This window comes from Terriglobia bacterium (assembly GCA_032252755.1).
In the GTDB taxonomy this organism is placed as follows: domain Bacteria; phylum Acidobacteriota; class Terriglobia; order Terriglobales; family Acidobacteriaceae; genus JAVUPY01.
Window position 1 is genome coordinate 1 of record JAVUPY010000025.1, and the last position, 57,671, is coordinate 57,671.

At 57.8% G+C, this 57,671-nt stretch carries 55 protein-coding genes (1 of these 55 running past the window's edge); 25 read left to right on the plus strand and 30 right to left on the minus strand.

Annotated elements, in window-relative coordinates; all coding sequences use genetic code 11:
• Window positions 1-747, plus strand: a 747-nt coding sequence (locus ROO76_05335) for an aminomethyl-transferring glycine dehydrogenase subunit GcvPB (GenBank protein MDT8067573.1), incomplete at its 5' end; no start/stop codon positions are given.
• Window positions 748-768: 21 nt separating this feature from the next.
• On the opposite strand, the gene ROO76_05340 is transcribed toward ROO76_05335, so the two are convergent.
• The 7 genes from ROO76_05340 to ROO76_05370 form a co-directional block, all read right to left on the minus strand.
• Window positions 769-1,212, minus strand: a complete 444-nt coding sequence (locus ROO76_05340) for a cyclic nucleotide-binding domain-containing protein (protein ID MDT8067574.1) — start codon at window positions 1,210-1,212, stop codon at window positions 769-771.
• A gap of 125 nt (window positions 1,213-1,337) precedes the next feature.
• Window positions 1,338-1,964, minus strand: a complete 627-nt coding sequence (locus ROO76_05345; GenBank protein ID MDT8067575.1) for a YkgJ family cysteine cluster protein — start codon at window positions 1,962-1,964, stop codon at window positions 1,338-1,340.
• Window positions 1,965-2,051: 87 nt separating this feature from the next.
• Window positions 2,052-3,851, minus strand: coding sequence for an acyl-CoA dehydrogenase family protein (locus tag ROO76_05350; GenBank protein MDT8067576.1), 1,800 nt, complete (start codon window positions 3,849-3,851; stop codon window positions 2,052-2,054).
• 136 nt (window positions 3,852-3,987) lie between these two features.
• Window positions 3,988-5,190 (minus strand): acetyl-CoA C-acyltransferase, encoded by a 1,203-nt coding sequence (locus tag ROO76_05355; GenBank protein ID MDT8067577.1) that lies wholly within the window; start codon window positions 5,188-5,190, stop codon window positions 3,988-3,990.
• Between the two features lie 75 nt (window positions 5,191-5,265).
• A complete protein-coding gene (locus tag ROO76_05360; GenBank protein MDT8067578.1) occupies window positions 5,266-7,716 on the minus strand; it encodes a 3-hydroxyacyl-CoA dehydrogenase NAD-binding domain-containing protein in 2,451 nt (816 codons plus the stop codon).
• A gap of 296 nt (window positions 7,717-8,012) precedes the next feature.
• The gene (locus ROO76_05365) at window positions 8,013-8,708 is read right to left on the minus strand and encodes a VIT1/CCC1 transporter family protein (protein MDT8067579.1); all 696 of its coding nucleotides are present in this window, start codon (window positions 8,706-8,708) and stop codon (window positions 8,013-8,015) included.
• A 129-nt stretch (window positions 8,709-8,837) separates the two neighbouring features.
• On the minus strand, window positions 8,838-9,347 hold the full coding sequence (locus ROO76_05370) for an NUDIX domain-containing protein (protein MDT8067580.1): 510 nt from the start codon (window positions 9,345-9,347) through the stop codon (window positions 8,838-8,840).
• Between the two features lie 159 nt (window positions 9,348-9,506).
• Here ROO76_05370 and ROO76_05375 point away from each other — a divergent pair, with 159 nt between their 5' ends.
• The 3 genes from ROO76_05375 (at window position 9,507) to tkt (ending at window position 13,709) form a co-directional block, all read left to right on the plus strand.
• Window positions 9,507-10,496 (plus strand): histone deacetylase, encoded by a 990-nt coding sequence (locus ROO76_05375; GenBank protein MDT8067581.1) that lies wholly within the window; start codon window positions 9,507-9,509, stop codon window positions 10,494-10,496.
• A gap of 120 nt (window positions 10,497-10,616) precedes the next feature.
• Entirely contained in the window at window positions 10,617-11,564 is a 948-nt protein-coding gene (locus ROO76_05380) for a patatin-like phospholipase family protein (protein ID MDT8067582.1), read from the plus strand.
• 69 nt (window positions 11,565-11,633) lie between these two features.
• Window positions 11,634-13,709 (plus strand): transketolase, encoded by a 2,076-nt coding sequence (gene tkt / locus ROO76_05385; protein MDT8067583.1) that lies wholly within the window; start codon window positions 11,634-11,636, stop codon window positions 13,707-13,709.
• A 105-nt stretch (window positions 13,710-13,814) separates the two neighbouring features.
• Here the strand turns inward: tkt and ROO76_05390 are convergent, their stop codons facing one another.
• Window positions 13,815-15,179 (minus strand): MFS transporter, encoded by a 1,365-nt coding sequence (locus ROO76_05390; GenBank protein MDT8067584.1) that lies wholly within the window; start codon window positions 15,177-15,179, stop codon window positions 13,815-13,817.
• Window positions 15,180-15,375: 196 nt separating this feature from the next.
• Between ROO76_05390 and ROO76_05395 the strand changes: the two genes are divergently transcribed.
• The 3 genes from ROO76_05395 to ROO76_05405 all read left to right on the plus strand — a co-directional run bounded on the left by ROO76_05395 (window position 15,376) and on the right by ROO76_05405 (window position 19,083).
• Complete coding sequence (locus tag ROO76_05395) at window positions 15,376-17,532, plus strand: M28 family metallopeptidase (GenBank protein ID MDT8067585.1); 2,157 nt, start codon at window positions 15,376-15,378, stop codon at window positions 17,530-17,532.
• Between the two features lie 139 nt (window positions 17,533-17,671).
• The gene (locus tag ROO76_05400; protein MDT8067586.1) at window positions 17,672-17,911 is read left to right on the plus strand and encodes a hypothetical protein; all 240 of its coding nucleotides are present in this window, start codon (window positions 17,672-17,674) and stop codon (window positions 17,909-17,911) included.
• 98 nt (window positions 17,912-18,009) lie between these two features.
• Entirely contained in the window at window positions 18,010-19,083 is a 1,074-nt protein-coding gene (locus tag ROO76_05405; GenBank protein ID MDT8067587.1) for a hypothetical protein, read from the plus strand.
• Between the two features lie 301 nt (window positions 19,084-19,384).
• Here the strand turns inward: ROO76_05405 and ROO76_05410 are convergent, their stop codons facing one another.
• The 6 genes from ROO76_05410 to ROO76_05435 form a co-directional block, all read right to left on the minus strand.
• A complete protein-coding gene (locus ROO76_05410; GenBank protein ID MDT8067588.1) occupies window positions 19,385-19,669 on the minus strand; it encodes a hypothetical protein in 285 nt (94 codons plus the stop codon).
• A gap of 5 nt (window positions 19,670-19,674) precedes the next feature.
• Entirely contained in the window at window positions 19,675-23,301 is a 3,627-nt protein-coding gene (locus ROO76_05415) for a BadF/BadG/BcrA/BcrD ATPase family protein (GenBank protein MDT8067589.1), read from the minus strand.
• Window positions 23,301-24,614 (minus strand): radical SAM protein, encoded by a 1,314-nt coding sequence (locus ROO76_05420; protein MDT8067590.1) that lies wholly within the window; start codon window positions 24,612-24,614, stop codon window positions 23,301-23,303. The genes ROO76_05415 and ROO76_05420 overlap by 1 nt, the downstream gene beginning before the upstream one ends.
• 64 nt (window positions 24,615-24,678) lie before the next feature.
• Window positions 24,679-26,490 (minus strand): activator of (R)-2-hydroxyglutaryl-CoA dehydratase, encoded by a 1,812-nt coding sequence (locus tag ROO76_05425; protein ID MDT8067591.1) that lies wholly within the window; start codon window positions 26,488-26,490, stop codon window positions 24,679-24,681.
• 564 nt (window positions 26,491-27,054) lie between these two features.
• Window positions 27,055-27,645, minus strand: a complete 591-nt coding sequence (gene def, locus ROO76_05430; protein ID MDT8067592.1) for a peptide deformylase — start codon at window positions 27,643-27,645, stop codon at window positions 27,055-27,057.
• The gene (locus ROO76_05435; GenBank protein MDT8067593.1) at window positions 27,646-28,149 is read right to left on the minus strand and encodes a DoxX family protein; all 504 of its coding nucleotides are present in this window, start codon (window positions 28,147-28,149) and stop codon (window positions 27,646-27,648) included. It lies immediately after the preceding gene.
• A gap of 210 nt (window positions 28,150-28,359) precedes the next feature.
• On the opposite strand from ROO76_05435, the gene ROO76_05440 reads away from it, so the two are divergent.
• Window positions 28,360-29,745 (plus strand): alkaline phosphatase family protein, encoded by a 1,386-nt coding sequence (locus ROO76_05440; protein ID MDT8067594.1) that lies wholly within the window; start codon window positions 28,360-28,362, stop codon window positions 29,743-29,745.
• A gap of 134 nt (window positions 29,746-29,879) precedes the next feature.
• On the opposite strand, the gene ROO76_05445 is transcribed toward ROO76_05440, so the two are convergent.
• Both ROO76_05445 and ROO76_05450 read right to left on the minus strand, forming a co-directional pair.
• Window positions 29,880-30,170: a hypothetical protein gene (locus ROO76_05445; GenBank protein ID MDT8067595.1), complete on the minus strand. Its 291-nt coding sequence runs from the start codon at window positions 30,168-30,170 to the stop codon at window positions 29,880-29,882.
• A complete protein-coding gene (locus ROO76_05450; protein ID MDT8067596.1) occupies window positions 30,163-30,555 on the minus strand; it encodes a response regulator in 393 nt (130 codons plus the stop codon). The genes ROO76_05445 and ROO76_05450 overlap by 8 nt, the downstream gene beginning before the upstream one ends.
• A 209-nt stretch (window positions 30,556-30,764) precedes the next feature.
• On the opposite strand from ROO76_05450, the gene ROO76_05455 reads away from it, so the two are divergent.
• From ROO76_05455 to ROO76_05470, 4 genes are all read left to right on the plus strand, one after another.
• Entirely contained in the window at window positions 30,765-31,334 is a 570-nt protein-coding gene (locus ROO76_05455) for a sigma-70 family RNA polymerase sigma factor (protein ID MDT8067597.1), read from the plus strand.
• Window positions 31,335-31,477: 143 nt separating this feature from the next.
• Window positions 31,478-32,152: a zf-HC2 domain-containing protein gene (locus ROO76_05460; protein MDT8067598.1), complete on the plus strand. Its 675-nt coding sequence runs from the start codon at window positions 31,478-31,480 to the stop codon at window positions 32,150-32,152.
• 119 nt (window positions 32,153-32,271) lie between these two features.
• Window positions 32,272-33,003, plus strand: a complete 732-nt coding sequence (locus ROO76_05465; protein MDT8067599.1) for a hypothetical protein — start codon at window positions 32,272-32,274, stop codon at window positions 33,001-33,003.
• Between the two features lie 110 nt (window positions 33,004-33,113).
• A complete protein-coding gene (locus tag ROO76_05470) occupies window positions 33,114-35,510 on the plus strand; it encodes a CHAT domain-containing tetratricopeptide repeat protein (protein ID MDT8067600.1) in 2,397 nt (798 codons plus the stop codon).
• A gap of 291 nt (window positions 35,511-35,801) precedes the next feature.
• On the opposite strand, the gene ROO76_05475 is transcribed toward ROO76_05470, so the two are convergent.
• Complete coding sequence (locus ROO76_05475; protein MDT8067601.1) at window positions 35,802-36,344, minus strand: hypothetical protein; 543 nt, start codon at window positions 36,342-36,344, stop codon at window positions 35,802-35,804.
• A 214-nt stretch (window positions 36,345-36,558) separates the two neighbouring features.
• On the opposite strand from ROO76_05475, the gene ROO76_05480 reads away from it, so the two are divergent.
• Window positions 36,559-37,344 carry a hypothetical protein gene (locus tag ROO76_05480; protein ID MDT8067602.1) on the plus strand — a complete coding sequence of 262 codons (786 nt, stop codon included), beginning with the start codon at window positions 36,559-36,561 and terminating at the stop codon, window positions 37,342-37,344.
• 111 nt (window positions 37,345-37,455) lie between these two features.
• On the opposite strand, the gene ROO76_05485 is transcribed toward ROO76_05480, so the two are convergent.
• A complete protein-coding gene (locus tag ROO76_05485) occupies window positions 37,456-37,995 on the minus strand; it encodes a hypothetical protein (protein MDT8067603.1) in 540 nt (179 codons plus the stop codon).
• A 111-nt stretch (window positions 37,996-38,106) separates the two neighbouring features.
• On the opposite strand from ROO76_05485, the gene ROO76_05490 reads away from it, so the two are divergent.
• The gene (locus tag ROO76_05490) at window positions 38,107-38,481 is read left to right on the plus strand and encodes a hypothetical protein (GenBank protein MDT8067604.1); all 375 of its coding nucleotides are present in this window, start codon (window positions 38,107-38,109) and stop codon (window positions 38,479-38,481) included.
• A 104-nt stretch (window positions 38,482-38,585) separates the two neighbouring features.
• Complete coding sequence (locus tag ROO76_05495) at window positions 38,586-40,790, plus strand: TonB-dependent receptor (protein MDT8067605.1); 2,205 nt, start codon at window positions 38,586-38,588, stop codon at window positions 40,788-40,790.
• A 138-nt stretch (window positions 40,791-40,928) separates the two neighbouring features.
• On the opposite strand, the gene ROO76_05500 is transcribed toward ROO76_05495, so the two are convergent.
• Window positions 40,929-41,435: a hypothetical protein gene (locus ROO76_05500; GenBank protein MDT8067606.1), complete on the minus strand. Its 507-nt coding sequence runs from the start codon at window positions 41,433-41,435 to the stop codon at window positions 40,929-40,931.
• Between the two features lie 175 nt (window positions 41,436-41,610).
• On the opposite strand from ROO76_05500, the gene trpC reads away from it, so the two are divergent.
• The 10 genes from trpC (at window position 41,611) to ROO76_05550 (ending at window position 49,399) form a co-directional block, all read left to right on the plus strand.
• Window positions 41,611-42,429 (plus strand): indole-3-glycerol phosphate synthase TrpC, encoded by an 819-nt coding sequence (gene trpC, locus ROO76_05505; GenBank protein ID MDT8067607.1) that lies wholly within the window; start codon window positions 41,611-41,613, stop codon window positions 42,427-42,429.
• Window positions 42,429-43,076, plus strand: a complete 648-nt coding sequence (locus ROO76_05510; protein MDT8067608.1) for a phosphoribosylanthranilate isomerase — start codon at window positions 42,429-42,431, stop codon at window positions 43,074-43,076. The genes trpC and ROO76_05510 overlap by 1 nt, the downstream gene beginning before the upstream one ends.
• A 7-nt stretch (window positions 43,077-43,083) precedes the next feature.
• On the plus strand, window positions 43,084-44,319 hold the full coding sequence (gene trpB / locus ROO76_05515; protein MDT8067609.1) for a tryptophan synthase subunit beta: 1,236 nt from the start codon (window positions 43,084-43,086) through the stop codon (window positions 44,317-44,319).
• A gap of 53 nt (window positions 44,320-44,372) precedes the next feature.
• On the plus strand, window positions 44,373-44,885 hold the full coding sequence (locus tag ROO76_05520) for a hypothetical protein (GenBank protein MDT8067610.1): 513 nt from the start codon (window positions 44,373-44,375) through the stop codon (window positions 44,883-44,885).
• A gap of 21 nt (window positions 44,886-44,906) precedes the next feature.
• A complete protein-coding gene (gene trpA, locus ROO76_05525) occupies window positions 44,907-45,692 on the plus strand; it encodes a tryptophan synthase subunit alpha (GenBank protein ID MDT8067611.1) in 786 nt (261 codons plus the stop codon).
• 77 nt (window positions 45,693-45,769) lie between these two features.
• Window positions 45,770-46,057 (plus strand): chorismate mutase, encoded by a 288-nt coding sequence (pheA, locus tag ROO76_05530; protein MDT8067612.1) that lies wholly within the window; start codon window positions 45,770-45,772, stop codon window positions 46,055-46,057.
• 109 nt (window positions 46,058-46,166) lie between these two features.
• Window positions 46,167-47,087, plus strand: coding sequence for a prephenate dehydrogenase (locus tag ROO76_05535; GenBank protein MDT8067613.1), 921 nt, complete (start codon window positions 46,167-46,169; stop codon window positions 47,085-47,087).
• Between the two features lie 12 nt (window positions 47,088-47,099).
• Window positions 47,100-47,816, plus strand: coding sequence for an isoprenylcysteine carboxylmethyltransferase family protein (locus ROO76_05540; protein ID MDT8067614.1), 717 nt, complete (start codon window positions 47,100-47,102; stop codon window positions 47,814-47,816).
• Between the two features lie 126 nt (window positions 47,817-47,942).
• Window positions 47,943-48,638: a CoA transferase subunit A gene (locus ROO76_05545; GenBank protein ID MDT8067615.1), complete on the plus strand. Its 696-nt coding sequence runs from the start codon at window positions 47,943-47,945 to the stop codon at window positions 48,636-48,638.
• Window positions 48,639-48,706: 68 nt separating this feature from the next.
• Complete coding sequence (locus ROO76_05550) at window positions 48,707-49,399, plus strand: CoA transferase subunit B (GenBank protein MDT8067616.1); 693 nt, start codon at window positions 48,707-48,709, stop codon at window positions 49,397-49,399.
• Window positions 49,400-49,509: 110 nt separating this feature from the next.
• Here ROO76_05550 and ROO76_05555 read toward each other — a convergent pair whose 3' ends face one another.
• The 11 genes from ROO76_05555 to ROO76_05605 form a co-directional block, all read right to left on the minus strand.
• A complete protein-coding gene (locus tag ROO76_05555; GenBank protein ID MDT8067617.1) occupies window positions 49,510-49,860 on the minus strand; it encodes a metalloregulator ArsR/SmtB family transcription factor in 351 nt (116 codons plus the stop codon).
• 28 nt (window positions 49,861-49,888) lie between these two features.
• Entirely contained in the window at window positions 49,889-50,341 is a 453-nt protein-coding gene (locus ROO76_05560) for an SRPBCC family protein (GenBank protein ID MDT8067618.1), read from the minus strand.
• 118 nt (window positions 50,342-50,459) lie between these two features.
• Window positions 50,460-52,895, minus strand: a complete 2,436-nt coding sequence (locus tag ROO76_05565; protein ID MDT8067619.1) for an ABC transporter permease — start codon at window positions 52,893-52,895, stop codon at window positions 50,460-50,462.
• Window positions 52,896-52,965: 70 nt separating this feature from the next.
• On the minus strand, window positions 52,966-53,163 hold the full coding sequence (locus ROO76_05570; GenBank protein MDT8067620.1) for a hypothetical protein: 198 nt from the start codon (window positions 53,161-53,163) through the stop codon (window positions 52,966-52,968).
• A 110-nt stretch (window positions 53,164-53,273) separates the two neighbouring features.
• Complete coding sequence (locus tag ROO76_05575; protein MDT8067621.1) at window positions 53,274-53,918, minus strand: dienelactone hydrolase family protein; 645 nt, start codon at window positions 53,916-53,918, stop codon at window positions 53,274-53,276.
• A gap of 45 nt (window positions 53,919-53,963) precedes the next feature.
• Entirely contained in the window at window positions 53,964-54,101 is a 138-nt protein-coding gene (locus ROO76_05580; protein ID MDT8067622.1) for a hypothetical protein, read from the minus strand.
• A 129-nt stretch (window positions 54,102-54,230) separates the two neighbouring features.
• Window positions 54,231-54,893, minus strand: a complete 663-nt coding sequence (locus ROO76_05585; GenBank protein MDT8067623.1) for a PspA/IM30 family protein — start codon at window positions 54,891-54,893, stop codon at window positions 54,231-54,233.
• Between the two features lie 125 nt (window positions 54,894-55,018).
• A complete protein-coding gene (locus ROO76_05590; protein ID MDT8067624.1) occupies window positions 55,019-56,488 on the minus strand; it encodes an SPFH domain-containing protein in 1,470 nt (489 codons plus the stop codon).
• Between the two features lie 78 nt (window positions 56,489-56,566).
• A complete protein-coding gene (locus ROO76_05595) occupies window positions 56,567-57,235 on the minus strand; it encodes a hypothetical protein (GenBank protein MDT8067625.1) in 669 nt (222 codons plus the stop codon).
• Entirely contained in the window at window positions 57,210-57,407 is a 198-nt protein-coding gene (locus tag ROO76_05600; GenBank protein ID MDT8067626.1) for a hypothetical protein, read from the minus strand. The genes ROO76_05595 and ROO76_05600 overlap by 26 nt, the downstream gene beginning before the upstream one ends.
• 1 nt (window position 57,408) lies before the next feature.
• A protein-coding gene (locus ROO76_05605; protein MDT8067627.1) for a helix-turn-helix transcriptional regulator crosses the window boundary here: on the minus strand, window positions 57,409-57,671 show its 3' portion. The gene runs 247 nt beyond the window's last position; 263 of the gene's 510 nt are visible here — the last part of the coding sequence; its start codon lies beyond the right edge, outside the window; it ends in the stop codon at window positions 57,409-57,411.

The window sequence follows — 57,671 nt, forward strand, 5'->3', positions numbered from 1 at the left end:
GACGGCGCCAACATGAACGCGCTGGTCGGCAAGACGCGCCCCGGCGACTTCGGTGTCGACGTGATGCATCTGAACCTGCACAAGACGTTCTCGACGCCTCATGGCGGCGGTGGTCCGGGGTCCGGTCCTGTCGCGGTCAAAAAGAATCTCGAGCCGTTCCTGCCGGTGCCGGTCATCCAGGAGTTGCAGGACGGAACCCTGCGGCTGGACTATGACCGGAGGCAATCCATTGGACGCGTCCGAATGTTCTTCGGCAACTTCGGCATGCACGTCCGAGCTCTGGCATACATCATGGCCAACGGGCCGGACGGACTGCGTCAGACGACAGAAGACGCGGTTCTCAACGCGAATTATATTCGCAAGAAGCTCGAGGGCTGCTTCGATCTTCCATACAAGATGCCGTCGATGCACGAGGTTGTCTTCAGCGACAAACTGCAGGCGAAGAACGGCATCAAGACCGGCGACATCGCGAAGAGGCTGATCGACTACGGATTCCATCCGTACACGGTGTCGTTTCCGCTGATCGTGCACGGCGCGTTGATGATCGAACCGACGGAGAGTGAATCGAAGGAAGAACTTGACTCGTTCATCGACGCGATGAAGAAGGTCGCGGACGAGGCGGAGAAGGAGCCCGATCTCATCCGCAACGCGCCTTACCATACTCGCGTTTCGCGACTGGATGAAGTCGCGGCGGCGCGAAAACCGATACTGCGATGGAAACCACAGTCGAAGACGGCAGCGGAGTAGAGATCAACGGGACGCAAAGGGCTAGGTGCCAGGTTTCAGGCTTGGTCTGGCGGGCCTTGCATACTTCGCCACCTGCTTGCGCGTCGACTGAACCTCCGTGCTCAGCAGATCGAGGATCTTCATTGCGGCCGCGACGTCATCTCTCATCAACCGCGCCAGATCGTCGCGCGTAAGAAGCGCGAGTTCGGCGTCTTCCGTGACACGGCACGTGAGGCTAAGCGGATTCCCATTTATTGTCGCGGGCAGTCCCACTATGCACCCTTCCCCGAGCTCTCTGCCAAGGAGCCGTTTTCCAGACGAACCCTCCATAAAAAGCGCCAGGGTACCGCGCTTTATCAGATAACATCCGCGGGAGTCTTCGCCCTGACGGAACAAGTACTCGCGCGCGTTGACCTCGACCGTACTGCTCGCGTACTTGAAGAGAGATGCCTGGAGTTCGGCGTCGGCGACCATCCTGAAAGCCATCCAATGCTCCTTTAGGTTCAGGAGGTTATTGAAACCGCAACCGTATTGACTGTGCTGTACGTCACGAGTATGTGTGAGCGAGGCCTCGATCCAACGAAGAGGCGCCCCCCTGAACGAGGCTTTTCCTAGACTTTGCCGCGATTTAGCGAGGCGGATAGCGCGAAAGTGACAATGGTTTGAACTGGCTCATCTGGGTTGCTTCCGATTCGCCTCAAAATCTTTGACTCGAGACCGTCCGGGTCGACTTGCAACTCACAAGCGGCGATCTCCCTTTCAGAGGCACCCTGAAAACAGAGTTCACAGATTCCCAAGCCACCTTGAGTATGCACAGGCGGACCAAAGCTTCGGCACGTGAGCGGGCGCGACGAGTAGAGATCGCATAGTCCCGTGGCAGGGTCCAGCGCGGGGCAGGGTTCATCATTCGCGAAATCTTCGAAACGGGCGAGAGACTCGGCATCGCGACGAAGAACGCCGGTGCCCGGGTCACCGGGGAAATTGCAGGCAAGCCGGGAGGCACTCTCATCTACGCGTTCACGGACACGTGCGGCGCGGGCCGGGTCGGTACGTTGCAGGTCGGCTAGCCCGTGCTGGAGCCGCAGGGCATCGAGTTGATTGATGGCGAAGACGCCGATGCAGCATTGCGTACATCCGGGCCGGCATACGAGCCAGTGTCCACTACGACGGGTCGCGTCGGCGAGTGCCGCATCGACGATCTGCACGAGCCTGCGGTCGGCAGCAGGGAGAGGACGCATGTGCTAAGGATAATGCAGTTCGCAGCATCGCGAAAAAACCCCACGTCTGTTCATGCAGAAACGTGGGGCAGTGATCGTCAGTTTCACCTACGCAATAACGAACTTGCCGGCATCAATGGTCCGCACCGCGACTTGTTCCTGCAGGGCGATTACATTGGCCGGGTCATTCTTCGTGAGCCGGCGCAGGATGGTCATGTAGGTGCGCAGCTTGTCGCCTTCGGCGACTTCGGCAAAAACCTTCTTGGCCGTGGCCGCGATGCGATCCAGCGCATAGTTAATGTATATCTGCGCCATCACAGCCGGCAGCTTTGAGGCGGCTTCGCCTTGGGTAGCAAGAACCTTTTGCGCACGAACGAGAGCAGAATCCATCGCATAGCACTCGGTGACGAGATCGGCGAGGCCCGCGAGTACCTCCTGGTGATCTTTCAGTCCCATCATATATTTCTGTATAGCGACGCCGGCGCAGAACAGAGAGAGCTTCTTCGCGTTCGCAACGGCTTTACGTTCCTCCGCGAGCGCGCCCTCGAATTCGTCGGTCGATGGTCCACCCATGATCTCGTCGGTGAGTTTCTTGATGGCAGCCATGAGCGGCAGCTTGCCTGACATTGCGTTCCGAGTGAGGCGGTCAACGACGAGCATGCGGTTGATTTCGTTCGTGCCCTCGAAGATACGGTTAACGCGGGCGTCGCGATACGCACGCTCAGCCGGGTACTCTTCTACGAAGCCGTAGCCGCCGTAAATCTGCACCTGCTCATCGACGACCATGTCGAGCATCTCGGAACCCCATACTTTCAGCAGGGAGCACTCGACCGCATACTCCTCGATGGCGTCTCGAATCAGTTTGGCGGCATTGTCGGCCTTCTTGTCGATCTCACTGAGAGCGTCGTCCATCATGCCGACTGTGCGGTAAACCATAGATTCACCAACGTAGATTCCGACAGCCATTTGCGCGATCTTCTCGCGAATGAGACCGAAGTCAGCAATGGTCTTGCCGAAGGCTTTGCGATCTTTCGCCCACTTGATGGCTCCTTGCAGTGCGGTGCGCGCTCCACCCACACAGAACGCCGCAAGCTTGAATCGACCCACGTTGAGGATGTTGAACGCAATGACATGCCCCTTGCCGATCTCTCCAAGTAGATTTTTCACTGGGACTTGGCAATCGTTGAGGATGAGCGGGGCAGTCGAGGAGCCGCGAATTCCCATCTTGTGTTCTTCAGCGCCAACACTGAAGCCGGGAAAATCCTTCTCAACGATGAACGCGCTGAACTTTTCGCCGTCGATCTTTGCAAAGAGGATAAACAGATCGGCGAAGTGCGCATTGGTGATCCACATCTTCTCGCCGTTCAGCACGTAGTGCTTGCCATCGGGCGAGAGCACGGCCTTGGCGCGGCAGTTCAGCGCGTCCGAACCGCTGGAGCTTTCGCTGAGCGCGTAGGCGCCGACCCATTCGCCGCTGGCAAGCTTCGGCAGATATTTCTTCTTCTGCTCTTCCGTGCCGAAGTAGACGATGGGCAGGGTGCCGATCCCAACGTGTCCGCCGAAGCTGACCGCGAATGAGCCGGATTTGGAAATGCGGTCGGCAATTATCGCCGAAGTCACCTTATCCATTTCGACGCCGCCGTATTCTTCGGGGATATCGACGGAGGTGAGGCCGAGTTCGCTCGCCTTCTTCAGCAACTCGCGAGTGACCGACCAGTCCTTCGATTCGATCTTCTCTTCGGCCGGAGCAATCTCGTGGGCCGCGAACTCCTCCGTCGTCTGTACGATGAGTTGCTGCTGTTCGCTGAAATCTTCCGGCGTAAAAACCGCTTCGACAACTGCTTCTTCAAGCAGAAAACTGCCGCCGGGGATCTTCTTCTTTGGTGCTGCTGGTACTGTCGTTGCCATCCTCTTCTCCTTATAACCTGTTCGCAGAACCTATTCACCACAGAGACGCAGAGCACGCAGAGGTGTGGGATCCACGACCCGTCAATGTTGATTTTGTCTTATGATCAAGTTTCCTCGCTGCCTCTGTGGTTAGAACTCACTGAACATTTTCAAAAATCCCCGCTGCTCCCATGCCACCGCCGACGCACATCGTGACCATGCCGTAGCGCGCTTTGCGACGCTTCAATTCGCGGATGATGGTCGCCGTCAGCTTGGCCCCGGTACAGCCCAATGGATGACCGAGTGCGATGGCGCCGCCGTTGAGATTGATCTTTGCCGGATCAAGCTCACCGACTTTGATCACCGAGAGCGATTGTGCCGCGAAGGCTTCGTTCAATTCGATAACGTCGATATCGTCAAGTTTCAGGCCGGCGAGTTTGAGGGCTTTCGGGATTGCATAAACGGGGCCGATTCCCATCTCCTCGGGCTGACATCCCGCGGTTGCGAATGATACGAATCGTGCGAGAGGCTTGATGCCGAGAGCCTTCGCGCGGCCAGCGGACATTACAACCGCCGCTGCCGCGCCATCCGACATCTGCGACGAGTTTCCGGCGGTGACGGTTCCCTTGGCATGAAACGCGGGTTTTAGCGCAGCGAGCGCTTCGAGTGTGGTGTCAGCGCGAGGACCTTCATCAACCTTGAATGCGATCTCCTGGGTTGCGAGTTTCACCGCAGTGCCGCCGCGCGTTGCGGTCGCAGCTGGAGCTGTAAAGTGCACAGTTACTGGCACGATCTCGTCTTCGAAGTTTCCGGTGGCGATCGCCTTCAATGCCTTCTGATGGCTCTGGTAGCTGAACTCGTCGGACATCTCGCGGGTGATCCCGTACTTCGTCGCAAGCCGCTCGGCAGTAAGTCCCATGGAGAGATACGAACCGGGATTGTTCGCCACCAGCCAAGGATTCGCTGAGACCTTGTTCCCACCCATCGGGATCATTGTCATCGACTCGGTTCCGCCCGCGACGATGACCTCGGCGCCACCCGCCATAATGCGTTCGGCCGCTATCGCGATCGACTGCAGTCCCGACGAGCAAAAGCGGTTGATAGTCATGGCCGAGGTTTCGACGAGCAGGCCGGCGCGCAGGGAGGCAATTCGGGCGACGTTCATGCCTTGTTCAGCTTCCGGCATGGCACAGCCGAGGATTACGTCTTCGATTTCGCCGACATCGATTTCTGGCACGCGTTCCAGTGCGCCCCTGATCGCGGTTGCTGCGAGGTCGTCAGGACGCGTATTACGCAACGTTCCTTTATAAGCTTTGCCGACCGGAGTTCGGACGGCGGATGCGATTACAACTTCTCTCATATCAGTTCCCAGTCTTCAGTTCTCAGTTTCCAGTTAACATTCGACTGCCCGCATTTGAGTAGCTCGAGCCCATCCCTAATTCCTCAATGGCTTCCCGGTTTTCAGAGTGTGAGCAATCCGCTCCTGAGTCTTCTTCTCGCCGCAGAGCGACTTGAAGTGTTCGCGTTCGAGATCGAGCAAGTACTGTTCGCTCACGGGCGTTCCGGGCGAGACGGCGCCACCGCAGAGAACCTCCGCGACCTTGTTTCCAATCTTGACTTCGTGATCAGTGATGTACTCGCCCTCGCGCATCAGGTAAACGCCGAGTTTCAGCGTGGCGAGGATGTTTTCGCCGGGCGCGGGAATATCGGTTCGCATCACAGGCGGCTGATACCCGAGCTTAACCAGTTCGATCGCGCGCGACTTTGCGTCGCTGAGCAGGCGCTCGCGGTTCATGGTAATTCCGTCGCTCTCGCGCATGTAGCCCAATTTCACGGCTTCCTCCGCGCTGGTCGAGACCTTTGCCATCGCGACGGTCTCGAACGCTTTCTTCATCGCTTCCATCAATTCCACGGATTCACCGCGACCGTCAGGCCGGATGGTTCGCGCAGAGTCGATTGCGCGCAACGCCATTTCCTTGCAACCACCGGCTCCTGGAAGCAAGCCGACTCCGACTTCGACCAGCCCCATGTAGAGCTCTGCATGCGCCTGCCGGAAAGCCGAGTGCAATGCGACCTCGCAGCCGCCGCCCAGCGCCATGTTGAAGGGCGCACACACGACTGGCTTCTGTGAGAATTTGATAAGTTGCGTCGCCTGCTGGAACTGCCGAACCATCATGTCGATTTCGTCCCACTCTTGTTCCTGGATCGACATGAGCAAGAGCATGATGTTGGCGCCTGCCGAGAAATGCGGTCCGTCGTTGGAGATGACGAATGCGTCGAACTGGTCGCCGGAGCCGCCGTGCTTCAGCACCTGGTGGAGCATCGCTACGGCGTCGCCGCCGAGCGCGTTCATCTTGGAGTGAAACTCAATACAGCCGACTCCGTCCCCGAGATCGATCAGCGATGCCCCGGCGTTCTTCTTCATCACGCCATTGGACTTCTTCGCGACGGTTACGCTCCAGACGCCTTCGGGGACGTGGACGGGCTTATAGTTCAACGATACGAGATCGAAATACCCGCGCGTGCTGCGCGTCGCCGGTTCGTCCGTGTACCACGATGTCTTTCCGGCCGAGAGAAGCTTCTCTATGCCGCCTGCGACTGGAAGGCCTTCTTTCTTCATGCGCTCGACACTAGGCTTCACGCCGACGGCGTCCCACAGCTCAAATGGACCCATCTCCCAGTTAAAGCCGAGTTTCATGGCATGATCGATTTCGACGACGCTGTCGGCGATTTCCGGAATGCGATTCGCCGAATAGGTCCATAGTTCCGTAAGCGTCGTCCAGAGAAATTGTCCCGCCTTGTCGAGTTTGCCGCCATCCATGCCGGCGAGCATGCGCACGCGTTCCGGCAAGGTCTCAATGTTCTTGGCCATCTCCAGTGATTGGAATTTTGCCTTCTGTCGCGGACGATACTCCAGAGTCTTCCAGTCGAGTCCGAAGCGCTGTTCCCCTTCAGCCGACTTTTGCTTCTTGTAGAAGCCCCCTTTTGTCTTGTCGCCGAGCATCTTCCGTTCGAGCATCTGCTCGTAAAACGCGGGCAACTTGAGGTCGCCGCGCTCGTCGAGTGCTTGTGTGCTCGTACCCCCGGAGACGCTCGCGGCGGCAGTGGTGGCCTGCATGTTCCTTACGACGTGGCCAAGGATATCGAGGCCAACGAGATCGACAGTTCGGAACGTCGCGGATTTGGGCAGTCCGATCACGGTGCCAGTCAGCGAGTCGACCTCTTCAATCGTGAGATCCATCTCCTGCATAAGCCGCATCACGTTCAAAACATTGAAGGTGCCGATGCGGTTCGCGATGAAGTTTGGAGTGTCCTTCGCATAGACGACGCCCTTGCCGAGACGCGTATCACAGAAGTGCGCGACGGCCGCCATGGCAGAGCGATCCGTTTCCGCCGTGGGGATGAGTTCCAGCAGTCGCATGTAGCGAGGCGGGTTGAAGAAATGCGTGCCGAACCAGTGGCGACGGAAGTCTTCCGAGAAACCTTCCGAAATCGAATGAACAGGAAGGCCGCTCGTGTTTGTTGTGACGAACGTCCCAGGCCGGCGAACGTTCTCAACCTTCTTCAGCAAGGAACGTTTAATGTCGAGGTTCTCGACCACCGCTTCGATAATCCAGTCGCACTCGGCAATTTTTGCGAGGTCGTCTTCAAAATTGCCGATCGTAACGAACCGGGCGAGGGAAGGCTCAAAGAAGGCAGCGGGCCTGGATTTCTTCGCACCTTCCAGACCGGCCGCAGCGATCTGGTTTCTACCCTTCGCGTCGGCAGTCTGTGGAACGATGTCAAGCAGGTAACTGGGAACTCCCGCGTTGGCCAGGTGCGCAGCTATACGCGAGCCCATGGTTCCCGCGCCTAAAACGGCAACTTTCTCGATCTTACTTTTCATGATGATTGCGAAGCTCTCCACAGAGCAACTCAAGCCCAGAACGACTTCTCACCAGCTACTTGGATGGGATGCAACACACATCCCGCGTGACATTATCTTCACATCCCCGAGCGTTGGCAGCACGCTATCCGCTTAATCTCACCCCGTTCCCACACCTGCATAAAAGTAAACGGCGCGCGCCGGAAATGTGGGGTGAGGATGGCAAGGCGCGCGCCCTATTAAGTTGTGAAGAGCATACTGAATGATCATTCATTCAGTCAACAAAATTTGGATGCAGGGCTGCTAGTGAAAGTTACTCAGGTTATTAGGCGAGCGATGCCGAAGGCCGCGGCAGCCGCAACCCCCCCAATTACAACAGTTTGCAGAGCACTCTTGATTGGCCAGACCCCCGTAAAACGACCCTTCACGTACCCGAAAACGAGCAACGCCAGCAACGTGAAAGCGACTGAGTACCACATGGCGTTTCGCGCCGAGTGTTCCAGAAAATAGGGGAAGAGTGGCACGAGGCCACCTACAACATACGATCCCGCGATGGTTCCGGCGCTGTTGCGGGCGCGAGATGGATTCGGTCTTTCCAATCCCAGTTCGAATCGCATCATGAAATCCACCCACTGCTTCGGGCGCAGGCGGAGAGAGTCAACAGTGGATTGGCTCTCTTCTGGTGTGACACCGTACTCCTGGAAGATGTCCGTGATTTCATCGGCCTCTGTATCGGGTACCTCGCGAATCTCTTTGAATTCGCGCTCCAGTTCGCTGTTGTAGTGCTCGGCGTCTCCGCGTGCCGCAAGGTATCCGCCCAGGCCCATGGCAATGGACCCGGCGGCGATTTCCGCGAGTCCGGCGGTAACGACGATTCGGCTGTTGTCGATCGCGCCGGTGAGGCCAGCGGCGAGTGCAAAGGGAACCGTGAGTCCATCGGACATACCGATCACGATGTCGCGAACGACCTCGCCGGCAGTGAAGTGACGTTCAATATGGGGAGTTGCAGGCATGGAGTCCTCGTGATGGTAGACGCGAAACGTCTTCAGTCGCTGACGGTGCGACACCGGCCCTACGAAACTGTCTTGGAATCTATAACAGGTTGGGGCGAGCAACGGCCAGAAGAAACCATCTATAACCATCTATAGGTCGCGATGCGCGCGGACGTACTGCTGTGCGAGTTGTATTACCTCGCGCTCGCCCTTGTAAGTCAGCATCTTGTGAGCCTTTTCCAGCGGCAGCCACATGCAGCGCCGAACCTCGATCCGCATAGCTTCCGTGATGTCCCCGATGCGGCCCCCACGATAGCGGAAGAGATAGAAGGTGACGATTTTGAAGACGCGTTCGCGTCCACCCCAGGAGCGCGTATAGACGTAACGTATGTCGGAGAGCTTGGCTATCCGGTCAGCCTCAAGGCCCGTTTCTTCGTGGATTTCCCGTTCGGCAGCCTCTTCGGCCTTTTCCCCTTTGTCAACCGCACCCTTGGGAAGCGCCAGTACACGCGGTTTTTCACGCGCGGGAGGTGGCGGATCGTCACCGTCGTGATTGATGGTGTTGGGCTCAATGATCGCGACGTGCCATCTCCCGCGGATGCGACGTAGCACGACGCCGCCAGCGGAAATCTCTCGGACCGTTAGTGTCTTGGAGGGCACGCGAGGAAACCCTGGATCAGATTGAAACTCTATGTTCGCAGACTCAGGCCACGGGTGCAACGTTGCGTTGCAGTGGAAAACAAGGAAGAATCGAGATCATCGTGCCATTTCGGATCGGGCCACCTTGCCATTGAAACCATGAGTTACTTCCATGGCACGATGGCTCGATCGTCCCGCGGCTACAGTTTCGAGGTTGGCTTGGCGCCCATTCTTTATTTTACTGACCACCACCATTTCCCGCTTCCGGAAGGGCATCGCTTTCCAGTCGCAAAATACCACCTTATTCGCGAATTGCTGCAGGCGACGAATCTGTTCGATTTGCGACCAGCCCCTTTGGCGGAGCCTTCGCAGATCGAACTCGCTCATGATTCCGAGTACGTGCGCCAGTTTGTTGAAGGCGCGCTGCCGCGGGAAACGATGCGCCGCATTGGTTTTCCTTGGTCCGAAGGGCTTGTCCGGCGAACCCTGGCGAGCGTGGGCGCAACGCTGGCCGCAAGCGAGCAGGCACTCACGACCGGTTTTGGCGGAACCCTCGCGGGCGGCACGCACCATGCATTTCGAAAGGAAGGTTCCGGCTACTGTATCTTCAACGACATAGCGATAGCGATCGAGTCATTGCGCAAAGAGAGGAATGCGTCCCGCTTTGCTGTTGTTGACCTCGATGTTCACCAGGGCGATGGAACTGCGCAGATCTTCGAGAACGATCCCGATGTGCTGACGTTTTCCATGCATGGCGGCAAGAATTTTCCCTTCCGGAAGCAGCGAAGCAAAATCGACGTGGAACTTGAGGACGAAACTGGGGATGAGATCTACCTGGAGAAGTTGGCATCAGTGCTGCCGCGCGTGCTGGAATTTGGGCCGGAATTCTTGTTCTACCAGTCCGGCGTGGATCCACTGGATTCCGATCGACTCGGGCGCTTGGCTGTAACTATGGGTGGTTTACGCGAGCGCGACCGTATGGTCTTTGAAGCGGTGCGCTCAATTGGCTGTCCGGTGGTGGTGACCCTCGGCGGCGGCTACAGCGACCCTATCTCCCGGACTGCCGAAGCGCACGCTCAAACCTTCCTCGCGGCTGTTGACGCTTTCAATAACATATCGGGAGCAGGGCGCTGGGGCCGAAAGGCTGGCCGCAAGCGACTTAGCAAGTAAAAACGATTAAAAACGATGATCACACGAGCATGTGACGCAAGTTACATGGCGATGGTGCATCAGGCCTGCTGAACTTAGCATCTTAATGAAGCAGGGATCGGAGGGTATGCCCCGTCGGTCGTGACCAGACTTGAACGTTTAACTCGCTCAATTCGCGTATTTACGCAGGAATTGACTCGCGGCCCCCAAACACAAGTCAACGCCTCACAACCCTTCGAACGTCCAAAGATCGGACTCGCCCTCGGGGGCGGATTCGCCCGCGGAATCGCTCACATCGGCTCGCTCAAAGTTCTTGAAGAAGAGCAAATCCCCGTCGACTATATTGCTGGAACCAGCGTGGGCTCGATCATAGGCGCAGCCTATGCCAGCGGTGTTTCAGCAAAGGAGCTTTCCGAAATCGCGCTGATGGTGCGCTTTAAGCACTTTGCGCGCTGGACTGTGTCCCGTTTCGGCCTTTGTAATAACGACCGAATCGAAACGCTGCTCCGCAAAATGCTGAAGGTACACACGTTCGAAGAGATGAAGATTCCGCTGGCCGTCGCTGCCACTGATTTCATCACCGGCGAGCCTGCTGTGTTTACAAAAGGCTCGGTGATTCCGGCAGTGCGCGCCAGTTGTGCTTATCCTGGAATGTTTCTTCCAGTCGAAATCGACGGAAAAACTTACGTCGACGGGATGTTGGCCTGGCTGGTCCCGACGACTCCCCTCAAACAACTTGGCGCCGACCGCGTGATAGGCCTCTACCTCAATGCGAACTGGATCAAGGTTCGCGCCCCGCGGCACTTATTCGACGTTATCGGCCAATGCTTCTCGATTGCGCAGGAACGGATGAGTGAGTCATGGAAGCGCGACGCGGACCTCGTTATTGAGCCCAACGTTGACGGCTTCGAGTATGACTGCTTCGATCGCGCGAAGGAATTGATGAAGGTCGGCGAAGACTCCATGCGCAAATCCCTTCCCCAGATAAATTCCTGGCTCGAATCCGGACAGGTAAAAACAAGCTCCTCTCAACCCGTCCCGGTTCCCGCCAATCTCGGCGGTGCGGGAGACCCTCAAATATCAGCGTGATTTGAGTCGTGTAGAATCATCCTCCTGTCTTCAGACGTCTAAACTGTTAAGGCACCGTCGAGGGAGAAGATGACAGACACTGCTGCTGAGACTCTCCGTATCAACACCATTCGTATGCTTTCAGCCGACGCGGTCCAGAATGCCAACTCTGGACACCCGGGTCTGCCAATGGGGGCGGCGGCGCTCGGTTACACCCTCTGGACAGAGTTCCTGAAGTACAACCCCAAGAATCCGTCGTGGCCGGATCGCGATCGGTTCGTGTTGTCTGCCGGGCATGGTTCGATGTTGCTGTACAGTCTGCTCTATCTCACCGGCTACGATCTGTCACTCGACGATATAAAGCACTTCCGCAAGTTAGAGAGTCGAACCCCGGGACATCCCGAACGCGGAGCTACTCCGGGCGTGGAAGTCTCGACGGGACCGCTCGGCCAGGGGTTCGCAAACGCGGTTGGAATGGCGATAGCCGAGGCTTGGCTCGCTGCGCGGTACAATCGCGAAAACCTGAAAATCGTCGATCACTATACGTATGTGCTCTGCAGCGACGGCGATCTCATGGAGGGCATCAGCTACGAGGCCGCGTCGCTGGCCGGCCATCTGCGATTAGGAAAACTGATTGCTATGTATGACCGGAACCAGGTCACCCTGGCTGGCTCAACCGACCTGACATTCACGGAGGACGTTGCCGCGCGTTTCCAGGCCGCAGGCTGGCACACAACAGAAGTGAAAGATGGAAACGATACCAAGGCGATAGCCGCCGCTCTTCGCGAGGCGCAGGCAGTCACGGACAAGCCTTCCATGATCCTTGTGGATACTCACATTGGTTATGGCAGCCCGGACAAGCAGGACAGCTTTGCGGCTCACGGTTCTCCGCTAGGAGAGGAGGAGTTGCTCAAGACGAAAAAAGCCCTTGGGTGGCCCTCCACGGAAAAGTTCTACATTCCTGACGAATCTCTCTCATTCTTCCGCCAGGCAGTGCCGAAAGGAGACGAGGCGGAGAACTCTTGGCGCCAGAAGTTCGAGGAGTATCGTCGGGCATTCCCGAAGGAGGCGGCGGAATTCGAGATGATTCTCGCCGGCAAACTGCCGGAGGACTGGATGGTGGGTGCGCCACATTGGACTCCGCAGGATAAGGCCATTGCAACGCGGGCCGCAGGTGGAAAGGTTTTGAACGCCCTTGCTGCGCGAATTCCGAATATCGTTGGCGGCTCGGCCGATCTGAATCCTTCGACCGACACACCTCTGAACGGATACGGCAATTTTCAGCCGATAGAACTGGTCGGCAATTACGCCCAAGGCGGGGTGGCCGGCGGATGGAGCTATGCGGGGCGGAATATCGCGTTCGGCATCCGCGAACATGCGATGGGTTCGGTCGCGAACGGAATGGCGGCTCATGGGGGGATTCTGCCTTACACGGCGACCTTCTTCACGTTCTACGACTATATGAAGCCCTCGGTCCGGCTCGCCGCGATCAGTCACCTCAAAGTGGTTTTTGTATTCACGCACGACAGTATCGCGGTCGGCGAAGATGGGCCCACCCATGAACCGATCGAGCAGTTAGCTGCTGCACGTTCGACTCCGGAGCTCAGGGTCATCCGCCCCGCAGATCCCACCGAGACGCTTGAGGCGTGGCAATTAGCGGTCCAACTCGATGGCCCGACCCTCCTCGTACTGAGCCGGCAGGCGGTGCCGCACATGGACCGGTCGGATGCGAAAGAGCCAGGTGTCGCAAGAGGCGCTTACATATTGTCTGACTCGGCGGGAGAGCCGGATGTGATCCTGATTGGCACAGGTTCTGAAGTCTCTCTCTGTATGCAGGCGAAGGCGACGCTTGAAAAAGAGCAGCAGTGCGCCGTTCGTGTGGTCAGCATGCCCAGTTGGGACATCTTCGAGGCACAACCCGATTCATACCGCGATTTCGTGCTACCGCCGCAGATCAGATCGAGGGTCACAGTCGAAGCCGCAGCCTCCCTGGGTTGGACAAAATGGGCTGGCGACATGGGCGAAGTCATTGCGATCGATCGCTTCGGAGCTTCGGGCCCGGGGCCAGAGGTTCTGGCTCACTTCGGCTTCACCGCCGATCACGTCGTCGCCGCCGCTCAGCGAACGATGGAGCGTACTCGCAAAGCAACTCCGGTCGAGAGGTGAAGTGACATCACTTCGTGATACGTTGAAGTTCTCCGAATGGCAGTACGAGGTGCGAGGTACGGGGACATAATTTGTGTGCTTTGCCTCGGACCTCTAACCTCGTAGCTACTCCAGGCACCGCAAATCCTTACTCTTCATGTAAAGCACTGCGCTCGCAACGAGTGCAACCGCTGCCATGCTGGCGATGGCGTGCGGCGCGCCGATGGTTCCCGCCAGCGACCCTGCCATCAGCGAGCCGATCGGGGCGAATCCCAGGAAAGCCGTCGCGTAAATGCTCATTACGCGCCCCCGGTACTTGTCTGTCGAAAGGTGTTGCAGCAGGCTGTTGACGGTTGCGACCATCAGGATCATGCAGTAGCCAATCACAGCCAGCAGAATTGCCGAGAGAAGCAGGGTTCGCGATAAAGCGAAGAGGATCACAGCCGCGTAAAACGCAAGCGCGGACGAGACGACGAAGCGCCCGCGGCAACGAATGTTCTTTAGCAACGCAATGGTTGCGGCACCGAGAAATGCCCCAGCGCCGCTGCACGCCATTAACAGACCGTATCCAGTTTCACCGAGGTGGAGTATCTGTTTCGCGAACAACGGAACAAAGGTCGCGTAAGGAATTCCGAGAATGCTGGCGAAGGCTACCAGGATGATCAGCATTAGCATTTCGCGTCGGCTGAACAGGTAATTGAATCCCTCTGACATTGTTTCCCACATGGTCATGTCGCCCGGCGGATAAACCGGCGGATATGTAATTTTCATCAGGGCAATCAGTACGGCCACAAAACTAATTGCGTTCAGCAGGAAGTTGTTAGCGATTCCGAAGTACGCCATCGCAAGTCCGCCGATAGTCGGTCCGATGACGCGCGACATGTTGAACTGGGCAGAGTTTAGGGCGATAGCATTTGTGAGGTCCTCGCGCGGCACCAGCGACGGCACAATGGCTTGATAGGTCGGAGCGTTCAGCGACATTGCCAGGCCATTGCAGAACGCCAGGAAAATCATTAATGGCAGCGAGATCCGGTTCGTGACTGTCAGAATCCAGAACGAGAACGCAATTACCATCATGCTGCTCTGCGTCCACATCATTAACTTGCGACGGTTCACGCGATCGGCGATAACGCCGCCAATCAAAGCGAAGACCATCATTGGAGCGGTCGCCGCGAACCCGAGTACTCCCAGCCAAAAGGCGGAGTTATTGGGCGCGAGTCGGGTCACCACGAGCCAACTCTCGGCTACGTTCTCAACCCAGGTGCCGACGTTAGAGAGAAAGTTGCCGAACCAGAAATAACGGAAATCCCGATGCCGCAGCGCTCGCACTACCTCGGGCATTGCGACCGTGGTGGGCGCGACCTGCACTGCGACGGCCTGATCACCAGCGATCGACGTAAGGGCCGAGTCGTCCGTTCCGCCGAGTTTCCGGTTGCGGATGCTCGGAGACGGTTCTTCTCCCGGATAAATAATTGGTGGGTCTTCTGCCATGAACTAAATGAATCGCCGCAACAGACATTTTATAGATGAAGCGGTCGATTTCTGCCGATTTACGATTGCCGAGTCAGGTGCTCGCAGTTCGACGAGCGATTCCGGACTAAGCCGCTCCTGTATGATGCTTTCACGCGCGGGAGTGTATCGAATTGGTCGTATGAACTCTTGCCCGAAAGTCATCTTCGGAGAAATCATGCGGCGGGCCGTCGCCTCGGTTTTCACACTGGCTCTTCTTTTTGCGCATCTGGCCGTTGCGCAACAGCCGTTAACGGCTTCCCAACTTCCAGGATTTCGCAATGCTACGGAGGAACTTCTGCTAGAGCAGAAGTTTCTCAAAGTCCCCCAGCCCTATCTCGCGGAGCAGCACCTGAAAATACTGACGGCCGTTCCGCATATGGCCGGGACCCCGGAAGATCGCAAGACCGCCGAGTACGTTGCCGAGAAGTTTCGGGAAGCCGGGCTCGAAACGCGAATCGACGAATACAAGGTCTGGATGAACTACCCGATCGAGGTGCGCGTATCCATCACGAGTCCTCCGGGAATTCATCTTCGCGCGCCCAGCCGTGAGCACGTGGCGAAGGATCCTTACCAGGTCGATCCCCGCATCGTGATTCCGTTCTCAGGAAGTTCACCCTCGGGCGACGTCGACCGCGAAGTCGTCTACGCCAACTATGGTCGCCCGGAAGACTTCGACAAGCTCAAGCAGATGGGCATAGACGTGCGAGGTAAGATCGTTCTTGTCCGTTACGGCGAAAACTTCCGTGGAGTGAAATCCTTCATCGCGCAACGCGCAGGTGCTGCCGGGGTCATCATATACTCTGACCCGATTGACGACGGCTACTTCCGGGGCGATGTCTACCCCAAGGGACCCTACTGTCCGGAAACCGGCGTCCAGCGCGGCTCGATTGAGTACATGTTCGAATACCCTGGCGACGTCACTACGCCTGGTATCGCTTCCGTTCCGTCGTTGCCGATGTCGCAGCGAGTTCCACCAGACAAGGCCGTCGCGATGCCGAAGATCCCGACGACGCCGATTTCCTACGGTGACGCGCGGCCCATCCTTGAGAATCTTGGCGGACCTGAAACCCCGCGCGACTGGCAGGGTGGACTGCCGTTCACGTATCACGTCGGCCCCGGTCCGGTGCGCGTGCACATGGTTCTCAAGATGGATTACCAGTACCGCACCATCTGGAACGTAATCGGCACGGTGCGCGGGAGTGAGGTTCCGGATGAGTGGGTGATGAGCGGAAATCATCGCGATGCATGGGTTTTCGGCGCCGTAGATCCCGGCAGCGGTACCGCTGCAATGCTGGAGACGGTACATGGAATCGGCAGCCTGTTGAAGTCTGGATGGAAGCCGAAACGGACGTTGGTCTTCGCCAGTTGGGATGGAGAAGAGGAGGGCCTTGTCGGCTCCACCGAATACGTCGAGCAGTACGCCAATGATCTCGACAAAGCCGTCGCGTATTTCAACATGGATGCAGCGGTCAGCGGGCCGAATTTCGGAGCATCGGCAGTCCCAAGCCTGAAGCAATTCGTTCGCGATGTCACGAAGGCCGTTCCCAGTCCAAAAGGCGGCACAGTTTTCGACGATTGGAAAGCGCAAGCCGACGCCGCGCGGCGCATTGCCGCTCAGAATCCGGACGTCCAGAGCCCGGTCCGCCGAAGGATGCCGGCTGCCGACACCGTTGCCCAGGTGCCCGTCGGAGATCTCGGCAGCGGCTCGGATTACACAGGGTTCCTGCAGCACGTCGGCGTCCCATCAACCGATATTGCCACCGGCGGCCCATATGGTGTCTACCATTCGGCGTTCGATGATTTCGCGTGGTTTAAGAAGTTCGGCGATCCTACGTTTGTGTACGAGCAGGAAATGGCTCGTGTGATGGGACTCCAGGTACTGCGAATGTCGCAGGCGGACGTTCTGCCGTTCGATTACGAACAGTACGGAAAAGAGATCGGCAGCTTCCTTGCGGCCGCTCAAAAGCGTGCGGAAGCCGCAGGCTGGAAGAAGGAGGTCGATTTCGCTCCGGCGTTCGCGGCTGCGCAGAAACTTCAGGCCGCAGGGCAATCTTTGCAGGCATTCCAGCAGACCGTTCCCGCCAATCCTGCCGCACTCAACGCCGGCTTGATGAAAGCGGATCGGGCAATGCTCACGGACGGGCTCCCCGGCCGGCCTTTTTTCCGGCATGCCATTTTCGCTCCGGGAGAGTTCACCGGGTACTCGGCAGTGGTCATCCCCGGTGTGAACGAGGCCATTGACCAGAAAGACCTTCCACGGCTTCGGGATCAACTGAAAGCTGTCACCGAGGCGGTGCAGCGCGCCGCGGTGTTGCTTGAGTCGATACGGTAGCAACGCCGTCCTATTTAGCTTCAGGTTAATACCTGAATACATCACGATCACAGTGCAGGGATTGTTGGGCGGTCGGCGCTCTCTGCCGACTAAGAACTTGGCAGCTAAGGACAAACCACAGAACTAGGGGATTATCCCAATGGTTAACTGGGACCATGGGGAAGAGAATGCAGACATGACGGGGTTGATGCAGAGGTTCGTCGAGGCGCACGACCGCTACTTGGCGCTAGACTGTGTTCGGACCGACTGCCGCAATCCCCGTGAACGCGAAGTGCTCCACATCGAGATCCTGAAAGCCTACCTGGAAGTCCAGCATTATGCGAACGAGATTGCCGGCCAGCAGTACGCTGACGGGATGGATTTCGCCGACCAACAATGAATTGATCCTTCGAAAACTCAACCTATTCTGGCCATCTGTGGCATACTTTGGCGCGTCTAAAATGGGATGTCGAACCCGCCCGGGAACAGGGGGCCAACATGCCACTAGCTCGCATTCGGAGTTTTGATCCCGAAGCAATCGCCTTCCTGGCTGCGCAACTAGCGCAGAGTGGTTACACACTTCAATTTGTCCGACCCGATGAGACTGGTCTTGAACCAGCCGACCTCGAGTTGACCGTCACACGACGCGATCTTGACGAAGCCTTGCGCGTGGCGCAGTCAGAAGCCGAACAGCTCGGAGTCGACGTGACCGTCATCCCGGGGGTAATGCCAGCCGTCGAGCCCGTCGTGGCGCCAAAATCCTCGGTTGAGGATGCTGAGATTTCTGTACCTGTACCATTTCAAGGTGTCGTCGAGATGCCTCCAAGGGTCGAAGTGCCTGTCGCTGCAGTGCAGGCGACGAGTACTGAAGTTGCAACGCGTCACGTCAAGATAGCGGAGATTGCGAAGGCATCGTCGGAGAGAACAGCCCATGCACTTGGCCGCGGTCTCGGCAAAGCCGTGGGCGGTTTCGAGGCGGTGACGGAGACGATCGGGCGAGGCCTCACTAATGGTAGAGAGAACCTTGTCGAGATCGGTGATTCCACCACAGGCCGCCTGAATCGTTGGAAGGTGCGCTTTCTCACCGCACGAGCATTGCGGAGAGAGGCGAAGCACCGCGAGTTGAGGCTCGCCTACGTTCAGAAACTCCCTGCCCGGCCTAGACCGCTGTGGCTGCGCGAACGGATTTACAAGGGCGCGGCATTGGCGGCGGTTCTTGCGACGGCCGCACTCGTTGGATGGACCCTGGCCGGATACGCTGGCCCAGCGAATCCCGTTGGCAAAGGAACGGGGCTTTCAACGGTGCAGGAACAGGTGCCATTCGGCCCCGCTTCCATCAAAGCTCCGGCCGTTGCAGCAACCCCGGTGCGTGTCTCCGAGAAGAGCGTGCCAGCATCCAGGCCCAAACCTGCAATCGTTCGCGACACGACGGTGCGCAGGAGTGTTGCGGGCGAAAAGGATTACGGCCCCGAGGTAATTGTCCGCCATTTTGATCAGAAGCCTGCATCCGTCCAGGCGAAGTCCCGGGAGAGTGAGACCCGAAATGGAGTCAAGATAATCTCGGAAGAGTGATTGACAACTTAGCGGGGCTTGAGGGCAGAGGATATCTGCCCTTTATTTGCGCTCACAGGAGACGCCGACGTTTTCCTTGTCTTCAGCCGACCCGCGGCTGGGGGGAACCGTGCGTCAAGTTGGTACACCGAGTTTCGGCAATAGCCACTGCGTTAACAGCACGTATCCGACGATGATCGCCAGGAACATCCACAAGTTATTGCTCAAGAGGACCTCTCCTGTGGAATAGATTCAATTGGCCGCGGAACGTTACAGCCAAAAGTAGTATCTCACGACGGTGCGAGTGACCATAGGTCCGGCTTCAGGTCATGTACGGCTTCAGCCGGTCCGCGATCTCGGTGGCTGTCAGCGACTCTCCGCGATTAAGACGATCCAGTAATCCCTCGATCAACTCCTTTGCCTCCTGGCGTTGCCGGTGCAGGATGAAGCCGTCGAAGACATGTTCGCCGCGCATGGCGCTTGCAATTTCTTCTTCTTTTTCGTGCTCGCCAAGTTCCGTGAAGTAGACGACGCGGTAGCCGCGCTCCAGGTTGGGGTCGCGATAGATTTCGAACATCAACTTCTTTGAGTCGATGGCACAGGTCATAGTCTTCAGTCCCCGACCGCCACTTTACGGTCTTCCGTTTTCGCGCCGACCGGTACGTCATAATGCGGCCGTTGCGCGAGCCTCGCGCGCAGCATCTGCTCATATTCCGCCATGCGTTTCTTGAGTTCGTTGGAAGCCCCAGCCTTCCGCACCAGGTCCTCGCGATAGCGCTTCAGGAAGTAGTCAATAGTCTCGACGCGAATCTTGATGGAGCCGGTCGGCTTGTTCTCGTCGAGGTCCTTGAAAGAGAAGTAAGGCGTCCCCGAATTTTCGATGATGCCTTCTACCACGTTGTAGATTGGCGCGTCGTGTCCGCACTTGAAACTGGAGAGCTCGAGCGCGACGAGGTTTGGATGCCGCGCGGTGAACTTTGCCGCCCATATCTTCTGATTCGTGCTCGCCGAATATGCGTTCTTCCAGACATCGGTGATATCAAGGGGGCTGCTGATCACACCGGCACGCACCTCCTCACCGAACAGGCGCTCGAGCAGATCGTCGTCAATCGGCAGATAGCTCTGCGAGAACACCGGGTATCCGAGCTTCTGGAATTCATCGAGGATCTCGTGGTTAACGCCGGGGTCGTGATGGTAGACGCGCCCGAGCATCACGATTCCGATGCGGTTCTCCTGCTCCAGCTTGTCAAGAGTTTCGCGCGCGCGCTTTTGCAGACCGGCCTCAAAAGCTTCCTGTGCTTTGAAAGCCTCGTCGATAGCGCGTTCGTTTTCGTCTTCCGAGAGGCCGAGCACCGGTTCCCAGGCCCGGAACATCTGTAATCCGAACAGTCGTCGATCTGCGAGGTTGAGGATCGCGTCGATATAAGCGATCCCGTTCTCTTTGAAGAGATCGCTTTCCTTGGTGAACGCGGCTTTGACCGCGTTCGGTGTTGCCGTGACGGTTGGGCAGGCGTTCGTGCCCGTGCATTTCTGGAGCTTCGTCGTGAGCACGTCGATCATCGGGAAGAAAATCGCATCGAGCGGCTTCTTCGCATGCTTGGTGAACATCAGGTTATAGACGTGCGGGATGCCGATCTTGGACGGGAAGCACGGATCAATGGCGCCGCGCCCCGCCCCTGCCTTGTACATTTCGTGGCTGGTGTAGTCGGAATAGATGATGTTTTCTCCCGGCACTCCCAATGCCTGCAAGTAAGAGCTGAACATCGGGGAGTACAGATACATGTTCAGCACCTTGGGCATGCCAACGCGCAGGCTGGCGCGCTTACTGATCAGTTCCGCACGTTTCTTTGCCGCCGAAGACCACCGGTTGGTTGGTGCTGAATCGGCTACGAGCGGTACCTGCCGCGCCTTGAACGCCTCGCGCGAAGCGATCTCGACATAATTGGGGTTTGCGGCCTTCACTGCATCGAGTCCGGCCTTGATTCCGCGCATTGCGTTCACGTCCTCCACCAGTCCTTTTTCGCAAGTAGAGATGATGAGACGCTGCTCGCCCGCCTGCAGCGGTACTTTTGATTTGAAGACCGGCAGCTGCGACTTCACCTCGCCGACGTTGACGTCGATGAACGTTCGCAGGCAGTTGTTCTTGCAGAAATAGCAGCGCGTGTCTTCGTTCCGGGTGGTACGGTAAGTTATCTTCTGGACGGCGTCGAGACCAATGAACGAAGTTCTCTGACCGTTTTTGTACAGCCGAATGGCCTCGACGCCGGCACCAATAGCGCCCGACTCGCCGCAGTGTTCGTGTACCGTCACACTCGGCTCAGTTGCCCCGTCGTGAAAATGCGAATTGATGAAATCGACCTCGGCTTTCACCGCCGCGAGATTTTTCTGCGTGCCACCCTGCAGGATGAACTTCGAGCCCAGCTTAGCCAAGTTAGGAATGCCGGCGACATACAGAAAGATGTTCTTCGGCAGAACAGCCGCAAGCCCGGCGAGGATTTCCTGTGACTTCCACCCTTGCCGCTGGAAGTTGACAATATCCGACTGCATGAAAACAGCGCAGCCGTAGCCAAATATGGGCATCGTTTCCGCGGAAAAGGCAATATCAGCGTATTCCTCGACCTTAACGCCGAGCGACTCGGCAGTGCCTTGCAGGAAGTAGCCATTTCCGGCCGAACACTGCGTGTTCAGCTTGAAATCTTTGACCCTGCCATCTTTCAGAACGATGAGCTTGATGTCCTGCCCACCGACGTCGACGATCACATCGGGATCTTTGTAGAAGCGAATCGCTGACTCTGTATGCGCGACGGTTTCCACCAGCGCGACGTCGGCCTTAAGCACGTCTTTCAAAATGTCCTTGGCGTAGCCAGTGGTACCGATCCCGAGAACCTCGAGTTTCGCTCCCTGCTCCTCAACCTGACGGCGGAGAGAAGTAAACATGTCGATGGTGTCCTGCATGGGGTTACCATTGGAAAGTTGATACGCCTTGCAGAGCACCTCGCCGGATTCGGACAGGAGCACGGCTTTCGTCGAAGTGGACCCGCCGTCGATTCCGACGAATCCGGCGACAACCGTACCGGGCTGGAACTTGGCGCCAACGAACCTTTTTACCGTGTACTGCTTCTTGAATCCCGCCAGTTCTTCTTCTGAGTTACTTAATCCCTGACCGCCGGATTTCTCCTTCTCTTTTTTTCGGCCATACAGGATATAGTCTTCGAGGCATTCGGTCCCGTGATACACGCCGACGGCTTTGTCCTCGTCCTTGCCGAACTCGATTGCGCCGATTGCAGCAAAGTACTGCGCATTGCCCGGGACTTTGATCAGCTCTTCCGGCGTCGCTCCCTCGGGCAACTCGACCTTACGCTCCGCCCAGGTCTTCGGGATGTTCTGCTGCCAGGCTTCGCGCATTCCTCGAATGAAGCTGTTGGGGCCGCCGAGAAGCAGCACGTGCGGTCGCAGTGTGTGGCCTCGGGTCAACACCGTCAGGTTCTGCATCACGATGGCGTCGAAGAGCGACGCCATCAGTTGATCCGGTGGGATCCCCTGCTTCTGCAAGCCGTTGATGTCTGTCTCGGCGAATACGCCGCACTTACCGGCCACGGGGTGCAGCTTGATGCCCGTGTATCCCTGCTTGCCGAGTTCATCTACCGGGATCTTCAGCTTCGCATTGATCTTATCGATGACGGCACCCGTGCCGCCCGCGCACTTGTCGTTCATCGACGGGATCTTCTTCTTGCGCCCCGTCGATTCGTCCTCTTTGAAGACGATAATCTTGGCGTCCTGCCCGCCGAGTTCGATGACCGAGTTCACTTCCGGGTGCAGCTTTTCGACTGCCAGCGCGACGGCAGTGACCTCCTGCACGAACTTTGCGCCGATCAGGTTCGCCAGGTTCCCGCCACCTGAGCCGGTGATGAAGACTCGCGAGTTCCCCGGCGCGACTGCGACTTCATTCTCCATCCGCTTCAGAAACTCGAGCGTTTTCTCCGGTTGCTTCGTCTCGTGACGCTGGTAGTCCTGCCAGAAAATTTCATCGCTACCGGCATTGACCACCACAGCTTTCACGGTCGTAGAGCCGACATCCATGCCGATGATGTAGGCGATATTCAAATCACCTTCGGGCGCGGGATTGGCGAGCATTCGCGCCGGCAACTCCTGCGTCGCAGGCTTTTTCGTCAGGTCGTCGAGCCGAACGTCGACCCGCGAGTCGTGGGTGCTGCAACCGGAAGTGTGAGAACCAGACACTAGACAGCTCCTTGAGCCTTGGACGGCATGTTGCCGGTTACCCCCTGGAAGCCGTGCTTCGCCTGCTCAAATAACCAATGCAGCACGCGGCCGTCGTTGTAGCAAAACGCCAGGATGTGGTTCAGGGTTGAGAAGCAATCTCTCTGGCAACTGTGTTTCATATTCCTCAGTTGCTGCTCCTCGAGTTTGTGATTCTCAATCGTGCCCCAGTCATACGAAGCGGAATACATGGGGAAGCACGGCGCGAGGGTGCCGTCGACTCGAACTATGAGCGAGTTCTGGCCGGCGCGGCACTTCCAATCGTCGAGTTCGCCGTGGATGAAGTCCTTCATCTGCAGCAGCCGTTCGACTGAGTTGACCATCTTGTAGCCACTGCGCTGCTTCTCGACAAGCCAATCGATCAGCTCACATACGGCCGGCATATCCTCTTCGCGGATGAATGTCTTGTTCTCTTCGAGATGCTTGAAGTGCGGCTGTTCGGTCATCGGCGACTCGCAAACGTGATAATCGGTCGCAATGCCGTTATCGCGTGCGAGTTCCGTCAGTTGCACAACATCCTCTGGATTATTCCGGCAGATGTTGATGTTCAGGAACACGCTGTATCCGTACTTGTACTGTTTGCGAACGAGGTAATCGAAGAACGAGCGGATCGGTACCATCGCCTTCGGCAATCCCGGCTTGATGTCCCATGCGTCGACCGCGAGGTTCACTGTTCCTAGTCCAGCATCAGCAAGACGATCGATCACCGCGGGCCGCATCAGCCGCCCATTCGTCGGCAGATACACCCAAAAGTCCTTCTTAGCAGCGTAATAGATAATCTTGTGCACAACGTCCGGCCGCAGTAATGGTTCGCCGCCCATCAACGCGAGCACGCGGCAACCCGTATCGTGCAGCCAGTCAATCGAGCGCTTCGCAATATCCTCGGTCATTCCCTTAACGCTGTTGTCAAAGGCCCAGCAGTAGTGGCAATCCAGGTTGCATTTCCACTCGTTGAATAGATAGGCAATGATCGGGTGGAACTCGCCGGGAAGCAGCCGAGATTTGAAATAAGGGAACATCCATCCCTTCATGCTGCGATAGATATCTTTCGGCTCCCAATGTCGTCTGCCATTCTTAGGAAAGTAATTCTCATCCGGCGCCTCAAACAGCTTCTTGTATTGCGGGAATGCTGGCGTTGGCAACTCTTGCGGAACTCCGCCCGGCGGGGGCGGAACGGCCGAACGCTCCTGCGGTTTCGTCAGCAGATCGTGCAACGAAACATCCAGCCGAAATGGTGGTGTCGTTGATGGAGTCTGATTGTGTTGCGCTTCCATTTTCTCCTCGGGCCCATGACCTTCCGCCCGCATAGCGAGCCGGAAAGTCCGAATGGCTGTCGGGCTAAGCGGTTGCCAGTGCGTTCTCCGGTTCCGGCACGTGCCGGATACGCGATTTCCCGTTCATCAGGTCATTGACGTGCAGGACGAAATTGGCTGCAACGCCGGTTACGCCCTTTCGTTCTGGAACGGGATAAAACAGCCTGCGCAGCTCGGCATGCTCGGCGACGTAGCCGCGGATATCATCAACCGACTTACCGGTCGACTTCAGTACGTCTTCGAATTCCATGCGGGCCTTGACCTTCGCTTCCCCGAGCGCCATTTGTACCCTGCTATGCGCGTTGATCTCGCCCTCGCCGGAAGTTTCGATCGGCAAGAAAATCATCTCTTTGAAGTGATTTGCGACGCCCGACTGAACTCCGTCGGACTGCGATGACGGCATGCATCCGAAGGGCTTCAGCGCCAGCACCATGTGAGCCAGTCTGTTCTGGGTGTAGTAGACGTTCTTGCCGACCTCGAGGTGTCCTTCGCCGCCGCGCGCGAACTGGTTGTAGAAAGGATGTGCCAGCTTGGCGAGTTCCTTCTGCGACACAAGGTGATGCGCAATGTTGCCCAGCGCCTCCACCGTGCGGCTGTACTGACGCTCATAGAACATTTCGCCAAAGGTGAACGACAGCCATTTCTTCCGGAATGCCATCTCGTTTGCCAGTCGCTGGTTGAACTGGTACCACTCAACGTTTTTATGCGGAGCGTCGAGTTTCTTGCGGAACGCGGCCTTCTCTTTCACCTGGTACAGCATGTACATCACCCAGGTGCCGATCGGCTCGACGAGCACCTGAGCACCCTCGCGCTCCAGGAAGTCGAACATATGGAAGTTGCCGTCCCCCTCGGTAATCTGCGCCCAGAACTCGCCGATGATCTTCACCACCGGCTTCACTTTCAGACGATCGACCTCGATTTCGCCGAGGATGTCATGTGCTCGCCGATACGCCTGTTTCGACTGAGGCCCATATAGGTGATCCCAAACTTTCCCGAGCGAGTTCGCGACGATGTAGCCCTTCGACTTCTTATTCGGTAATCGATTCGCAATGAACCTCGGCGTCCGGTCCGAGAATTCATAGGGCGTGCGCTTGCTCAGCAGCCGGCAGATCTCGTCCATTGCTTCGGTGAATTTCTCGTTCGCCTGGCCGGGGTTCGCCTCATACGGACGCACGCGATACGCCATTTCGTTCATGATGTCGCCGAGGTTCAGCGCATTGAACATCCCCATGCCGAAGTCGACAGTGAACTTCAATCCGGCCTCTCCGGAGGCGGCCTTCAGGCCGTCGTTCTGCTGGAAGAGCAGCACGCGGAACCCGTCGTAGCCGGCATTCTGCAAGGCGAGGCGATACTCGGACTCATACATTCCGAACCGGCAAGGACCACACGATCCGGCGGTGAAGAACACGTAATTGTCGATGATCTCCTGCCTCGACACACCGCGCGCCTCGAGCCCTTGCAGGTACTGCACCAGGTTGCCGACCGTGAAATATGTCGGATTGCACTGGCCGTTATTGCCGTATTCCTTGCCCAACTGGAACGCTGCGACATTCGCTGTCGGCAGAATCTCGCAGCGATAACCGCAGCCCTCGAATACCGCGTGAATCACTTTTTCGTGCTTCAGCGAAAGTCCACCAAACAGGATTGTGATCTTGCCGCGCTCCTCGGCCGTGAACGGACGTTCTACGGGACGATGAAAATGTCTCGGGGCTTGCGATCCCAGTCCTAACTCTTTTTCGAGGCGAAGGCGCTCGGCCTCAACTAGTTTCTGGATATCGGCTTCAGATTGCGCCGGTTGTAATCCCTCGATTGGGAAGTCGATTCGAGTGACAGCCATCTCGTGCTTCCTTTCGCAAAAATCGTTTTAACTTTGAAAGTGGGACAAGGAAGTGAATCGAAATTGCTTCCAAACTGCAAGAGGACCCGAATGCAAAACGAGGTGACGCTGCTTCGGGAACGGTGGAGGACGATCCGAGACCTCTCGAGCGATGAGACTGGCTGCTATTAAGTTGCGGTCTCGGCATAACGGGACAAACAGAGTAGGAGGGAGACAGGTGTTGTGTTGAGCGGAACCGAATGCAGTGCTTACCGCCACACCTCACAACGAAATTGCACTTCAGGAAATTCACGAAAACAAAACGCACGCGCCCAGGCGCGGGGATTGTTTGTGATTCTTACCCATGCCACCACAACCCGGCATGGAACTCATAAAGATTCAAGCACAACTCGCCGGAATCGGCAATCCCATGCGTAGTGGAAAACGGCGACTCACGGGGGCTTTCAGACTACCCGAAACATCTTGCCAATGTAGCCATCGATGCCTTATGGAGGACAAAGTTGCCAAAGAGACCCTCAACCTTATCCATCGACAGACTCCCATTGTGCGCCATACCACTGGAAACTAATTCGCCCGTAGATCGCTACGTATCTCGTCGATGGTTTTGTTTTTCCAATGCTGCGCATAGTTGTCGGTGGTCATGAAAGTGCGGCTCAGCATTCGGTCAACGTAGAGCATTCCCTGGAGATGGTCAATTTCGTGCTGGAGGATACGGGCATACCAACCGGAAGCCTCTATGATGCGCGGTTCGCCCCGTTCGTTCAGGCACTCCACTCGCACCTGGCGCCAGCGGGGAACCACGGCGACGAAACCCGCCACGCTCAGGCAGCCCTCCTGGAACTCTGCCCGGGTATCGATCGCCGGCGTTATTGTCGGATTGACGATGACATGAAAGGGAACCGGCCTGCGCTCCCGTTCCGCAATCTGTTCGGGACGCGAGTCCCTCTGGTATTCCTCACGGTCTTCAATGACGGCAAGTTGCAGCGGGATGCCCACTTGTGGTGCTGCGAGTCCCACGCCTGGTGCATCTCGCATCGTGTCCCGCATGTCGGCGATTAGTCGCTGGATTTCATCGCCGAGGATCTCTTCTTTCGTCAATGGCCGCGCAGTTTCGCGCAGTACTTTCTCACCTGCCTGTACGATTGTTAGGCGCATTTATCGTCCACTCGTTGCACTTCTTCTATCAATTCCAGAGCTGCCGTTTGAGAGTTTTGCGTCCATCGACAGAGGCCCTGCGCCGACCGCAATCAGGAAAATCGCTCCTAAGAACATGCAGATATCTGTGCGCGCCTCGTGCATGGCTGCCCAGAACGCGCTTCTGATCAGCATAGGCACTTTCGTCGTCGCAAGCGCCACCGAGATGGTAGCCAGCAGCGGAATCGCCGCAAGCCTCGTCAGCAGCCCCACAATGACGAGCACTCCACAGACACATTCCACTCCCCCCACAAACGGTGCCGAGTATTGCGGAAAGGGAATACCGATCTTTGCAAATCGCCCCACGCCTAGTGTCGCCGGATAAAGGAACTTCTGGATGCCTTCTGAAAGAAACACCACGCCGACCAACAAGCGAACGAGCAAAACAGCCTTGGGCGCACTCGAATCGAACAGCCACGTTTTCCAGTTCACGGAACTTCTCCTGATGTGCAGGGCATGAGACATTTGGCGTTTGGCATTGTAATAGCGCGCAGCGACCCAGGGGCAACTCTGATCTCTGCGGTGCGGTGTTGACTACCAATGCCCGCCGATAACCATTCCAACGGACTGAAAATTCAGGAGTTCTGAGCTTAAGCGAGAACCTCCTCGCCCGGGACAACACGGCTCAACGCGAACCCATCTCAAGACGAGCGGCTCACTTCGCAGCAGGTGAAAATGAGAACACTCAGGCTCTGTTTGGCAATAGCTTTGCTTGCTGTTTTGACCGCCTGCGGGGGCAATACCACAACCAGCAACAACTCCGGAGGCGGGAACACCGGCGGCAATGGCGGCGGGACTAATACTCCCCCCGGTAACGGTAGCATCACGGAAATCAAGCACATCGTCTGGATGCTCCAGGAGAATCGCTCTTTTGATAATTATTTCGGAAAGCTGAACGACTACCGTCAGGCTCATGGACTTGGAGCCGATGTCGACGGGATCCCGGCGGACGCGAGCAATCCCAGCTATGACGGAACCACCCAGGTTCAACCGTACCATTTCAACACGGTCTGCGTCGAAAGCCTGACCCCGGCGTGGAACGCCAGTCGCCGGGACGTAAATCGCTACAACCCGCTCTCAAAGACCGGCCCCATGGACGGCTTCGTCTACTCCGCCGCTAACTATGCGATCGATCAGAACCAGGCGGGTTACAGCTATTCGGATACTGCCGGGCTTCGTGCCATCGGCTACTACACCAATCGTGAGCTGCCGTATTACTACTTTATGGCGACGCAGTTTGCGACATCGGATCGATGGTTCTCGCCAATCCTTTCGCGCACTCCGGCAAACCGGATCGCTAATCTTGCCGGGTCCGCTCTCGGCGTCGTCAATGATGTGCCGTCGGGGATGACGTTCTCGGAACCCACCATCTTCAGCCTCCTGCAGGATGCGGGGAAGTCCTGGAAGATTTACGAGACTTCCGGCAACACGTATCTCGGGTTCTTCAGTCCGTTCTATGGCGAGCACAAGGACCACATTGCATCCATCGACCAGTACTACACGGATGTTGCCAACAATAGTCTGCCCGACGTCGCCTTCATCGAAACCGGCGTAGAGACGAATGACACCGGCGGGACCAGTTCGCTTGATGAGCATCCCAACTCGAATATCCAGAAGGGCGCTGCCTATGTAGCCAAGATCATCAATTCGTTGATGAACAGCTCATCGTGGAGCAGTTCGGCCTTCATACTCACGTATGACGAAGGGGGTGGCAACTACGATCACGTTCCACCGCAGTCGGCCGTCAATCCCGATTCGATCCGACCGATGCTCTCCCCCACGGATGATGTCGACGATTATTCGCGGACAGGTTTCCGGGTCCCTCTGATTGTCGTTTCGCCATTCGCGAAGAAGGGCTACGTCTCGCACACCGTCATGGATTACACGGCGATCCTGAAGTTCATTGAGAAGCGCTTCAATCTCCCAAACCTGACCGCACGTGATGCGGCGCAACCGGACATGTCGGAGTTCTTCGACTTCACCAACTTGCCCAATCAGAGTGCGCCCACGCCACCGGCACAGCCGACCGATGCGCCCTGTACTTTCCACAGCCTACCTTGATGAGAGACAAAAAAGCCGCCTCTGACATGGCGTTCAGAGGCGGCGAAAGTCTTGGGAAAGACTCCCAAGAGGTAGGACTTTTCATTTTTCGTTAACTACGCAAGCTTTCCGATTGTCAGTTCCGCAGGCGCTTCTCAACTCGCATTCCGAACTGCCATCTCCATCCGCGAAACCGTGAAGTAGCTCATAAAATGTGTATCCAGCCGATGCGCATGGAATTCCGCCAGGGCATCCGTCAACCGGACTTCGACTGCATTCATTTGAATCGCGCCGGTCTCCAGTCCGTGAGCGTACAGGTTCGTACTCGATAGCAGATACTGCATCAATGCCGCCTTCAATTCTTCATGAAGCTCGTGGCACGCATGGCAGTGTCCCGGCGTGAACGACAACAATTCCTGGATCGCGGATGACACAACGTTACGCACAATCAGACTCCTGTTCTACACGCAGCGGCCACTGCGCCAGCATTCGCCGGACGTGAGCGATGAACCCCTCCGGGTTCCATGGACTTTTCGGCACAAGAAGGTCGGCTACCGGCTTTTCCTCGCGACTCTCGGCCTCGTCGGCGACCGCAATTACCCCGACCTTGGGAAATCGCCGCCGCACAAACGGCAGGAACTCGAACCCGGAGAGCCGAGACAGCGCAGCATCGCTGACGATTACCCGGGGCCGTACATGGTAGATCTGCCGCAGTGCATCGATCCCATCGGCCGCCGGATACGACTCCAGCCCGTGGTCCTCGATCAACTTCGCGAGCTCTTCCCGAAACGTCGGCTGCTCACAAACCACCATCACGCGCTTCCCAGACATTGCTCCCCCTGACTCGGACTCGGATGAACGCTGGTTAGTGAAGTGGAAGGGGAAAGCGTTTCAAAAACAGGAAATGTGGCTGGTGACTTGTGATTGGTGGCTGGTGAAGCCGGACTACCAGCTACCGCTGACCAGTCACTGTAGTTCTACTTTGGCCGGAAAGCCTTTCCAGTTATACTTTTACGAACCTCAATCGCGGGAGAGCGCTCTTGGAGCTGTACACATTCGACAACGATTATGTGCAGCGGCTGCGTGAGGGCGATCCTCCCACCCAGCAGCATTTCATTGCTTATTTCTCCGAGCTGCTGGCGATCAAATTGCGTGCGCGATTTTTCCCGCCGCATGTCATCGACGACATTCGCCAGGAGACTTTCGTCCGCGTCCTGGCCACACTGCAGAAGGACAGTGGACTTCGCCAGTCCGAGCGCCTCGGAGCGTTTGTTAACTCCGTCTGCAACAACGTCATCATGGAGCAATACCGCTCCTCGATCCGCGCCTCGGGCTTCGAAGAAGGTTTCGATCCGCCAGACAAGAACATCGACATGGACCGCTCGCTGGTCTCGGAAGAGGCCAAAAAGCAGGTCAACAGAGTAATGGCTAAGATGCCGGATCGTGACCGCCGGCTCCTGAAAGCCACTTTTCTAGACGAGTTGGACAAAGACCAGGTCTGCCGCGAGTTTGGGGTCGATCGCGACTACCTGAGAGTTCTGTTACACCGGGCCAAGTTACAGTTCCGGGCTCTATATGAGCAGAACAAACACCGGGCCCGCGCCCGGTAATCCAGGCCGGATTATGAAGATTCAACGAAACGTTGGGCCGCCTGGTGTCACAACCCAACGTGGAATGAGCTGAATTGAAGCGCCCGAGGTGCCCCGTCGCGAGGTAATCGCGGATGCCACAGGGCGGAAGTCATGGAAGACGTATGGATCATATTGAAGCGGTGAAGACCCACGCGGCTGAGAAGTATTTCCTGGGAGAGCTGGCAGGGACCGAGCGCGACGCCTTCGAGGAGCACTTTTTCGATTGTGAAGAGTGCGCGGCCGACGTGAAAGCCACCGCCATCCTCGTCGACAACGTCCGCGAAGCCCTGCGCACGGCTCCGGACCAGAAGAAGTCGCCGGCTCGCGAGACGGCTGGGTTTCTGAACTGGTGGCGCCCTGCCTATTCCCTTGCAGCCATTGCACTGTTGCTTGCCACCGTTGGCTACCAGAATTTCGTGCAGATCCCGCAACTGCACAATCAGGCTCTCACCAAGGCGGAGGCCCTGCCATCGTTCTCTTTGGTTGCGGCCGGATCGCGCGGCGCCGCGGGCGCGCTGGAAGTCACGGTTCCGGCCAACACTCCCTTTGGACTTTACGTCGATATTCCAAGCGACTCCAGCTTCACCCGATACAGCGCCGACATCCTCAGCCAGTCCGGCGCCCTGAAATTCTCCGTACCGATTTCCACCGCGCAGACGCAGAACACCGTGCAGTTGCTCATTCCCGGTGCCCTGCTCAACGAGGGCCAGTACGACCTGGTGATCCGGGGCCACAAGGCCGATTCCAGCGGCGCACAAGAAATCGCTCGACATCCCTTCGTGTTGCGTAGAAAGTAAGTTCGTTTCGAGAACAGGTTTTGGGTGCCCCATCCTAGCCCTCCTTTGGCCAGGGTGGGTAGCTCTTCGGGACACATCCATTCTTTCAATTCTGAGGTTCTGGGGGAGAGATGCAATCCATGCAACCTACATTCCTTTATCACGCACAAGCAAGCATATTGGGTGGGTTCATCACACGGCCCGAGCAGAGAGTGGTTGAAACCGTCGCGGGCGTGTCGTTGCCACTCACTGGTGGTCACCACCGCGCGCAGGTCAATGGATACTGTTATGATCTGCCGCGCATCACCATCGCCAGTGCTGTCGCGGAAGTTTCCGGCAGTAAGGATGGGAATGGCGTCTATAATACGAAAATCTCGACCAGCATCAACGGCCTGATCATCCAGGATGAAGTCACCGGTGAGACCATTATTACCGCCGATGGCCTCGAGATGAGCATCACGACACGCCACACCGGCGCTGCCTGCGAAGCCACGGTTCAGATCGACAGCAGCTTCAAAAATCTTGTAATCAAGGGCGCGCCGGTAAACATTGTTCTGGACACATGCCTGAACGATGCGCAAACCTACGCAGAGTTCGATAAGAAGTACGGAAACAGCCCGAACGTCAGGAAATCCGTCCGGCCAGGGAAGATGCGGTGTTCGCTGATCAAGAAGCTCACACACCCGAACGCAAAACCTGCGACAGATCAGCAGAGCCTCTATGTCCCCGGATTCGGCACTATCTATCTCGGGGAAGTCTACCTGGCGGACTCCACCAGACAGGTCAGGATGATGCGCCTCGAACTCGGATCACCCGTGGCAGGAACACTGGACCTCGGCGGCGGCTCGGGAAACGGAACACAATTTCCGTAATAGCACTAGCAATTTCTCTGTTTTTGACCCTGGTGGGCTGTACCCGCCAGGGTTCTTTATTAGAGCGAGATGAGTTCGAGAAAGCTCGCCTCCAGCTTGAACGCGGGGAATTGGTCCAGGCGCTCGGGGCCGCGCAATCCGGTGCCGCAAAGTATTCGAAGAGCCAACCTGACTGGTCGGAACGCTTCCGTGTTCTGGAAGCAGAAGTACTTATCTGGCAGGGCAGGTCAAAAGATGTTCTCGCGCTACTGAAAGATCCCGCGCCTGGGTCGGATAACCTCGAAGACGTAATCATTCGCCGCAAGATATTTCGCGCAATGGCCAACTATCGCCTCCAGAACTTTACTGAGTCGGCGGCAGAGCTGGCCGACGCCGAGCAGTTGGCAAAAGCAAAACGACCGGACCTCATGGGAGAGGTTGCGATGGCCCAAGGTTCATTGGCCTCTTTACTGGGAAAATATCAAGACGCGATCAACTTGTATGGCATCGCATTGAAATCAGCACGGCAGCAGAAGAGGCGTTTTCAGGAAATAAGTGCCCTTGGGAACCTCGGCTTTGTCGCCCTCCATCAGCAGAAATGGGGGGAGGCTATCGATTGGTTTTCGTTAGCTCAAGCCGGCGCGAATGAGTTGCACAACGAAATGATTGTGGGTAAGACCTTGGGCAACCTTGGGTGGTGCTATTACAGCCTCGGCGATTTTGATCGCGCTTTGGACGACTACACACAGGCTGAAGCTGTCTCCGCAAAGCTCGGTGCCGTTTCCGACCGTTTTCGATGGCTCAATAATATTGGTCTCATTTACGCGGAACAGCACGATTATGCGCGCGCATCCGCATACTATCGGCAGTCGCTCGACTTGGCTCGCTCTCTAGGAGATAGGACTGGTGCTAAAGATGCTCTTAGTAATATCGCGCTTGTGGAGCTGGAAACCGGGGATCTCGATTCTTCCGAAAAGCACAACCAGGAAGCAATTCGACTGCAACACGAAATCGGCAACGAATCCGACCACTGGCCCGTTCTGAACTCTGCCCGCATCGCCTTCGGTCGCAAGCAGTATCCCGAGGCGACTAGACTCTTTCGAAAAGTTATCTCCGGTTCCGGGGGCGATCTCTGGCTTCGATGGGAAGCAGAATCGTATTTAGCCGCACTTTATGCTACTGAGGGCAGGGATTCCGTCGCATACCTCCAGTATAGGAAGGGGCTGGAGACGATCGACAAAGCGCGTTCCGCGATTACGAGTGACGAACAGCGTCTTTCATTCCTCAACACTGCAACCCAGTTCTACAACGACTACATCGATTTCCTCATCAGCCATCATCGCGAGCGCGAGGCGCTGGCCGTCGCCGAGCACAGTCGCGCGCGAACTCTCGCCGATGGCCTCAAAATACCCGTCCAGCTTCGCGAATCGGCCTTCCACCCCGAGGAGAATGCCCGCCGTCTGAACTCGGTGGTGCTATCGTATTGGCTCAAACCCGAGCGCTCGTACCTGTGGGTGGTCACGCCTACGCGCGTCCAGCTCTTTCCTCTGCCGCCGCAGAAGGAGATCGACGCCGCCGTCGACGAATACCGCAAAGCCCTGCTCGGCCCCAGCCAGGCCCGCGACTCCGGCGCCGGCGAAAAGCTCTACCAGATGCTCGTCGCGCCCGCCGAAAAACTAATTACTGGTATGAATCGTCATCCCGAGCGGAGCGGCCGGCAGGCCGCGGAGTCGAGGGACCTGCATTCCCCTCGCGTCATCGTCATCCCCGACGGAAGCCTCGTAAACCTCAACTTCGAAACCCTGATGGTCCCGACCCCGCAACCCCACTACTGGATCGAAGACGCGACAATCTCCAGCGCCAGTTCCATCGCCCTGCTCAGCGCCTCGACCCACAATGGCACGATGGCCCATTCGCACGATGGCACGATGCTTCTCATCGGAGCCCCCAATTACGCCGGCACCGATTTCCCCGAGCTCTCGCAAGCCAAAGCCGAGGTCCAGAAGGTCGAAAACTACTTTCCCGCGAATGAAAGAACGGTGATCGAGGGCAAAGCCGCCGTCCCCTCGGCCTACGACGCGGCAAAACCAGGCGAATTCACATATATCCATTTCGTAGCCCACGCCACCGCCAGCCGCCTCAGCCCGCTCGACTCGTCCATTATCCTTTCCAAGCAGGGCGACGCCTACAAACTCTACGCCCGCGACATCATGCAGCAGCCGCTCAAGGCCGAGCTGGTAACCATTTCGGCATGTTACGGGGCGGGGAACCGGTCTTACTCGGGCGAGGGCCTCGTCGGGCTGTCCTGGGCTTTCCTGCGCGCCGGGGCCCACAACGTGATCGCCGCCCTCTGGGAGGTGAACGATGCGTCAACACCGCAGCTAATGGACAATCTTTACAGGAATATCGGTAATGGCGAGGATCCCGCCACCGCTCTGCGGCACGCCAAACTCGACATGCTGCACTCCCAGTCCGTCTACCGCCGCCCCTTTTACTGGGGCGCCTTCCAGCTTTACGTCGGGTCGTGAACGGAGTGTGGAAAAACACAACAGAAATATTCACAAATATTTGAAACGTATCCACAGCTTTTCGCACTATCATGTGTGAGTCGGTGCTGGCGTAGTAAGGGAGTGGGCAACCGCACCCGTTACGCTATGCCAGGCAAATGGGATCGACGACGCTACTTTCGGGGGAGGGTGGCGTCGGCGGTCCCTTTTCGCGAGCACTGCCTCACTTCCAATACACGAAGCAAGCGGGCACGAAGTTGGGAAGCTTCGTGCCTTTGTTTTTACGCTGCGTCCTTCCGCTGTGATCACGAGCTAAGCGAGATATCTGCTTCTCAGTGACAAAACCCCCCCATACGTACCGACCCCTTGCCGCGGCAGGTCCCGCGGATGGCGTCTCGGGAGCCACTTGCCATTGCGGTGAATCTTCGCGGGTAGTTCGATCAGCTTCACCGAATGCGCAACGCCTTTTTCATCTGTAATCGTTGAATTGAACAGCGCCGGCGGCCCTACGATTCCTTTTTTTAAACTTCCGACGGCAACCATCACGTCCACCGTTCGTCCGTCTTCGGTGTCGAAATTTGCCTCTACACAGATCGGAATCTCGGAACCGCGATCCGCGGGGTTGCCGGTCTGCTCACCGCAATCGTTAACTTCCCATGCGATCTTCGCGCCGTCGCTCTCGCTCTCGAGAAAGAACTTGAGGCTGACTCTCGGCAGGCTCTTGTCGAACGTCGAGACTAGGACGTTCTGCCCCTTTTCAAGAGCGGCTCTCTCCTGCTGCGACTCGGGCGTGCTCTGGGCAGCAAGAACCGCTGGTACCAGCACGAGAACTGCGAGTTTCAACGTTCTCATCATCGCGATCACCCCACCAGTTTAGTCCCGCTCCGGTCATCTTGCGAAAACCTGTAAGTATCTGAGTGCCAATAGGTTGCATCCTTTGGCGGATGCCTTCCCCGGCCAACAGCGGCGTCCGCAATCTCATCCAAACACAAGACGCAAGAAAATAACTTTTCCAGCGCTGCCGGACTGGCCACGGCACGATGCTGATTTAACCCGTGTGGGAGGATACATGAATCTCAGAAACCTTCTTCTTGGCGGAGCGCTCGCGATGATGACCTTCGCGACGAGTGCCGTAGCGCAGAACCAGGAATATCCAACACCGAGCTATCCGCAGAACAACAATCCCAATGCGCAGTATCCGCAGAACAACAACGGATATCCGCAGAATGATAATGATAATGATCAGAACGCGCAGTACCCGAATTCGCAGTATCCGAATTCGGAGTATCCCAATGCGCAAACCAGCTCCACAAATGGATATCCGCAGTACGAGAACGGCGGCCTGGTGCTTCCCGCCGGTACGCAGTTGTCAATTCGTGCCGACCAGAACATCCAGGCGCAGAACGCAACTGCCGGCACAACCTACCAGGCGGAAATCGCCAGTGACGTGATGGGGCCTAACGGGCAGGTCATGATCCCGCGCGGCGCTCCGGCGCAGTTGATCATCGTGGATACGAATCCGAATAACAACAACAACAAGGACCTTGCGCTTGCGTTGAACTCCGTTGACGTGAACGGTCACAACTACTACGTGCAGAGCAACACCGTCAACGGGCAGAGCAACAACGGTGGCATCGGCGTGAACAAGCGCACCGGAAAATACGTTGGCGGCGGCGCATTGGCAGGCGCAGTGATTGGCGCTCTAGCCGGCGGCGGTAAGGGTGCGGCCATCGGCGCAGTGCTTGGCGGCGCGGGCGGCGCGGGCGCGCAGGTGCTAACCCGCGGGCACGAGATCAACGTCCCCGCAGAAACCGTGCTGAACTTTAAGCTGGATCAGCCGGTTTACCTGCAATGAATTGAAAGCTAGCGCCGGCATAAGGCCGGCGGTGACGGGAGCCTTCGCGCTCCCGTTATTTTTTGTTCTAATCTGAGCGAGTTCGTGTCTTCGTGGTGGATTCGGAACCCGCTATTTCACCCGATGCTGTTCTCCATCCAGCATCGTCGTCCAATGGGCACCGCCGTCCTGCGAATACTCCACCTGAAACTTTTCCCGATCGCCTTCAAATGTATTCGTCGTCCGAATCTTGGTGGTAACTCCGTCCCGAGTGTGCTCGCCGGAAAACGTCCACGCATTGCCATGAATTGAAACTACGCCGGAAGTCGGAGCGGCCGCACCATTGAGTGTGGCGTAACGGACCTCGTCAGGCTTCTCCATGGGTGCGAAGACTGTGAGCTGACCGTGCGTTCCACCAGGATCCTCTATTATTGTTTGCTCGCAAATCATGTAACCCCGCTGTGGAGACCACTCGCAGTCGCCCTTCGACTTCACCGTGCCGGCCTTGCTGAGCTTCGTGTCGTAAAAGGTCCCGCGCCCCTCCCAATGTCCAAGAAATACTGCGATCGCACTGGTGGATGGTTTCGGCGGTTGCTCTTCAACCGTGGCAGACAGGACGGCGGAGGTTGCGGTAGCAATCAGGACGATGGCGCAGATTGGCGAGAATCTCATGGCGGGCCAGTGTACTCGAATCGTGTAGCAGGCGTCACGCAGGCCTGTGATGATGTAAACTTTTTCGTTCCCGGAGTTTCTCGCGGCCACGAGCAGTTAAGCTAAGTATAGATGCGACGTTCCACCGCCATCTCGCAAGTCCTCCTGCTGCTCGCGTTTTACGCAGTCCCGCTTCTGGCGAGTTCTAACGTTGCGCTACCCGCGTGCTGCCGCCGGAGTGGCGCCCACCACTGCGCAATAATGGGTTCGGCCGACGGCCAAAATACTGGCGTCGCCCAAACAGCTTTCCATAATCCGGTCTATTGCCCTTTTCGGTTCCCGACCTCCATCCTGACGCACACAATCAAGCTCTTCATGGCACCCGCATCAGCGGCTGGAAACCAATTCCTCCCGCAGCAACCCGCGGTAGCGAACGACTCCGGTAGCGCCCTCTCACAGTCCGCAACTGCGCTCGACAATCGCGGGCCCCCGGCATTCGCCCTTTAGCTCGAATCCAGCTATTCATCTTCGTGTTTCCTTCGCGCTCCTCACGGTTTGTCTTTCACGAGGAACGAAGGACCACGAATGAAGAACGTCTCCGTGGGGTGAGAATGCTTCGCAGATATCTTGTTGTGCTCGTTTTCCTGATGTATTCCGTCGCGGCCTACGCCAGTCTGTTCGGTACGGTGCGGGCCATCGTGCATGATCCGCAACATCGCGGAATCGCCGACGCCCAGGTCAAGCTCCAGAGCGAAAATTCCGCCTGGTTCACCACCGCGAAGACAAATTCAGATGGCGTCGTCCAGTTTCTCGCTGTCCCCATCGGTCGATATCGGCTCGAGATTTCCGCTCCGGGCTTTGCTCCGGCCGAGGTCTTCGTGGCGTCAATTTCCGACCGCATCCAGGAAGTGCACGTGCCAATGGAACTTCCGTCGGTTCAGGAGTCGGTAAGTGTTTTCGCCGCGCCGCCGCAGATCGATCCGACCTCGTCCACATCTCAGACGAACATTCCGCAAGCCATCATCAATCGTCTTCCTGGCGCCGATCGCACCAATAGCCTGGCATTTGTCACCGACACCGTTCCCGGCGCCGTTATGGTTCACGACCAGCTTCACATCCGCGGCGGACATCAGGTCACGTGGGCTATCGACGGCGTACCCGTGCCGAATACCAACATCGCCAGCAACGTCGGCCCTCAATTCGATCCCAAAGACGTCGATCTCGTCGAAATCCAGCGCGGCGGCATGATGGCCGACTACGGGGACCGCACCTATGGCGTCTTCAATGTCGCTCCACGTTCCGGCTTCGAGCGAAACAATGAAGCCGAGTTGCTGATGAGCTACGGCAACTTTAACCAAACCGACGACCAGTTCAGCATTGGCAGCCACACTGACCAGTTCGCTTACTACGCCAGCATTAACGCCAACCGCACCGATCATGCGCTTGAAACGCCTACACCCAAAAACGTTCACGACCAGGGCGCTGGTGGCGGCGCCTTCACCTCTCTGACGTACAACACGCATTCCGGTGACCAGTGGCGCCTGGTCGGATCGGTTCGCTCTGATTTCTTCCAGGTTCCATACGATCCCGGCCAACCTGATCTGCGCGACGGCCGCGATCGCGAACAGGACGCGCTCGGCATTCTTACTTATCTCCATCCGTTCGGATCGTCAGTCATCTTCACTATCTCGCCTTTCTTTCATTTCAATCGCGCGGCTTTCGAAGGCGGTCCCAATGATATCCCCAGCGCGACCGACAATCGCGCCTCAACCTATGCTGGCGGCCAGATGTCGCTTGGTTACATCAAGGGCCGAAACAACGCCAAGACAGGGCTCTACGCATTTGGGCAGCATGACAACCAGTTGTTTGGAGTTGTGGCGAATGATGGTACCGGCAACATATTTCGCCAGCGCAATGTTTCTGGCGGCAACCTCGAAGCTCTTTTTATGGAAGATCAGTTCAAGGCTTTCAACTGGCTGACACTCAACGGAGGCGTTCGTCTTACGCACTTCGCAGGGGCAATCAGCGAAAACGCGGCGAGCCCTCGACTCGGCGCTGCGCTGCGAATTCCGAAACTTTCGTGGGTACTGCGCGCCTCCTATAGCCGCTTCTACCAGCCGCCGCCGCTTACGACCATTGCCGGTCCGCTGCTTGAACTTGTGGCCGAGCAGGGCGCAGGCTTTCTTATGCTGCGAGGCGAGCGCGACGAGCAGCACGAGTTCGGTATCACCATTCCTGTCCGCGGATGGACACTGGATGCGGACACCTTCCGCACCGGCGCTCGAAACTTCTTCGACCACGATGCCTTGGGCAACTCCAACATCTTCTTCCCCCTCGCGATTGATCGCGTGCGCATTCGAGGCGAGGAGGTGACGTTGCACTCGCCAACGATCGCAGGCCATGCCAATTTTCACCTCGCCTATTCGCATCAATCCGTCGAAGGGTACGGAGCCATAACCGGCGGCCTCACCGATTTCTCGCCGCCGGAACAAAGCTTTTTCTACCTCGACCACGATCAACGTGACACCCTCACCATCGGCGCCGATGTCAACCTCTCACGCACCGCCTGGCTCTCGTCGAATTACAGCTACGGGTCGGGATTCCTCAATGGAGATGGGCCGAGCCACCTGCCGCCTCACAATACGGTCGATCTGGCGATAGGTAAGTCTTTCGGGGAGAGTTGGTCGGCGAAGTTCAGCATGACGAACCTGGCCGATTCGCGCTACTTCATCGACCTCAGCAACGCCTTCGGCGGCTCACACGTCGCTGACCCGCGCCAGATCAGCGTCCAGATCCGTTACAAGTTCCACTATTGAGTGCCTGTTCAATCGGGCGATCGTGTCATTGGGACCTGAGAAGTGGAGTCCCTTGTAACCGATGGGCGCTTCCACAGAAGAATTGAGGCAATCTGCTTCCGATGGCTCGATGGCACGATCGCCCGATGGCGCGATTCTTCACACCCCGGTTCCCGCCGCTGGTGGGGCTGGCGGTGCCGGCGGAGCATACCCCACAGCTGGTCGCATCTCGAACGCAGCTTTCACATGCGGCTGGATCAGGTACCAAATGATCACGGCATTCATCGCCAGGAACACCAGGTGCCACACCAGCGCAAAAAACCGAATATGCGTCAGCGCGACCAGGGCGAATAGCGCTTGAAAGCATGCGCCGATACCGGCGAAGACGATCTGCAGGATTCGCGCCCATTCTTTCAGCGACAACATACCCCAGCCCAGCAGTGCCGCGATTCCGCCGCCAATCAGCGCGAAGATTCCAAGCACCACGCCAACGGCTGCTCCAACCCCGGCTCCTATCGCTCCCTTGCCAGATGCCGAGGCCATTTGGGAAATGAACGCCCCAAGTACCGTCGCACCCACAAAGCCGCCAATTGCGAGCAGCAGCCAGAACGCGGCTCCGATGAAGTCCAGGACAGCGAGGACCGTTACTCCTGTCGGTCTTTGCACAACGCACCTCTTGTAAGCGGGATTCCCAGCGCCCCGAAGCTAGTCCAATCATGTGCAGAGGTCAAGAAGAAACCGGGCCCATGCCGATCCGCGACAAACCATTTCTCTCCATGCTATCCCTTGTTCTCCCGTTACATGCGCAACCGGCAACACCCGATTTATACTGACTGTTCCGATGGCCGCCAATCTGGAACTCCTGATGGCCGAAGCTCGTCGCCGGGCCGTGCAGTCTCGCGCCACCGCCGACCTGCGCCTGCTGGAGCAGCGGGCCGTCACGCATTCGCCCCGCGGTTTCCGGCGCCGGCTCCAGGCGGTCAGCGCGACCGGGCCGGCAGTCATTGCCGAGTTGAAGAAGGCCTCGCCTTCAAAAGGCATCATTCGTTCTGCGTTCCACGTTGGCGCGCTCGCTTTTCAACTTGCCTCGGCCGGTGCCGCGGCCCTCTCCGTGCTTACCGAAGAGGACCATTTTCTAGGTTCCCTCAGCAATCTCCTCGAGACCTCGGCCGCCACCGAACTGCCCTGTCTGCGCAAGGACTTCATTGTCGATCCTTTCCAACTGCTCGAGGCTCGCGCCCACCGCGCCGACGCGGTTCTGCTGATCGTTGCCGGGCTGAGCCAGCCGGAGCTGCGATTCCTCTATTCGAAAGCCAAGGATCACGAACTCGACGTTCTCGTGGAAGTACACGACGAGGAGGAACTCGACCGCGCCATGGAAATCGGTGCTGAGACCATCGGCGTCAACAGCCGCAACCTCAAGACCTTCGAAGTCGATCTTCAGACTTCAATTCGCCTGTCCGAGCGATTGCCGGCAAATGTCCTGAAGGTCGCGGAAAGCGGCATTCACACGCCCCAGGACATCGCGATGTTGCGCGCCGCCGGCTTCCAGGCGTTCCTTGTCGGCGAATCGCTCATGCGCGCCGATTATCCCGGCAAAGCCCTCCGCGAACTTCTCGATGCGGTCGCCGTCGCCGAAAGCAGTGGAGCTGTCAGCTGATGTGGGTAAAGATCTGTGGAAACACGAACCTGGAAGATGCGCGGTTAGTTGTCGACGCCGGCGCCGATGCCGTCGGCTTCGTTTTCGGGCCCAGCCGCCGCCAAGTCACCCCTGAGGAGGTCGCGGAGATTACGCCGCACCTGCCCGACAAAATTGAAAAGGTCGGAGTGTTCGTCGACGAAACTCACGAACGCATCGCCGAAATCGTCCGCACCGCGGGACTCACTGCGATCCAGTTGCAAGGCGACGAAACGCCCGAGACCGTCGCAGAGCTCCGAAATCTGAACCTCCGGATGGTGGTAAAGGTCGTCTGGGCCAGCGCCGGAATCGGCACCATACCGCAAAGAATCGCTGCCCATCGGCCGAACGTAGATAGTATCCTGCTGGATTCAGGCAGCGTTGCCGTGCGCGGCGGCACCGGAACGCGGTTCGATTGGACCGAGGTTGCAGCACAACTTCGGCGCGTTCAGAATGGCACGCGCATCATCGTTGCAGGTGGGTTGAACCCATCGAATGTCGCGACCGCCATCGCAACGTTGCATCCATGGGGCGTTGACGTGGCTACCGGAGTCGAGCGCGAGCCCGGCAAGAAAGACCCGGAGAAGGTTCGCGCCTTTGTCGCCGCCGCACGCAAGGCAGGGAATTAGGAGAAGTATGGCTTCCAAGAACGCAACCGCAATCGCCGAGCCCAAAGCATCCGTCAAAAAGCCGGCTCGCTCTGTCGAAGGCCGCTTCGGATCGTACGGCGGGCGCTATGTCCCTGAGACCCTGATGGCGCCGCTCCAGGAACTCGAAGCCGCATTCGAAGAGGCCCGCCGGGATAAGAAGTTCCAGCAGGAACTGGAACAACTCCTGCGCGATTACGCTGGCCGCCCAACGCCCCTATTCTATGCCGAGCGTCTCACTGAGCAACTTGGCGGCGCCAGGATTTACCTCAAGCGCGAGGACCTGCTCCACACCGGCGCGCACAAGATCAACAATTGCCTCGGCCAGGCACTGCTCGCAAAACGTATGGGCAAGCGCCGCATCATCGCCGAAACCGGCGCCGGGCAGCACGGCGTCGCCACCGCAACCGTCTGCGCGCTATTCGGCTTCGACTGCACCGTCTACATGGGCACCGAGGACATGCGCCGACAGGAACTCAACGTTTTCCGGATGCGCCTGCTGGGTGCGGAAGTTCGCGGAGTCGATGCCGGCTCACGCACATTGAAGGACGCAATTAATGAAGCCATGCGCGACTGGGTCACCAACGTTCGCACCACGCACTACCTGCTCGGCAGCGTGCTTGGCGCGCACCCGTACCCGGTCATGGTGCGCGAGTTCCATCGCTGCATCGGACGCGAAGCCAAGGCGCAGATCATGAAAAAGGAGGGCAAGCTTCCGACCATGATCATCGCCTGTGTTGGTGGTGGCTCCAACGCGATCGGTATCTTTTTCGAGTTCATCCCCGACGAAAAAGTTCAGCTCGTCGGCGTTGAGGCCGGCGGTCGGGGGCGCAATCTCGGCGATCACGCCGCCCGGTTCCGTGGCGGTTCGCCGGGCGTTCTTCAAGGCACTTACAGTTACGTCCTGCAGGACAACGATGGCCAGATATGCCCGACGCACTCTGTGAGTGCCGGTCTTGATTATCCGGCGATCGGTCCCGAACACGCCATGCTCGCCGAAAGCGGTCGTGCGGAATACGTCGCCGCCAGCGACCAGGAAGCGCTTGCCGCTACCAGTCTACTGGCGCGCACCGAGGGAATCATTCCAGCGCTTGAGTCTTCGCACGCGATTGCCGAATGCGTGAAGCGCGCGCCGAAAATGAAGAAATCCGATGTCATCATTGTCAACGTCTCCGGACGTGGCGACAAAGATATCGGCATCATGCGGGAGAATTTGTCGTTCTGAAACGGATCAGGCATCGGGTACCCACTACCAGGTACCCGGAACCGAATAAGCATATGCGCCGACTACTAATTCTGATTGTCGCCACCGTACTACTCCTGGGTATCTCCTCCTGCCGCAAGAAGAACTTCGAGCCCAGTAAATTCGCCGGCGACCTTTACAGCTACCAGAGTCTGGAAACTGTCGAGCGGAAGCTCGACCTCAAGCCCGACGATTGGGATGTTCTAGAAAATCGCAAGCCGCTCAGCACCGACACGCGACCCATGTTCCGCATCTTCACGTTTTCCAAGAAGGATTTTCCCCTGCTCAACACTCCCGGTCAGAATCTCATCATGACCTTCTACAACGACCGGCTCATGACCGTACAGTTCTATCCTTACAACATGAGCGCGTTCAAATCCGCGTTAGCCGCCGATGGCACCACGCTGAGCTCCGATGGTGATTCCGACATTCCGCCGTCCACTCGCGTCTGGGTCGGCAAAGATGCGCAGGGAAAACTTTACGTCGGCTTTATGGATAAGAAACTAGAGGCCGAACACGACGCGTGGATGGCTAGATATTCCCAATAGCTGATTTCCTGGACAGACAAGATGGCGATTCAATTCGCGGAAAAACCCGGCCTTGTAATCTATCTAACCTGCGGCGATCCTTCGCCCGAAACAACGCGCGACTGCGCACTCGCCGCAATCGGCGCGGGTGCCGACGTCATTGAACTTGGTGTGCCTTTCAGCGACCCGGTCGCCGATGGTCCCATCATCCAGCGCTCCAGCGAGCGCGCCCTGAAGAACCGTACCGGCGTCACCGAAGTTCTCAGGATCGCGCGCGAGATCCGCGCCCGCTCCGATGCCGGTCTCGTCGTCTTCACGTATCTCAATCCGATTCTTCGCTACGGGTTGAAGGATTTCAGCAAAGACGCCGCCGAAGCAGGCGCCGACGGGGTTCTCGTCACCGATCTCCCAGTCGAAGAAGCGGGCGATTATCTGCCGGACATGAAGTCACGCGGCCTCGACACGGTCTTTCTCGCCGCTCCCACCAGCACAGATGAGCGCCTCGCCCAGATTGCCAAGGTCAGCACCGGATTCATCTACGCGGTTGCTCGCATGGGCGTCACCGGAACCCAGAAAACCATCTCTGCCGACGCACAGGACCTGGTGAAGCGCATCCGCAAGCACACCAAGTTGCCCATCGCCGCCGGCTTCGGCGTGTCGACGCCCGAGCTACTCACGCAGATGGGCCGCTTCGCCGATGCCGTTGTAGTTGGCAGCGCTGTAATGGAACTCGTCGAGCGCAATCCCGCGAAAGCCCCGGAAGTCGTCGGCCAGTTCGTGCGCAAGCTGCTCGCCAACCGCCGCGCCCAATACGGTCGCGAACTGTAGTATCGGTCTTGGAGGTTTGTCATTTCGAGCGCAGTGAGCAAACTGCTTACGGGCCGGAAGTCTAACAAAGATCAGTCATGACCATCGCCGAACTCCGCATCCGCATCGACGACCTTGACCGCCAATTGGTCGAACTACTCAATGAGCGTGCCCGCGCCGCGCAATCCATCGGACGGCTCAAGCGCCACACCTCCATGCCGATTTACGAACCCGACCGCGAACGCACTGTCTTCGAGAACATCGCGAGGCACAATCGCGGACCTCTGCGCGAACAGGACCTCGAAGTCATCTACCAGGCCATCATCGCCGTCATGCGCGAAATCCAGAGCCACGAAATCCTCGACGCAACTGCAAATGACGAATGACGAAATGTCGAAATTACGAATTGACCAATGCACACCCCTGACATGGTGCTTTCAATTCGCAATTGTGTGATTCGTAATTTCGGCATTCTCCCAGATAGAATGTCTCCGCATGATCCGTCAGATCACCATTATCGGCACCGGTCTCATTGGCGGCTCGCTCGGGCTGGCCCTGAAGGAGAGAGGCTTTGCCGGCCGTATCGTCGGCTGCGACCGCCCGGAAGTGCTGGAGCGCGCAAAAGAGCGCGGAATCATCGATGCAGCCGATAACACTGCTGAAACGGCAGTCGAGGGGAGTGACATAATTGTTCTCGCGACTCCCGTCTCCTCCATCATCGATCACATCGCTCGCCTCGGTCCCCTCCTTCCGCCGAACGCGCTTCTCACGGATACCGGCAGCACAAAAGCAGAAATTGTTCGCCAGGCACAACGAATTTTCGGCGATAGTGCCGCGCTGCGTTTCCTCGCGGGACACCCGATGGCAGGCAAAGAGCGAGGCGGTATCGGCCGTGCTGAAGCCAATCTCTTCTCCGGCGCCACCTGGATTCTGACTCCGTCCAGCGGCACTCTGAGCATCGTCTCACCTGAATTTATCCGGGGCCGCCATGGCGAATGGATCGAACTTCTCGAGTCCATCGGCGCCCGCATCGTCGTTCTGCATCCCGAACGCCACGACAAGCTGTGCACTTACACAAGCCATCTGCCGCAGTTGATTTCCACCGCCCTCGCATCAACCGTTGTCGAGGCCACTGAAAACGATGCAGCCGTTTCCGCCGTTGCCGGCGGCGGAATCCGTGGTATGGTACGTCTCTCGAGAGACGATTACCCGATGTGGCGCGACGTCGCCCTGACAAACACAAAAAATCTGCACGACGCCCTTCTCCAGATGGAGCAAAAACTCGCGCACATCCGCGAGAACTTGAAGACGCGCCAATTACAGGAAGAATTCGATCGCGCTCACGAATTAGATTTGGATACTCCGCCGGAAGGGCGTCAAACCGAGGACGATACCGATCCCCCAAGATTCTTGTAGCCGGAGCCGAGCATGAGCACAGCACCGCAGCCGTCGCCCGAAAAGAAGTGGAATCCCCGCATCCTCATCGTCATTAATGCCACATATTTCTTGCTCTTCCTCGTCGTCACTCTTCTCATCATGCGCAAGTGGGCTTCGCCCGATCCGTGGTCTGCGCTCGACGCCAATGTCATCACCATTCTCGTGTTCAGCCTCGTTTACTGTTTCCAGCAACTCATCCTTTATCCCAGCGTCTTCAAAACGCGCGAAAGCATGAATCTCTTCGTCGGCAAAGCCTTTGACCCAAAGATGTCAGGGATCCTGGGCATCCTGGGCACCATCGAACTTCTCGCCTTCGCCGACTACGCACATTGGCATCTCGTCGCCGCGCTGCGCACGCCGTTGCTGCAGATTCCCGGCCTCGTCGTCATGTTTACTGGGCTCACTTGGCTGTTTTATGTTGATCGCTACATGGGCGCGCACTTTCTCGAAGCTTGGACAACGCACAAACTCATGACGGGCGGCCCCTATCGCTATATGCGCCATCCGCGCTATCTCGCGCTTCTGCTGTCGCGCGTCGGGTTCGCCCTCGCGATTTCAAGCATCATCGCGTTGCTCATCTTGCCCGGATGGTTCGCCGCCGTCTGGTTGCGAATGAAGCGCGAAGAGCAATATCTGCTCGGCGAATTCAACGGCGAGTACGAAGAAGTCATGCGGCAGCATGCGCGTCTGTTGCCGGGCGTGTACTAGCGCATCAACATCAGATCAACCAGCGGAACCAGCAACCAATCACCAGCCACTAGCCACGCGGTTTGTTACAATCTCCAGTCGCCATTCCTTCGTTGCGGCGCGACCTACTACCCTGGGGCAAGATTCATGAACAAAGTGTTCGCCAACGCAGATGAGGCCATCTTCGATATCCAGGATGGCGCGACCATCATGGTGGGCGGCTTCGGTCTCTGCGGCATTCCTGAAAACCTCATTGCCGCAATCGCCCGCAAAGGCGTCCAGAATCTCAACACCATCAGCAACAACATGGGTGTTGACGAGTTCGGTCTCGGCGTCCTCCTGTACAAAGGCCAGATCAAAAGCCACAAAGGGAGCTACGTCGGTGAGAATCGCCATTTCGAAGAATTGGTACTTGCTGGCAAACTCGACCTCGAACTCATACCGCAGGGAACCTTCGCCGAACGCATTCGCGCCGGAGGCGCCGGAATCCCCGCCTTCTTCACGCCGACCGGCGTCGGCACCATCGTCGCCGACGGCAAAGAAGTGCGCGAGTTCGACGGTCGCCGGTACGTGATGGAGCGATGGCTCAGAGCCGACTTCGCGCTCGTCAAAGCCTGGAAAGGCGACAAGTGGGGCAATCTCATTTATCGAAAGACGGCGCGCAACTTCAACCCCATGATGGCGACCGCCGCGAAAGTTACGATCGCTGAGGTCGAGGAACTGGTCGAGGTCGGTCAACTTCCGCCAGACCAGATCCACACGCCAAGTGTATACGTGCAACGCATCTTCCAGGCGAGCGGACACGAAAAGCGCATCGAGCGCCACACCGTCCGCAAAAAATAAAGCGGGTGCCCCATCCTGGCCCTCTTTTGGCCACGGTGGGGCGGTTCCGGAATATAGCAGGAGCTTACATGGCTGATACTCCCAAACCCGGCAAAGCAGGTATGGATCCTGCCAAGCGCGACCGCATTGTGCGTCGCGTGGCGAAAGAATTGAAAGACGGTTTCTACGTGAACCTCGGCATCGGCATGCCGACTCTCGTCGCGAACTGCGTTCCCGAAGGCGTCGAGGTTGTGCTGCAAAGTGAAAACGGAATGCTCGGCGTAGGCCCGTACCCATGGGAGGGCGAAGAAGACGCCGACCTCATCAACGCCGGCAAGGAGACCGTCACCGAAATTCCCGGTACCGCCTACTTTTCCAGCGCCGAGTCCTTTGCCATGATTCGCGGGGGCCACATCGATCTCAGCGTCCTCGGCGCCATGGAGGTCGATGAGGAAGGGAACCTCGCCAACTGGATGATCCCGGGCAAAATGGTGAAGGGAATGGGCGGCGCCATGGACCTCGTCGCCGCTGCCCGTCGCGTCATCATCGCCATGGAGCACACGACCCGCACTGGACAGCCGAAAATCCTGAACAAATGCACTCTGCCGCTCACCGGCAAAAAAGTCGTGGATACCATCGTCACCGAAATGGCTTACATCAAAGTGACGCCCAATGGCCTCGTTCTCGAAGAAATGGCCCCCGGCCTGACTGTCGAACAAGTCCAGGCCGCCACGCAACCGAAACTGATCGTCAGCCCGAACTTGAAGCAGATGGTGGTCTAGAGCAGCGCAGGCATCTACCGACAGTGGCGCGGGCGTCCCCCCACGGTTGGCGGCGGCATCTTGCCGCTGGTGTTGCCGCATGTAGCCAGGAACCTACCACCGGCGGCCAGTCACGGTTGTTCCACGAACCTCTTCAACCTCGCCAGCCTTTCATCCCACTGCCGCGAAACCATCTCCAGATACTCCTTCAACTCAACAAGTGGCTTCGGGTCGAAGTCGAACACGATCTCACGCCCCTTGCGGATGCTGTGCACGATCCCCGCACCTTCCAGCACCCGCAAATGTTTCGTGATCGCCTGCCGTGTCAATGGCGAACCCGAGGTCAGCCGAGAAATCGAGTACGGCCCTCCCGAACTAAGTTTCGCCACCAGTGCCAGTCGTGTACCATCGCCAAGTGCGGCAAACACACGTTCACGGTCCCCCACATCTGCCGCCGTCAGCAGATGTGGGTCTCTTCGCAATGTGCGCTGCCCTTTCCGTTTGCTCTTGCTAAGTCTTCTTCGTGACATACTCTTCGACGTTCTTCAACTGCTGCGCCCATCCACCATCGTTCATGCGGAACGCCTCGGCACGCCGGTGCGCCGGAATGTTCTCAAACCCTGACTCCCTTATGACCAGTAACGTCCCGTTAGCAGTCTTTTCGAGTCTAAATTCCACCAGCGTCGGCGGTTCCTTCGAGTAGTCCACCTTCGGATCGACAGCATAAGGGTGCCACGTGAAAGAGAAATAGTGCTCGGGTTCCATCTTCTGCACCACCGCTTCCCACTTCAGGTGCTCGTATCCGGGATAAGTGATATGCCCCGTCGAAACCTGCCCTGGCACAAACGGCCCATCCAACTTCACCCTAAACCACTCGCCGAACTCCCGGTAATCCGTGATCGCTCGCCACACCCGCGAAATCGGCGCCTTCAATTCAATCCGCTTCTCAATCCGATCGTTCATACCTTGCACAACCTCCAGGTTGCATATTAAGACAAGCAAACTAAATACGCAACCTAACGGTTGCGTATCACTAGCAAGTGCTATGGAGCTTACGAGTTTTGCTGAGCAGCTGAGTAGCTTACTCCGTCCGCAATGCCGTCATCGGCTCAGTCGAGGCCGCTCTCCGCGCCGGAACCAGTGCGGCCGCGCATGCCGTCAGGACGATTAGCAGTAAAGCGAACCCCGTGCTCGCGGGATCGAAAGTCGAAACGCCGAACAGCATCGACTTGAGGACGCGAACAGCGAAGAATGTTCCAAGCGTCCCAATCACCAGCCCGCCAAGAACGATCTGCAGTCCTGATCGCATCACGAGGCCCAGCACTTGCGAGCGTTCTGCTCCCAGTGCCATCCGCAACGCAAACTCTCGGTTGCGCTCCGAAACCGAATACGCCATCGTCGCATAAACGCCCAGCAGCGCCACCAGCAGGCAGCATAGACCGTACACCGCAATCATCTGCGCCGGAACCTTTTGGCCGGAGTATGAAACCTGGATGTGATCATTGAGCGAATCAACGTCGGTGATCGGCAACGTGCTGTCCAGCGAGTTCACCGCCGCCTGAAGCGTGGGTAGCACGTTGTAAGCCGATGTCCGGCTGCGCATCACGATGCCAAACCACCCCTGGTAATCCTGCAGAATCGGCAAGTAGAGCACCGGATCGCCGCTTTCCCCAACCACATTCCTGTAGACGTAGTTGTGCACGATCCCGACAACCGTACAGTCCTTCTTGCTCACTGTGACGCGCCCGCCAAGCGCGTTTCCCTTTGGCCAGTATTTCTTTGCCATGCCGTCGTTCACCATCGCCACGCACGGCGCACCCGCAACATCCTGGCCGGTAAACTCGCGTCCTTGCATCACCGGGATGCGCATGGCGTGGAAGAACTCCGGGCCTTCGGAATCCGTCACCACACTCATGCTCTCGTTCTTCGCCGGTTCGTATCCCTCAACGGCCACCTCGCGAACATTGCCGCCGCCCGAAGCCCCCATCGGCACATAACTCGTGATGCTCGCACTCTTAATTTCTGGACTGCTCTGCAGTTTCTCGAGAAGTGCCCGCTGGAACGCGAGTCCCTTTTCCTGCGTATATCCCGCGCGCGTAAGATCGACGTAGGCGACCAGGGTATTCCGCGTATCGAAGCCCGGATCGCGATTCACCACGTTCCACAAGGTTCGCACCAGCAACCCGCAGGCGATGAGCAGAACAAAACAAATTCCCAACTGCACGCTGACCAGTGCCCGCTTGGCGAATCCCCCGCGCGAACCGAGCACCGAGATAGAACCCGAATGAAGAGTCTCCGCCTGCGACATCCGCAGTACTTGTTGCGCCGGAAGCAGCCCGCACGCAATGACAACCACGACCATCATGCCGACTGCGAAAAGAAGAATCCGCCAGTCCGTCCCTAGGTTGAACGCGAAAGAGACGCCGAACTTCGGCAGCAGCGCGTAGAGCGATCGCGACAGAGCGAGGCTGAACAGCCAACCCGCCACTCCCCCAGCCACCGTCAGGAGTGTAGTCTCGATCAGCAACTGTCGAATGAGCTGTCGTCGCGTTGCCCCCAGCGCTGTCCGTATTGCAACTTCCCGTGCGCGCCGTGTGCTGCGCTGAATGAGCAAGCCGGCAACGTTGGCGCAAATCAGTATGAGCAGCAGAGCAGCCGCTCCTGCCTGGAATGGCATCTGTTCGCCGATGTTGTCGTAGATTCCGCGGCTCATGTGCGCGCTGTCGTTGAGCACAAGATCCCACTGGTTGTAATAGGTCGAGTTCTGCTCCTTCGCAAATTGCTGCGCCAGGGTGTGCAATTCCGCCCCAGCCTGCGCGTCGCTTACTCCCGGCCGCAGGCGGACCGCCATCTGCAACCCGAAATTTCCCGCGACCAGCGGATCCGGTCTTCCAGTCAAGTCCGCAAGCTCCGACAGCGGTACCCATAACGATTGTGCCAGCCCGCCATAGATCCCGACGAATCCTCGTGGCGCGATGCCAACAATGGTCAGCGAATGACGGTCCACCTGGATGGTCTTGCCGAGAATGCTCGCATCTCCATGGAACCGCGAGTGCCATAGGTCGTAACCGATCACCACCTCGGGCGCACTCCCGTATGCGCGATCGTCGTGCGGCGTGAACCCGCGCCCCAGTACCGGCTGAACCCCCAGAAACTGAAAATAATTGCTCGCGACAACGCCTCCCCAGTAGCGCTCGGGTGTCGCGCCGCTCCCAGCAAGGTCCACCGGCGCAAGTTCGTTTGCGGTCAGGTCGGAGAAGCTGCGCGTGTTTTGCCGCAAATACTCGAGCTGGTTGTAGTGCTGGCTGTACCCGCTGCCGCCGTTCACGACTGCACTCACAAAGCGCAATTGCCGCGCATCTCGAACTTGCGGCCAGGGGTTGAACATCACCGCGTTTGCCCAGGTCACAACCGTCGTTACCGAACCGATCCCAACCGCTAGCGTTAGGATCACAACCAGGGCAAACCCCGGCGACTTCCGCAATTGCCGCAAAGAATACCGAAGGTCCTGAAGCATCGATTGAAACCTCTTAAGGTGGTGTCAGGGCCGAATGCCGTTCAGACGAGCGCCGGGGCGGACGTACTCTCTAAGCCCTTGCTCCGCCGAGCACCCGTGCCGGCAGGAAAATAATCGCCTTCACCAGCGCCAGCACGCCCTCAACCGCGAAGCCCAGGAGCCGGAAGGGAATCAGCAGCAGCCAGATAAGCGGATATAGCACCAGCGCCAGCAACGCCAGCGGCCAGCAGACGAACAGAAGAAAGAGCCACAGGAGAAATGTGAACATCGCACACCCCCTCGCCTGATGATACGGGCGCCCGGTTAACAAAGTTCCGTGATTTTGTAATTTCCTCGCACGTCGTCGGTTTAGCTTTTCACGGAGAACGGAGAACCGTCTCACTCGCCCAAATGCTTCTTCAAGAAGAAGTACGTCCTCTTCGCCGCGTCCATCATGTCGAGCGTTCCGAACCCGTGCCCGCCATTCTTATAGACCTTCATTTCGTACGGAAGCTTTCGCTCGTCCATGACTGTGGCGATCTTGTGCGCCTCGCTGACCGGGACCTTCTGATCCTGCTCCCCGTGTAGAATCAGCACCGGCGGCATCCCGTTAAGCCGCTCGACGAAGTAATCCGGCATTCCACCAAAGAAATCAACCACGGCCTTGATTCGCTTATCTTCTACCCCGAGCGAGAGGGCCAGGTAAGCCCCCAGCGAGAACCCGATCAGCCCAACGCGCTCCGGATCAGCCGCCTCATGCTGTGTCGCATAGCTCGTCGCCTCATAAATGATCCGCATCCAGTTGGGAAACTCGCGCTGAATGGTCGCATCCGACGCCCAACTGGTCCCGCTCGGCTCAAAGTAATGCGGCACGAACACAGCGAATCCCTGGTTCGCCAGCAACTGCGCGAATTGCAGGTGACCCTCGCTGCTCATACCAGCAGAACCGTGCAGTGCCAGCACGACCGGGTATCGCCCCGGCTTGCCCGGCGTGAACTCGTCGATCGTTACAGGTGTGTTGTGAAACTCGAAGCTTGCGCGCACGTAGATTCGATGCGGCAGGATAACAAAAGTGAACAGGGAAGTGCACTACGCGTTAACGTAGGAACGCACGCCGTCCAGCATCTCCATGGCCAGCACAGCCACTGCTCCCGTGAACCCCAGGTTGATCCACGGCAGTAGGATTTTGCCGATCGTGTTCTCGAAGATTTGGCGTCCCAGCGTCATGCCACTTCAAACCCGCGCCCCGAGGGCATGTTGCTGTTAAGAATTGTGAAATGCCAATCCGCTGAAAACGCAGGCCCGACCCGCCCATCGGGCCCATGACTCCACCCTCGGACGACTGAATGCTGAGTGTTATCCCACCTTCGACTTCAGCTCCGTCAGCATCCGTTCGATCTCATCCTCCTTCTCCATCGCCGCGAACCGGTCGTCGATGCTGGTTGTCTCGCCCAGCATTTCGGTCTTCGCCTCGGCGATCGCCTCGTTACGCAACACCTTGTCCTTCATCCGGTCGAAGCCCTCCGCCGCCGGAGCATCCGCCATCTGCGTCCCAATCTCGGCTGCGCGCCCGTTCGCCCGCGAGCGCCGATGTCGCGCCAGCAGCATGTCGCTCTTGTTGCGAGCCTCCTCGAGCTTCTGTTCCAGTTTGCGAAGTGCCGTCTTCAACTTCTCCACTTCGTTCTTCTGGTCCTGTACCTGCTCGGCGAAGCTTGTCGCAATCTGCTTATAGCTGCGGTGACGCTCCAGCGCCGCCCTCGCCAGTTCGTCATCCTTCTTCGCGACTGCCATCTCCGCCTTCTTCATCCACTCGTTCGAGTTGGTTTCATTCTCCTGGCGCTTCTTGTCGAGCAGCTTCTCGTCGGCGATCGTGATCGCAACCTGGGTCTTTACCTGGAGCAACTGGTTCTGCATGTCGAGCACAATCTGCTTGATCACCTTTTCCGGATCCTCGGCCTTATCGATCAGGTCATTGAGGTTCGCTCGAATCAGTGTCGATACCCGTTCTAAAAGTCCCATCGCTTACCTCCTCTTTGGTGCCCCAGGTTGGTCGACCTTTGTTAGTCGACTAACCTGGGTCTGTTCTTCGCCCTGGGTGCCCTGTCCTGGCTCCGCCAGGGCGGGGTAGTCCCTGGAGTCAATTGTTACTTTCCCGCTCCGGCGCCCTTGGCCTTATCGTCACCGCCACTCGGCGGTAGTACGTCCGGCTTCGGAGCCTTCTCTCCGATCGTCCGCACCTTCCCGAACAACTCGGCAACGCTCATCCCGCTCAGTGCTTCGAACAGCGCGGGAACCTGCGCGGCCATCTTCGCCATGTCGTTCGTGATCTTGTTCACGCCGGCGGCATCGCCCCCGGTGGAAACAATCGTGATCTTGTCGACCTGGCTCAACGGTGCCGACATCGCGCGCACCACCTCCGGCAGACCCGTGATCAGTTTGTCGACCACGGCCGCCTGGTTGTACTCCTGGTACGCCTCCGCCTTCACGTTCATCGCCTTGGCCTCCGCTTCACCTTTCTTGAAGATGATGTCGGCCTCGGCTTCACCCTGCTGGCGAATGCTCGCCGCTTTACCTTCTGCCTCAACTGTCAGCCGCGCTTTCTCCGCAGCCGCCAGCGTTTCAATCCTCTGGCGCTCGATCTCGGCCTGCTTCAGTACCGTCGCGATCAACTCCTTCTCGCGGCGATTGATCTCGGCTTCCTGCACCTTGACCTGCTGCTCGGTCTCAACCTGTTTTACTTTCACCGATTCGGCGATTACCTGCTGTTGCATGATGTTGGTTTGGATGTCGTAGGCTTTGTCGGCCTGCGCCTGCTGACGCTTTACAAGTTCCGTATACTGCGCCCGCTTTACATCAAGATCCCGTTGCGACTCCGCCTGTTTTGCCAGCGAAGCCGTCTCTGCGATCACGCGCTCCTGGTCCGCCTGCGCGCGAGCTACCGCCGCCTCTCGCGCAGCCAGCGCCTGCCGGATCGCCGTATCGCGCTCCGCTTCTGCGGCGGCGACGTCGGCGTCGCGCTTGATTCGCGCAACGTCCGGACGGCCCATGTTCGTGATGTACTCGTTCTTGTCGCGAACTTCTTTAATCGTGAACGACACGACTTCGAGTCCCATCTTGTTCATGTCATCTGCACAAGTGGAGCGAACGCGGTCGCCAACCATCTCCGGCTCTTTCACAATCTGCTCGACCGTCAACTGGCCGATGATGCCGCGCAGATGACCTTCCATCACCAACCGGATCAGCGCCTGCCGCTCGGCGTCGGTCTTGTTGAGGAATTGCTCCGCAGCGGTGGTTACCGACACGTTGTCGCTCTTTACCTTGATCTGGGCCACCGCTTCCACCGTCACCGCGACGCCCTGGTTGGTGTAGAGATCCTGCACCGGAGCCACGTCGAATGACATCAACTCCAGCGACAGCTGCCGCGCCGTTTCAATCAGAGGTAGAACGATCGTCCCGCCGCCTTTGATAATCCGCAGCCCGCGCATGCCGGTTACGATAAAAGCCTCGTTCGGCCCGGCAATCCGATACATACGTGTAATGGTGATCACAATGAAGAGGACCGCCATGACAGCCAGTCCCGCAATCACCCAGACTTGAGTTGAAATTTCTGGCATAAACCATTCCCTCCGGGAAACCGTGAAGATTTCTCTTTCGGTGCCCCACATCTGCCCTAGTCAGCAGATGTGGGTCTGTTACCCTCGCGACTCCGGCGCGCTTTCGCCGGCCAGTTCTTCCCATGGCCGCACGTAAGCAATGCCGCGTTCAAACGAGATAACCGCTACTTCCGTACCTTTCGGAATCGCGCTTCCGTCCTCCGATCGTGCCGCAGCCGTCTTGCGCGCTCCCCCTTGCACATAAACCAATTCCCCCGTACCGCCTTCACGAATGCCCAGCGTCAGCATTCCCACCGCCCCCACAATGCGGAACTCGGTCGGATCCATCGGCTGCTCACTCGCCACCATCACCTTCACAAAGAACCAGAACACGATGCTGGCGCCCACCAGTCCCGCAATGCTGGCAAACAGCAGCGCTGTCAGGTACCACATGCCATAGACACTCGTCAGCAGGTACCCCGTCCCGCCAAACCAGGCGAGGAACGCCATGATCGTCGGGAAATTGATCGGAGAAATCTCCGCAGTCGTGCCTGCTTGCGCGTGCGCCCCGCCATCCACGTGAATGTGCCCGTGCGCCACGTCAGCGTGCGTGTGCGGAACATGCACATGAAAAACGTGTCCCAGGTGTCCCGGCAAGTGAAGCTCCAGCAGCCCTGACATCACCGAGAGCAGCGCCAGCGCAAAGCCCACGATGAAGCACACCAGGAACACGTTCGGCCAGTTAATCGCGAATAATGCGAGCTCCATATTCTCTGCTCCCGTCTTCGCCTTCGTAGCGCCGGGCATTGCCCGGCATCTGCCGTCCCTTCCCGCGTGCCAGCGCAGGACGCAGCACGCCCACGTAGCCGACCACCAGCGACGGCAGCGCGCATGTGGCGGCAATTATCAGAAATAACTGGGCCCAGTTCGTCGCGTACATTTCATTTGCTCCCACTCGAACTCAACGGCGACCTATCGCGCGCCATGTCGGGGCGGAGTACACTCATCAGCCGATCCGCCAATTCCGGCGTTTCAAGAATCTCTCCCAGCAGCACCAGGGCCTTGCGCGAGTCGTCATGCCGGCTAATGGCCAGCAACGCTTTCGCCACCTCCGGGTCGGAACGGAAACTCTCCGCTCCCGCGACTAGCCACAAATCCAGCCGATCCTCCGTTGGGCCCAGGTCAGACACCAACTCGGTGTGAA

Excerpts from the sequence above, each read along its gene's own strand:
- ROO76_05395 (MDT8067585.1), top strand. The coding sequence starts at position 15,376 with ATGCGGCGGGCCGTCGCCTCGGTTTTCACACTGGCTCTTCTTTTTGCG.
- trpA (MDT8067611.1), top strand. The coding sequence starts at position 44,907 with ATGGCGATTCAATTCGCGGAAAAACCCGGCCTTGTAATCTATCTAACC.
- ROO76_05495 (MDT8067605.1), top strand. The coding sequence starts at position 38,586 with ATGCTTCGCAGATATCTTGTTGTGCTCGTTTTCCTGATGTATTCCGTC.
- ROO76_05440 (MDT8067594.1), top strand. The coding sequence starts at position 28,360 with ATGAGAACACTCAGGCTCTGTTTGGCAATAGCTTTGCTTGCTGTTTTG.
- ROO76_05420 (MDT8067590.1), bottom strand. The coding sequence starts at position 24,614 with ATGGAAGCGCAACACAATCAGACTCCATCAACGACACCACCATTTCGG.
- trpB (MDT8067609.1), top strand. The coding sequence starts at position 43,084 with ATGGCTTCCAAGAACGCAACCGCAATCGCCGAGCCCAAAGCATCCGTC.
- ROO76_05350 (MDT8067576.1), bottom strand. The coding sequence starts at position 3,851 with ATGGCAACGACAGTACCAGCAGCACCAAAGAAGAAGATCCCCGGCGGC.
- ROO76_05400 (MDT8067586.1), top strand. The coding sequence starts at position 17,672 with ATGGTTAACTGGGACCATGGGGAAGAGAATGCAGACATGACGGGGTTG.
- ROO76_05475 (MDT8067601.1), bottom strand. The coding sequence starts at position 36,344 with ATGATGAGAACGTTGAAACTCGCAGTTCTCGTGCTGGTACCAGCGGTT.
- ROO76_05425 (MDT8067591.1), bottom strand. The coding sequence starts at position 26,490 with ATGGCTGTCACTCGAATCGACTTCCCAATCGAGGGATTACAACCGGCG.
- ROO76_05360 (MDT8067578.1), bottom strand. The coding sequence starts at position 7,716 with ATGAAAAGTAAGATCGAGAAAGTTGCCGTTTTAGGCGCGGGAACCATG.
- ROO76_05600 (MDT8067626.1), bottom strand. The coding sequence starts at position 57,407 with ATGTACGCGACGAACTGGGCCCAGTTATTTCTGATAATTGCCGCCACA.
- ROO76_05580 (MDT8067622.1), bottom strand. The coding sequence starts at position 54,101 with ATGACGCTGGGACGCCAAATCTTCGAGAACACGATCGGCAAAATCCTA.
- tkt (MDT8067583.1), top strand. The coding sequence starts at position 11,634 with ATGACAGACACTGCTGCTGAGACTCTCCGTATCAACACCATTCGTATG.
- ROO76_05410 (MDT8067588.1), bottom strand. The coding sequence starts at position 19,669 with ATGACCTGTGCCATCGACTCAAAGAAGTTGATGTTCGAAATCTATCGC.
- ROO76_05450 (MDT8067596.1), bottom strand. The coding sequence starts at position 30,555 with ATGTCTGGGAAGCGCGTGATGGTGGTTTGTGAGCAGCCGACGTTTCGG.
- ROO76_05570 (MDT8067620.1), bottom strand. The coding sequence starts at position 53,163 with ATGTTCACATTTCTCCTGTGGCTCTTTCTTCTGTTCGTCTGCTGGCCG.
- ROO76_05485 (MDT8067603.1), bottom strand. The coding sequence starts at position 37,995 with ATGAGATTCTCGCCAATCTGCGCCATCGTCCTGATTGCTACCGCAACC.
- ROO76_05465 (MDT8067599.1), top strand. The coding sequence starts at position 32,272 with ATGCAACCTACATTCCTTTATCACGCACAAGCAAGCATATTGGGTGGG.
- ROO76_05390 (MDT8067584.1), bottom strand. The coding sequence starts at position 15,179 with ATGGCAGAAGACCCACCAATTATTTATCCGGGAGAAGAACCGTCTCCG.
- ROO76_05510 (MDT8067608.1), top strand. The coding sequence starts at position 42,429 with ATGTGGGTAAAGATCTGTGGAAACACGAACCTGGAAGATGCGCGGTTA.
- ROO76_05545 (MDT8067615.1), top strand. The coding sequence starts at position 47,943 with ATGAACAAAGTGTTCGCCAACGCAGATGAGGCCATCTTCGATATCCAG.
- ROO76_05365 (MDT8067579.1), bottom strand. The coding sequence starts at position 8,708 with ATGCCTGCAACTCCCCATATTGAACGTCACTTCACTGCCGGCGAGGTC.
- ROO76_05585 (MDT8067623.1), bottom strand. The coding sequence starts at position 54,893 with ATGGGACTTTTAGAACGGGTATCGACACTGATTCGAGCGAACCTCAAT.
- ROO76_05340 (MDT8067574.1), bottom strand. The coding sequence starts at position 1,212 with ATGGCTTTCAGGATGGTCGCCGACGCCGAACTCCAGGCATCTCTCTTC.
- ROO76_05560 (MDT8067618.1), bottom strand. The coding sequence starts at position 50,341 with ATGAACGATCGGATTGAGAAGCGGATTGAATTGAAGGCGCCGATTTCG.
- ROO76_05565 (MDT8067619.1), bottom strand. The coding sequence starts at position 52,895 with ATGCTTCAGGACCTTCGGTATTCTTTGCGGCAATTGCGGAAGTCGCCG.
- ROO76_05375 (MDT8067581.1), top strand. The coding sequence starts at position 9,507 with ATGGCTCGATCGTCCCGCGGCTACAGTTTCGAGGTTGGCTTGGCGCCC.
- ROO76_05480 (MDT8067602.1), top strand. The coding sequence starts at position 36,559 with ATGAATCTCAGAAACCTTCTTCTTGGCGGAGCGCTCGCGATGATGACC.
- ROO76_05460 (MDT8067598.1), top strand. The coding sequence starts at position 31,478 with ATGGATCATATTGAAGCGGTGAAGACCCACGCGGCTGAGAAGTATTTC.
- ROO76_05435 (MDT8067593.1), bottom strand. The coding sequence starts at position 28,149 with ATGTCTCATGCCCTGCACATCAGGAGAAGTTCCGTGAACTGGAAAACG.
- ROO76_05345 (MDT8067575.1), bottom strand. The coding sequence starts at position 1,964 with ATGCGTCCTCTCCCTGCTGCCGACCGCAGGCTCGTGCAGATCGTCGAT.
- ROO76_05540 (MDT8067614.1), top strand. The coding sequence starts at position 47,100 with ATGAGCACAGCACCGCAGCCGTCGCCCGAAAAGAAGTGGAATCCCCGC.
- ROO76_05355 (MDT8067577.1), bottom strand. The coding sequence starts at position 5,190 with ATGAGAGAAGTTGTAATCGCATCCGCCGTCCGAACTCCGGTCGGCAAA.
- ROO76_05490 (MDT8067604.1), top strand. The coding sequence starts at position 38,107 with ATGCGACGTTCCACCGCCATCTCGCAAGTCCTCCTGCTGCTCGCGTTT.
- def (MDT8067592.1), bottom strand. The coding sequence starts at position 27,645 with ATGCGCCTAACAATCGTACAGGCAGGTGAGAAAGTACTGCGCGAAACT.
- ROO76_05590 (MDT8067624.1), bottom strand. The coding sequence starts at position 56,488 with ATGCCAGAAATTTCAACTCAAGTCTGGGTGATTGCGGGACTGGCTGTC.
- ROO76_05405 (MDT8067587.1), top strand. The coding sequence starts at position 18,010 with ATGCCACTAGCTCGCATTCGGAGTTTTGATCCCGAAGCAATCGCCTTC.
- ROO76_05520 (MDT8067610.1), top strand. The coding sequence starts at position 44,373 with ATGCGCCGACTACTAATTCTGATTGTCGCCACCGTACTACTCCTGGGT.
- ROO76_05595 (MDT8067625.1), bottom strand. The coding sequence starts at position 57,235 with ATGGAGCTCGCATTATTCGCGATTAACTGGCCGAACGTGTTCCTGGTG.
- ROO76_05535 (MDT8067613.1), top strand. The coding sequence starts at position 46,167 with ATGATCCGTCAGATCACCATTATCGGCACCGGTCTCATTGGCGGCTCG.
- pheA (MDT8067612.1), top strand. The coding sequence starts at position 45,770 with ATGACCATCGCCGAACTCCGCATCCGCATCGACGACCTTGACCGCCAA.
- trpC (MDT8067607.1), top strand. The coding sequence starts at position 41,611 with ATGGCCGCCAATCTGGAACTCCTGATGGCCGAAGCTCGTCGCCGGGCC.
- ROO76_05550 (MDT8067616.1), top strand. The coding sequence starts at position 48,707 with ATGGCTGATACTCCCAAACCCGGCAAAGCAGGTATGGATCCTGCCAAG.